At 38.3% G+C, this 43,482-nt stretch carries 57 protein-coding genes (1 of these 57 cut by a window edge); 44 read left to right on the forward strand and 13 right to left on the reverse strand.

All coding sequences use genetic code 11. The features are described from left to right. Together R1T16_RS17310 and R1T16_RS17315 are read right to left on the reverse strand one after the other, a co-directional pair. On the reverse strand, window positions 1–2,166 hold the 5' portion of the coding sequence (locus tag R1T16_RS17310; protein ID WP_317502390.1) for a HAMP domain-containing sensor histidine kinase. The gene continues 504 nt to the left of window position 1, outside the view; only the first 2,166 of its 2,670 coding nucleotides appear in the window; it begins with the start codon at window positions 2,164–2,166; the stop codon falls past the left edge of the window. Between the two features lie 523 nt (window positions 2,167–2,689). Continuing rightward, window positions 2,690–3,523: a S24 family peptidase gene (locus R1T16_RS17315; RefSeq protein ID WP_317502391.1), complete on the reverse strand. Its 834-nt coding sequence runs from the start codon at window positions 3,521–3,523 to the stop codon at window positions 2,690–2,692. Window positions 3,524–3,596: 73 nt separating this feature from the next. Between R1T16_RS17315 and R1T16_RS17320 the strand changes: the two genes are divergently transcribed. The 15 genes from R1T16_RS17320 to R1T16_RS17390 all read left to right on the forward strand — a co-directional run bounded on the left by R1T16_RS17320 (window position 3,597) and on the right by R1T16_RS17390 (window position 11,803). After that, window positions 3,597–3,812 carry a hypothetical protein gene (locus tag R1T16_RS17320; RefSeq protein ID WP_317502392.1) on the forward strand — a complete coding sequence of 72 codons (216 nt, stop codon included), beginning with the start codon at window positions 3,597–3,599 and terminating at the stop codon, window positions 3,810–3,812. A 5-nt stretch (window positions 3,813–3,817) separates the two neighbouring features. After that, a complete protein-coding gene (locus R1T16_RS17325; protein ID WP_317502393.1) occupies window positions 3,818–5,815 on the forward strand; it encodes a hypothetical protein in 1,998 nt (665 codons plus the stop codon). Window positions 5,816–5,868: 53 nt separating this feature from the next. Beyond that, window positions 5,869–6,771 (forward strand): ATP-binding protein, encoded by a 903-nt coding sequence (locus R1T16_RS17330; protein ID WP_317502394.1) that lies wholly within the window; start codon window positions 5,869–5,871, stop codon window positions 6,769–6,771. Further along, window positions 6,761–7,384 (forward strand): ATP-binding protein, encoded by a 624-nt coding sequence (locus tag R1T16_RS17335; RefSeq protein ID WP_317502395.1) that lies wholly within the window; start codon window positions 6,761–6,763, stop codon window positions 7,382–7,384. The genes R1T16_RS17330 and R1T16_RS17335 overlap by 11 nt, the downstream gene beginning before the upstream one ends. A gap of 16 nt (window positions 7,385–7,400) precedes the next feature. Then, on the forward strand, window positions 7,401–7,730 hold the full coding sequence (locus R1T16_RS17340; protein WP_317502396.1) for a hypothetical protein: 330 nt from the start codon (window positions 7,401–7,403) through the stop codon (window positions 7,728–7,730). 2 nt (window positions 7,731–7,732) lie between these two features. After that, window positions 7,733–7,867, forward strand: a complete 135-nt coding sequence (locus tag R1T16_RS17345) for a hypothetical protein (RefSeq protein ID WP_317502397.1) — start codon at window positions 7,733–7,735, stop codon at window positions 7,865–7,867. After that, window positions 7,867–8,511 (forward strand): DUF3164 family protein, encoded by a 645-nt coding sequence (locus tag R1T16_RS17350; protein ID WP_317502398.1) that lies wholly within the window; start codon window positions 7,867–7,869, stop codon window positions 8,509–8,511. Before R1T16_RS17345 ends, R1T16_RS17350 begins: the two co-directional genes overlap by 1 nt. A gap of 2 nt (window positions 8,512–8,513) precedes the next feature. Beyond that, complete coding sequence (locus R1T16_RS17355) at window positions 8,514–8,936, forward strand: hypothetical protein (protein WP_317502399.1); 423 nt, start codon at window positions 8,514–8,516, stop codon at window positions 8,934–8,936. A 54-nt stretch (window positions 8,937–8,990) separates the two neighbouring features. After that, complete coding sequence (locus R1T16_RS17360; protein WP_317502400.1) at window positions 8,991–9,290, forward strand: hypothetical protein; 300 nt, start codon at window positions 8,991–8,993, stop codon at window positions 9,288–9,290. After that, entirely contained in the window at window positions 9,232–9,672 is a 441-nt protein-coding gene (locus R1T16_RS17365; RefSeq protein WP_317502401.1) for a hypothetical protein, read from the forward strand. The genes R1T16_RS17360 and R1T16_RS17365 overlap by 59 nt, the downstream gene beginning before the upstream one ends. A gap of 5 nt (window positions 9,673–9,677) precedes the next feature. Further along, the gene (locus R1T16_RS17370; protein ID WP_317502402.1) at window positions 9,678–9,914 is read left to right on the forward strand and encodes a hypothetical protein; all 237 of its coding nucleotides are present in this window, start codon (window positions 9,678–9,680) and stop codon (window positions 9,912–9,914) included. Between the two features lie 160 nt (window positions 9,915–10,074). Further along, window positions 10,075–10,422, forward strand: coding sequence for a hypothetical protein (locus tag R1T16_RS17375; RefSeq protein ID WP_317502403.1), 348 nt, complete (start codon window positions 10,075–10,077; stop codon window positions 10,420–10,422). Window positions 10,423–10,424: 2 nt separating this feature from the next. Then, the gene (locus R1T16_RS17380; RefSeq protein WP_317502404.1) at window positions 10,425–10,871 is read left to right on the forward strand and encodes a hypothetical protein; all 447 of its coding nucleotides are present in this window, start codon (window positions 10,425–10,427) and stop codon (window positions 10,869–10,871) included. A gap of 177 nt (window positions 10,872–11,048) precedes the next feature. Beyond that, the gene (locus R1T16_RS17385) at window positions 11,049–11,459 is read left to right on the forward strand and encodes a hypothetical protein (protein ID WP_317502405.1); all 411 of its coding nucleotides are present in this window, start codon (window positions 11,049–11,051) and stop codon (window positions 11,457–11,459) included. 140 nt (window positions 11,460–11,599) lie between these two features. Then, window positions 11,600–11,803 (forward strand): hypothetical protein, encoded by a 204-nt coding sequence (locus R1T16_RS17390; protein WP_317502406.1) that lies wholly within the window; start codon window positions 11,600–11,602, stop codon window positions 11,801–11,803. A gap of 35 nt (window positions 11,804–11,838) precedes the next feature. Here R1T16_RS17390 and R1T16_RS17395 read toward each other — a convergent pair whose 3' ends face one another. Together R1T16_RS17395 and R1T16_RS17400 are read right to left on the reverse strand one after the other, a co-directional pair. Next, window positions 11,839–12,540, reverse strand: coding sequence for a hypothetical protein (locus tag R1T16_RS17395; protein ID WP_317502407.1), 702 nt, complete (start codon window positions 12,538–12,540; stop codon window positions 11,839–11,841). Further along, window positions 12,540–13,475 (reverse strand): hypothetical protein, encoded by a 936-nt coding sequence (locus R1T16_RS17400; RefSeq protein WP_317502408.1) that lies wholly within the window; start codon window positions 13,473–13,475, stop codon window positions 12,540–12,542. Before R1T16_RS17400 ends, R1T16_RS17395 begins: the two co-directional genes overlap by 1 nt. A gap of 160 nt (window positions 13,476–13,635) precedes the next feature. On the opposite strand from R1T16_RS17400, the gene R1T16_RS17405 reads away from it, so the two are divergent. The 3 genes from R1T16_RS17405 to R1T16_RS17415 are packed head-to-tail and all read left to right on the forward strand — an operon-like array spanning window position 13,636 to window position 14,796. After that, window positions 13,636–13,953 (forward strand): hypothetical protein, encoded by a 318-nt coding sequence (locus R1T16_RS17405; protein ID WP_317502409.1) that lies wholly within the window; start codon window positions 13,636–13,638, stop codon window positions 13,951–13,953. Between the two features lies 1 nt (window position 13,954). Beyond that, on the forward strand, window positions 13,955–14,527 hold the full coding sequence (locus tag R1T16_RS17410) for a hypothetical protein (protein WP_317502410.1): 573 nt from the start codon (window positions 13,955–13,957) through the stop codon (window positions 14,525–14,527). A gap of 44 nt (window positions 14,528–14,571) precedes the next feature. After that, a complete protein-coding gene (locus R1T16_RS17415; protein WP_317502411.1) occupies window positions 14,572–14,796 on the forward strand; it encodes a hypothetical protein in 225 nt (74 codons plus the stop codon). 127 nt (window positions 14,797–14,923) lie between these two features. Here R1T16_RS17415 and R1T16_RS17420 read toward each other — a convergent pair whose 3' ends face one another. From R1T16_RS17420 to R1T16_RS17455, 8 genes are all read right to left on the reverse strand, one after another. Next, window positions 14,924–15,994 carry a phage minor head protein gene (locus R1T16_RS17420; RefSeq protein WP_317502412.1) on the reverse strand — a complete coding sequence of 357 codons (1,071 nt, stop codon included), beginning with the start codon at window positions 15,992–15,994 and terminating at the stop codon, window positions 14,924–14,926. 221 nt (window positions 15,995–16,215) lie between these two features. Next, the gene (locus tag R1T16_RS17425) at window positions 16,216–17,439 is read right to left on the reverse strand and encodes a DUF935 family protein (protein WP_317502413.1); all 1,224 of its coding nucleotides are present in this window, start codon (window positions 17,437–17,439) and stop codon (window positions 16,216–16,218) included. Further along, window positions 17,439–17,927, reverse strand: a complete 489-nt coding sequence (locus R1T16_RS17430; RefSeq protein ID WP_317502414.1) for a phage morphogenesis protein — start codon at window positions 17,925–17,927, stop codon at window positions 17,439–17,441. Before R1T16_RS17430 ends, R1T16_RS17425 begins: the two co-directional genes overlap by 1 nt. 1 nt (window position 17,928) lies before the next feature. Next, window positions 17,929–18,321, reverse strand: a complete 393-nt coding sequence (locus R1T16_RS17435) for a DUF1320 domain-containing protein (protein ID WP_411162041.1) — start codon at window positions 18,319–18,321, stop codon at window positions 17,929–17,931. A 44-nt stretch (window positions 18,322–18,365) separates the two neighbouring features. Next, on the reverse strand, window positions 18,366–18,845 hold the full coding sequence (locus R1T16_RS17440; protein WP_317502416.1) for a hypothetical protein: 480 nt from the start codon (window positions 18,843–18,845) through the stop codon (window positions 18,366–18,368). After that, entirely contained in the window at window positions 18,842–20,401 is a 1,560-nt protein-coding gene (locus R1T16_RS17445; RefSeq protein ID WP_317502417.1) for a hypothetical protein, read from the reverse strand. The genes R1T16_RS17440 and R1T16_RS17445 overlap by 4 nt, the downstream gene beginning before the upstream one ends. Further along, window positions 20,394–20,882 (reverse strand): terminase gpP N-terminus-related DNA-binding protein, encoded by a 489-nt coding sequence (locus tag R1T16_RS17450; protein WP_317502418.1) that lies wholly within the window; start codon window positions 20,880–20,882, stop codon window positions 20,394–20,396. Before R1T16_RS17450 ends, R1T16_RS17445 begins: the two co-directional genes overlap by 8 nt. Then, a complete protein-coding gene (locus R1T16_RS17455) occupies window positions 20,863–21,153 on the reverse strand; it encodes an oxidase (protein WP_317502419.1) in 291 nt (96 codons plus the stop codon). Before R1T16_RS17455 ends, R1T16_RS17450 begins: the two co-directional genes overlap by 20 nt. A gap of 169 nt (window positions 21,154–21,322) precedes the next feature. On the opposite strand from R1T16_RS17455, the gene R1T16_RS17460 reads away from it, so the two are divergent. From R1T16_RS17460 to R1T16_RS17575, 24 genes are all read left to right on the forward strand, one after another. Continuing rightward, window positions 21,323–22,315 (forward strand): HK97 family phage prohead protease, encoded by a 993-nt coding sequence (locus R1T16_RS17460; protein ID WP_317502420.1) that lies wholly within the window; start codon window positions 21,323–21,325, stop codon window positions 22,313–22,315. 25 nt (window positions 22,316–22,340) lie between these two features. Next, window positions 22,341–23,183 carry a hypothetical protein gene (locus tag R1T16_RS17465; RefSeq protein WP_317502421.1) on the forward strand — a complete coding sequence of 281 codons (843 nt, stop codon included), beginning with the start codon at window positions 22,341–22,343 and terminating at the stop codon, window positions 23,181–23,183. Between the two features lie 3 nt (window positions 23,184–23,186). Next, the gene (locus tag R1T16_RS17470; protein WP_317502422.1) at window positions 23,187–23,408 is read left to right on the forward strand and encodes a hypothetical protein; all 222 of its coding nucleotides are present in this window, start codon (window positions 23,187–23,189) and stop codon (window positions 23,406–23,408) included. Between the two features lie 4 nt (window positions 23,409–23,412). Beyond that, window positions 23,413–23,823, forward strand: a complete 411-nt coding sequence (locus R1T16_RS17475) for an N-acetylmuramoyl-L-alanine amidase (protein WP_317502423.1) — start codon at window positions 23,413–23,415, stop codon at window positions 23,821–23,823. Further along, a complete protein-coding gene (locus R1T16_RS17480; protein ID WP_317502424.1) occupies window positions 23,816–24,331 on the forward strand; it encodes a hypothetical protein in 516 nt (171 codons plus the stop codon). The genes R1T16_RS17475 and R1T16_RS17480 overlap by 8 nt, the downstream gene beginning before the upstream one ends. Further along, window positions 24,318–25,493, forward strand: a complete 1,176-nt coding sequence (locus R1T16_RS17485; RefSeq protein ID WP_317502425.1) for a DUF2586 family protein — start codon at window positions 24,318–24,320, stop codon at window positions 25,491–25,493. Before R1T16_RS17480 ends, R1T16_RS17485 begins: the two co-directional genes overlap by 14 nt. Before the next feature lies 1 nt (window position 25,494). Beyond that, window positions 25,495–25,911, forward strand: a complete 417-nt coding sequence (locus R1T16_RS17490; protein WP_317502426.1) for a hypothetical protein — start codon at window positions 25,495–25,497, stop codon at window positions 25,909–25,911. A gap of 1 nt (window position 25,912) precedes the next feature. Next, window positions 25,913–26,461 carry a hypothetical protein gene (locus R1T16_RS17495; RefSeq protein ID WP_317502427.1) on the forward strand — a complete coding sequence of 183 codons (549 nt, stop codon included), beginning with the start codon at window positions 25,913–25,915 and terminating at the stop codon, window positions 26,459–26,461. A 199-nt stretch (window positions 26,462–26,660) separates the two neighbouring features. Next, window positions 26,661–28,484, forward strand: coding sequence for a hypothetical protein (locus R1T16_RS17500; RefSeq protein WP_317502428.1), 1,824 nt, complete (start codon window positions 26,661–26,663; stop codon window positions 28,482–28,484). Next, entirely contained in the window at window positions 28,484–29,074 is a 591-nt protein-coding gene (locus R1T16_RS17505) for a DUF6046 domain-containing protein (protein ID WP_317502429.1), read from the forward strand. The genes R1T16_RS17500 and R1T16_RS17505 overlap by 1 nt, the downstream gene beginning before the upstream one ends. After that, complete coding sequence (locus tag R1T16_RS17510; RefSeq protein ID WP_317502430.1) at window positions 29,074–30,039, forward strand: late control protein; 966 nt, start codon at window positions 29,074–29,076, stop codon at window positions 30,037–30,039. The genes R1T16_RS17505 and R1T16_RS17510 overlap by 1 nt, the downstream gene beginning before the upstream one ends. Further along, entirely contained in the window at window positions 30,039–30,530 is a 492-nt protein-coding gene (locus tag R1T16_RS17515) for a hypothetical protein (protein ID WP_317502431.1), read from the forward strand. Before R1T16_RS17510 ends, R1T16_RS17515 begins: the two co-directional genes overlap by 1 nt. Continuing rightward, window positions 30,531–30,752 carry a hypothetical protein gene (locus R1T16_RS17520; protein WP_317502432.1) on the forward strand — a complete coding sequence of 74 codons (222 nt, stop codon included), beginning with the start codon at window positions 30,531–30,533 and terminating at the stop codon, window positions 30,750–30,752. Window position 30,753: 1 nt separating this feature from the next. Beyond that, entirely contained in the window at window positions 30,754–31,095 is a 342-nt protein-coding gene (locus R1T16_RS17525) for a hypothetical protein (protein WP_317502433.1), read from the forward strand. Next, window positions 31,073–31,360 carry a hypothetical protein gene (locus tag R1T16_RS17530; RefSeq protein WP_317502434.1) on the forward strand — a complete coding sequence of 96 codons (288 nt, stop codon included), beginning with the start codon at window positions 31,073–31,075 and terminating at the stop codon, window positions 31,358–31,360. The genes R1T16_RS17525 and R1T16_RS17530 overlap by 23 nt, the downstream gene beginning before the upstream one ends. A gap of 1 nt (window position 31,361) precedes the next feature. Then, a complete protein-coding gene (locus R1T16_RS17535) occupies window positions 31,362–32,198 on the forward strand; it encodes a nucleotidyltransferase (protein WP_317502435.1) in 837 nt (278 codons plus the stop codon). A gap of 37 nt (window positions 32,199–32,235) precedes the next feature. After that, the gene (locus R1T16_RS17540; protein WP_317502436.1) at window positions 32,236–32,673 is read left to right on the forward strand and encodes a hypothetical protein; all 438 of its coding nucleotides are present in this window, start codon (window positions 32,236–32,238) and stop codon (window positions 32,671–32,673) included. A 4-nt stretch (window positions 32,674–32,677) separates the two neighbouring features. Next, window positions 32,678–33,511: a hypothetical protein gene (locus tag R1T16_RS17545; RefSeq protein ID WP_317502437.1), complete on the forward strand. Its 834-nt coding sequence runs from the start codon at window positions 32,678–32,680 to the stop codon at window positions 33,509–33,511. A 1-nt stretch (window position 33,512) separates the two neighbouring features. Further along, window positions 33,513–33,944, forward strand: coding sequence for a hypothetical protein (locus R1T16_RS17550; protein ID WP_317502438.1), 432 nt, complete (start codon window positions 33,513–33,515; stop codon window positions 33,942–33,944). Next, complete coding sequence (locus tag R1T16_RS17555) at window positions 33,944–36,010, forward strand: hypothetical protein (protein ID WP_317502439.1); 2,067 nt, start codon at window positions 33,944–33,946, stop codon at window positions 36,008–36,010. Before R1T16_RS17550 ends, R1T16_RS17555 begins: the two co-directional genes overlap by 1 nt. Window positions 36,011–36,022: 12 nt before the next feature. After that, a complete protein-coding gene (locus R1T16_RS17560; protein WP_317502440.1) occupies window positions 36,023–36,262 on the forward strand; it encodes a hypothetical protein in 240 nt (79 codons plus the stop codon). Window positions 36,263–36,463: 201 nt separating this feature from the next. Next, the gene (locus tag R1T16_RS17565; protein WP_411162043.1) at window positions 36,464–37,081 is read left to right on the forward strand and encodes a thymidylate synthase; all 618 of its coding nucleotides are present in this window, start codon (window positions 36,464–36,466) and stop codon (window positions 37,079–37,081) included. A gap of 135 nt (window positions 37,082–37,216) precedes the next feature. Then, window positions 37,217–37,657: a hypothetical protein gene (locus R1T16_RS17570; RefSeq protein WP_317502442.1), complete on the forward strand. Its 441-nt coding sequence runs from the start codon at window positions 37,217–37,219 to the stop codon at window positions 37,655–37,657. A 55-nt stretch (window positions 37,658–37,712) separates the two neighbouring features. Then, a complete protein-coding gene (locus R1T16_RS17575; RefSeq protein WP_317502443.1) occupies window positions 37,713–37,895 on the forward strand; it encodes a hypothetical protein in 183 nt (60 codons plus the stop codon). On the opposite strand, the gene R1T16_RS17580 is transcribed toward R1T16_RS17575, so the two are convergent. After that, the gene (locus R1T16_RS17580) at window positions 37,887–38,273 is read right to left on the reverse strand and encodes a two-component regulator propeller domain-containing protein (RefSeq protein ID WP_317502444.1); all 387 of its coding nucleotides are present in this window, start codon (window positions 38,271–38,273) and stop codon (window positions 37,887–37,889) included. The two genes, R1T16_RS17575 and R1T16_RS17580, sit on opposite strands and share 9 nt — an antisense overlap. Window positions 38,274–38,523: 250 nt before the next feature. Between R1T16_RS17580 and R1T16_RS17585 the strand changes: the two genes are divergently transcribed. Together R1T16_RS17585 and R1T16_RS17590 are read left to right on the forward strand one after the other, a co-directional pair. Continuing rightward, window positions 38,524–39,699 (forward strand): AraC family transcriptional regulator, encoded by a 1,176-nt coding sequence (locus R1T16_RS17585; RefSeq protein ID WP_317502445.1) that lies wholly within the window; start codon window positions 38,524–38,526, stop codon window positions 39,697–39,699. A gap of 598 nt (window positions 39,700–40,297) precedes the next feature. After that, the coding region (locus R1T16_RS17590) for a hypothetical protein (protein WP_317502446.1) at window positions 40,298–43,482 on the forward strand (3,185 nt) is incomplete at its 3' end.

Raw genomic sequence — 43,482 nt, forward strand, 5'->3', positions numbered from 1 at the left:
CTGTGAAGACGTATAGATTGCCTTAATGTCTTCTTTAGCTGTTTTCTTTGGGTTGTCTATATTGTTAAACAGGTATCTCCCTGTTATTGCCATAAAATTAAGCGGACTTTTTATGTCGTGGGTAATTGTGGTTACCAAATTTTTGTGGTTTGTAACCTGGGCAGAGAGTTCATCTTTTGTTTTGCGCAAAGCTGCGATAGTACCATACAGCTGTTCTGTTTTTAGTATGACCTGTTTTTCAAGCTGAATGTTCTTATGTTTTATATAACGCACCCTCAGCACATATGTACCATATCCTAAAAGGAGAATCACGATAATAAGAAATACCGTAAAACATTTGGTTTGCCAAAAAGCAGGGTTTATATAAAAGTGAATTGTTGTGTAAATGTATTTTGAGCCAAAGCCTCCTAATTTTCTTGCTGTAAAGATGTAATCTCCTGGCGGCAATGTTGAAAATGAGGCAGTATTATCGGCAATGGCGGCCCAATCCTGTTCTACAGGGCCTTCCAGTTTTGCTTCAATATTCTGGTTGTATGGATTTCCGTAAAAAGGGCTGGAGAGTAAAAATTGAATACGCTCAAAATTGCGGCCGAAAACTAATGTATCCTGTACAGAATACCTTTTGTTGTCAATTCTTATTTCGTCAGTATAAATGTTGTTTAGGGGTTCTCTATTTTCAATATAGGCAGGGTTAAAATAGACAACGCCATCCATAGAAGGAAAGAAAACGATCTCTTTATCAGCATATACTCCGCAGGGATTACACCCCCCGTTAAACTCATTATTTTTAAAGCCGATGTCTTTATCATAAATATGGTAGTATATGCTTTTGATCTTGTTATCTGCATAGTCATAGAGATCCTGTTTTTTTACCTGAAATATGCCTTTGTTTGTGGTTATCCAAAAGTAACCTGACTTGTCTTCTATAATGCAATGCGCCGTCTGGAGGTATGCTTTGCTGTCCAGGGGTAGTTTTGTTACTTTACCGTTTTTTAGTAAAAAATAGCCTTTGTTATAAGTACATGCCCATAGTTCGTTGCTGCTAGGCATATAGATGTTACGTACATGTACATTTCCAATTTGCTTAATTTTTTTAAAGCTTTTCTTCCTGAGGTTTATTTTGTAAAGCCCGTTCCATGAACCGGCCCAGAGATCATTTCCATTAACGTCTTTTATTTCAGAGGCAGCCGCGCTAAGGTACATTAACTTTTTAGGGGCTACTTTAGGGGTCCATGGCTTAAAGTTGTACAAAAAGCCACCTTTTTTTCCACTTTCGTTAAACACGCTTATGTATATGCTGCCATCTTTGCCTTTTGCGAGAGCAGATATAGTGTTTTTAAAAACCCATTCTTTGCGCTGTTTAAACCCGCTGCTTTTTGTAAATCGCGATAATATAGCGTGCTCTTTTGTCCACACGTCGCCATTTTTGTCTATAATCAGCGTGTATTTATCTGTATAGTTTCCTATGTCAATAATAGCTGATGTGCCATTTTTATTAAATATTTCCCCAGTAGATGTTAATATACTTCCCGGAGCATATTGTTCCATGGCGTAGTATACGTCGTCGGTACCGGAAGGATGATAATAACTTGTTGCATTATGCTCAAAAAGCTTTTTCTTGACGACAAGCAGACCTTTGTTAGTACTGCCTAAAAACAATATCTCGTTTTGCAGGTCAAAATATATTGATACTATATTACTGCTTTCACAATCAAAATCTTCAAATATTAATCGGGTTTTTAGCTTTCCGTCTATGTTTTGAATGTGGTACAGCTTGTTTCCAGAGTATAGAAAGGTTTGCTCTGCAAAAGCGTTGCTGTATATCCTGGGTGCTTTTCCGGTTTTAATATCAAAATTTTTATAGAAGGTGCCTTTTGATGTACAAATGGCGTAATTATTATTCTCGCCTAATAAATATAGATTTCCTTTTAGCGAAAAAAATTGAGATGAGTCTTTGTATTTGTATCCAAACTGTTGTTCATGTTTAAAATTCTTATCGTAAAGACCTATACTGTTTTTATTAACAATGTACGTGTGGCCACCGGAAGAAAATGCGCTTGCTCTGCCCTTTATGACAAAAGAAACGGTGGGGTGCGGTATATATGAGTTTTTAGTAGGGTTTTTGAAAAAATCTTCAGGATAAGGGAAACCCTCAATTTTTTTCACATAAGGGCTATATAATGAAATGTACTAAATAGTTAATTCTAAAAAAGGTCGAAAACGCCAATAAAATAAGGACTTCACAACAAAAAAGGTCGAAATTTCCAAAAAAATAAATCGTACATTAATTACCATTAAGTACCGTTTAGCTACCATTCAATAAAAGCAATTCTACCGCATTTAAACACTTATTTACCACATAAGGCCGATATCTACCACTAATTACCTTAAAAGCCCGTATATGCAAGCTTTTAGCCGTTATTAAAGACCGATTAATCACCGTTCAAATACTATTTTAGAGAGCTGACCCGACAAAGGTCGGCTCTTTTTGCTTATACCTTAGATAATGTGTACATTTTAATGATGGGTATGCGATTGGGTATGCATTTGGGTATGCACTTTCACTATGAATTTATAGTAAATGAATATCCATATAGTAAAATAATCATCCAAAAATGGCACTTTTTCAGAGAATCCACACCCATAATGACCAATAAAAAACATCAATAAATTAAGCTATCTTGCTGTTTTACTGATTGTTAGGCAAAGTTTTATTTGTTTTACTTTCTAAAAAATGCACTTTTGCCTCAAGATCGGAAACTCTATCATACAAATCGGCAGGATTTGGCAACTCAAAGCCTAAATGCATTTTGTATTCCCACACTTCTATTATATCCTCGGGAAGTACTGCAAAACTGGGATATTCCTTTCTATTATCGCTTTTACAGTAAACACTACCATATTTTTTAATCCTGTTTAAACATCGTTTAACTATGATTCCATCGTTTTTAGAAATAATAACATATACTCTGTCATCCTTGATATCTTTAACCCAGTTTTCTACAAACTGACCAACAACATAAGAACCATTATGCAAAGTTGGGAACATAGAGTGCCCCCCTACTTGAAACATACGAAATGTACCGTTTTGAATATTTGGAAGGCTGTATGTTGGCAACTTCTCAATAAAATCAGGGTCACCATAACCATTTAGGTAGCCTGCTGCTGCCTTGACTGGTACTAAAACAATATTATCGCGTCCAGAATTATCAGTAGTTACAACGGATGGCATCCTTTGTAGTACTGGTTCGGCTTCTCTCACTTTTAAATTGATCGGTTGCTTAGATGAATTAGAAGTTTTTTCCTCCGTAAGAATCATATCACCAATACCAGTTAGCACCCAATTCATATTAATATCAGGATGCTTAGCGGTAATTTCCGCCAACACGTCAGAATTTATTGCGGAATTTTTGGACTTTCCTTTAAAATTTCCGTAGGTCGCGCCTATTTCTTCAAAAAATTTTTCTTTGCCAATTCCTTTGTATTCAGGTATTTGCAATATACGTTCCTTTACATTAGTCATTTTTTCTGCTATATTATATACAGTGGTGGAAATTTCTACTATATTTGTCCTGTACCAAAAGACAAAAAAGAGAATGGACAAAGAAACGAAAAAAAGAAACAAGTACAATGAGAAAATCCTTGAAGCTGTTTCCAAACGTTACGGAGTTACAATTGATTACGTACGAAAATGCCTTCGTGGTGACCGTTCAGGTATTGTGCCTGACCGCATTTCAAAGGACTATAAAGAAGGCGTAAAAGAATTGAATGAAGTAGTCGATGAGACAGTGGAAAAAATCACTAATAAGTAAGGCTTATGTACGAGTATTACAACAATACGTTATGCGTTCGTGGAAACTGGCTTATAGATAACGTTCTCAATAATGAAAACACTTATAAAAGCCTTACGCAACGTAAGAAGCTAAAAGTAGTCCGCAGAGGCGGAGGCTTAGAGACACCCGCGCTTATAGAATTTGAAAGCATCCGTCCTGATTTAAAGAAAAGGATTATTGAGCTTGCAGGCGACCCTAACGAAAAGGCTAAAAACATAATCTTTCGTGATTATATCAAAGTTGATTCTGCTGCTGTTGAGTTTTTCAATGATTATACTTTAGAAAACGGGGAAGCTTTACCACAAAAGAACATTGCCGAATATATCGCTAATGCCGAAGTGCTGAATGCAATAGATATAATTCTTGCGACGACAATGAGTAAGCGTAAAGCGTTAGGCGGTAAAGCAAAGCCGTGGGAAAAGATTGCACAGGTAGTAAGTGAATTGCCTTTACATACATGGCCTCACACTTTACCCACTAATCCCCGCCGCCTACAGGATAAACTTAAAGTTTATAAAGTAGAAGGTTACCAATCACTTATACATAAAGGATTCTGCCATAAGAATTCTGAAAAGCTTAGTGATGATGCTAAGCCTTGGGTATTGGCAAGGTGGTGTGATCAGGTGAAACGATGCGCTACTCACGCCCAACTACACAGGGAGTACAATGATGAGGCTGTTAAACATGGTTGGAAGGAAGTAAAAACTGAACAAACACTAATTAATTTCCTTCAAGACCCGAAAATAGAACCGTTATGGTATGCCTTCAGATTCGGGCATATAAAAAGCAAGGAAAGATATAGTCTTCAGATATCTACTAAACTACCAAGCATGCGTGACAGTTTATGGTATAGTGATGGTACCAAAATGAACTATTACTATCAGGAAAATGGCAAAATGCTTACCTGTCAGGTTTATGAGGTGTTTGATGCTTACAGCGAGGTATTTCTTGGTTACCATATTAGCAAGACTGAAGATTATGAAGCCCAATATCAAGCTTATAAAATGGCATTACAGATTGCAGGTCACAAACCCTACGAAATTAAGTTTGATAACCAGGGCGGTCATAAAAAGCTTGAAGCTAATAGCTTCTTAGGGAAGTTATCAAGGATATGTGCAAACACAATGCCTTACAACGGTAAATCAAAAACCATAGAGAATGCATTCTACAGATTTCAGATGGAATATTTAAAACAGGATTGGTTTTTTACTGGTCAAAATATCCAGGCTAAGAAAAATGAGAGCAAAGTAAATATGGAAATGATTTTGCGCAATAAGTCAGAACTGCCAACACTTGAAGAAGTGAAGAAAATTTATGAGAAAAGACGTAAAGAATGGAATCAGGCCCCGCATCCAAAGACAAAGATATCAAGGTTAGAAACTTACTTAAATAGTCACAACCCTGAAAGTCCTGAAGTTAATATATGGGATATGGTCAATATGTTTTGGATTCAACGTGATAAGCCTGTTACCTGCACAGCCTACGGTATCAGCTTCACAGAGAAAAAGCAGCAATATACCTACCTCGTGTATGATGACAATAGAGAGCCTGATATCATGTGGCTACGTGAAAACATTGACAGGAAATTTATTGTGAAGTATGACCCTGATGATATGACTTTAATTCATCTGTATGTAGATACACCTCTTGGATTAAAACGTGTAGCTGCTGCCGAAACAAAAATTGAAATTCATAGAGGCAGGCAGGAACAAGAAGAATGGGAAGCTGCTTTCATTAAGAAGGTTCTCGACAAAAACAACGAGATCAGAATACAGGAACGTGATAAAATGGACAGCATACTTGCAGAATATGGCAGGACAGCGGAAGACTATGGATTACGAAGCCCTTTAATACCTGGTGTCGAAACAAGTAAAAAGAAACAAACCAAAAAAGAAAAAACCAGCATCGGACACTATCAAAAAGAAGTTTCCAATGCGGTTCTGACTGAAGATACCGAAACTGATATCTATTCAATGATGTAAAACCAATCCGGTGCAGCGTGAGAAACTTAACCGGATGATACACTACCAAAACTATGACAAATTTAGAGAAAGACCAAATCGTTAGCAGCCTAAAGACTTATATCTCAAGGTATGAAAGCCAAAACAAAGCAGCCAATTCATTAAAAAGCGTAAGTGCTGCAACCATCAGCCAAATGGTTAATGGAAAGTGGGAGTTAATTAAAGACGAAATGTGGCGCAATGTAGCGGCTCAAATCGGGGAAGGTGATACAGATGCATGGAAAATTGTAGAAACTTCCGCATTTAAGGTTTTAAACAGCCTTTTAACGGATGCACAACTATATTCTAATGTGTTCGGTGTAATTGGTAAAGCGGGTTCATCAAAAACTACAGCTATGAAAGCTTTTGAAAACAACCCCGATGCCTTCAGGTTACAATGTGCCGAATATTGGAATAGGAAATATTTTCTAAGTGAGCTGCTTTCTAAGATGGGTAAGGATAGTTCAGGCCTAACCGTTGCGGAAATGATGAGAAAGGCGGTAGAGACACTTAAGAAAAAAGACAGGCCTGTCATAATACTTGATGAAGCTGATAAATTGAGTGATCAGGTTCTTTACTTCTTTATCACTTTATACAATGAGCTTGAAAATCATTGCGGTATTGTGATGTGTGCCACGAACTTCCTTGAAAAACGCATTAAGAAAGGCTTACAACTTAATAAAAAAGGATATAACGAGATATACAGCCGCTTAGGTAGAAACTTTATTGAACTTCCTGATGTAAGCTTTTCCGATGTGATGCAAGTATGTGTTGCAAATGGAGTATCTACAGATTTGACAATAATGGCGGATGACGGCAAAGGCGGTAAGGTAAAGAAAAACGCTATTGAAGTAATTTTCCGTGATAGTGACGGGGATTTACGCAGAGTTGAAAGAAAAGTTCACGCTATAAAGAAGGGGTTGAATAATGCCAGTTAAACGCGCTTGGTCGGTTGACAATGTTGTAAATAAAAAGTTCTTTGAAATACCATTACCTGAAGTATGGGAAAGATTTATTGGTAAGCCTGAAGCGTCCGGTGTTTGGATTATTTGGGGCGAATCAGGAAGCGGAAAAACTGCTTTGACGATGGCAGCAGCAAAAATACTTGCCATGATTTTTAAGGTTGCATTTGACAGTCTTGAAATGGGAACAAGTAAAGCCCTTTATGACGCGATAATCAAATATAACATGCGGGAAGTAAAAAAGAACTTCCTCATACTTGACAGGGAAAGCATTGAAGATTTGAAAATAAGGCTAAGGAAAAAACAGGCACCACGTGTGGTAATTATTGACAGTGTTCAATATGCTGATTTGACTAAAAGCCAATATAAAGCACTCAAAGAAGAATTTTATAATGTACTGTTCATATTTATAAGCCATGCAGAGGGCAAACTGCCTAAAGGAGCATTAGCAGGCTTCATAAGATATGATGCGGATATTAAAATCCGCGTGGAAGGCTACAAAGCGTTTCCTGTTAGCCGTTTTGGCGGCGGGGAACCTTACATAATATGGCCCGAAGGGGCGGCACAATACTGGGCGGATATCGCATAACTAAAACATCAACACTATGAAAGCGATCTATCAAATTTTAGGATTTCCAAAAGAGGTATATGAAATGCTTCTTATGAACATGTTTTTCGAGTGGTGCAACGAGTTAGCTGCATCAGAAAAGGAACTACAAAAATTAATGTCTGACCAGTCACTATTAAACTGGTACATGACGCAATTACCCGCTTACGAAGAAATTTTTGTCAACGAGGTTGAACAATTTGGAATAACCGACAAAGATGAGATACACAGGCATTACCACAGGGTAACAACAATGATTAACGGCATTTTCCCTGGTCCTATCTTAAGGCAGGCACGCAGATCAGTATTAACCGTAGAACATAACTAACAATGACCAAAACACAGATTAAAAACAAACTGGATGAGCTTGATTTTTGGCTTATCAACAACCCGCATCACCCGGATTATCAAAAGGTGTTAAACGACAAAAAAGAATTAGATATAAAATATAATACCAAAAAATAATGAGTACAGAAACTTTAGAAAATCTATCAATTGAAGAAATAGAGGCAGCACTTGCGAAAAAGAAAGCAAAGGAGAAAGGCAGATTAGAGGCCGCAAAACAAGCTTACGAAAAGGACACCGACGAAAAAGTTATTTCGATAATGGCAACCGCTAAAACGCTGTTTAAAGAGCTTTCAGAGTTCAAACAGTACTGTCATATAGAAATGGATAAAAAAGCCTTAGCGCTTGCCGAATATGGTGCTATAAGAAGTACAAGTAAGGGCGGTTTTTCAATCACTAACAAGGTTGGTGATATGAGAATTACCCGCCGCCGTGATACTGAACCTATATGGGATGAGCGCGCAACAAAAGCTATTGAACTAATAAAGGACTTCCTAAGCGACACCATCAAAAAAAGGGATATTAAGCTATATGAAATACTCATCGGCTTTCTCGAAAAAAACCACGCGGGTGACCTTGAATATAACAAGGTAATGGAGCTTCTAAAGCATGAAGATAAATTTGATGATGCCCGTTGGAAAGAAGGCTTGAGGCTCATTAAAGAAAGCTATAGCAACAATTTGAAAGGCTATGGTTATGAGTTCAAAGTTAAGACGGGTGACGGAAAATGGGAATCAATAATATTAAATTTTGCAAGTCTGTAATCATGAGTATAGAAATTAAAGAAATAGAAAAAGACAAAACCTACACGGTTAACGGGAAAGCAGTGTACAGAGATATGGAGCAACATTGGGTTGCACCCGAAGCATTAGATGCTCAAGAATTAAAAGCTTTCAGGCATCATACAAACGGGGGTATAGTTTCAGCGGATTCTAATTTAAAAACAAATAAAATGAAAAGTACAATCAACACAGAGGAAATCATTAACAAGGTTGTGAAAATCTTAGATGTTCCAGTACACAAACCGACAATTGCAGAGCATCACGGCTTTCACATGGTGTCGGTAAATTATGAAGGCGAATTAAATGATGTTCAGCTTTCAGGCCTGACAGAACTTGGAATACCTTCTATAAAAAGATCAGGTGCGGGCTTATCCATCAAAATTCAAATTAAAACGACTAATCCGTAGTGGCACTCTCCCCCGTTCGAGACGGGGGGCGGAGCTAATCAAAAAACACCAAAAATGGAAAAAAAGAAAGTAAGAGTAAACAGTAACAAGTATAACGTGTACCAGGTTAAACTTAAAGTAATGCCTCCTAAGCCTTATATGTCATTTTTTATGCAAGGTGTAGTACTTGCAAAAACAGAAGCCGCAGCAGTTGAAAAAGCCATCAATGTTACTAAAGATTGGGCAAAAAATGAGGTGCATAATGCGGATGTAAAATTACAATCAGTGTCTAAACTAAGAAACGACTTTTTAATCGATGCAAGACCTACTAACGATACCAGCAACGAAGAAGCAAAAACAGCTCATTCATCTTAACGCACAACCTGAATACATCAAGGAAGAATTTGTACAATGGGCCACAGGCAGCAATGATAAAAGAAGCTGCAACGATCTCACTTTCGACCAAGCTAATAGAATACTAATTCAGCTTAACAGAAAGCCCCTCGAATTAGATAATTGGGCATTGTTTGATAAGACCAACAGCCGACACAGATATGTACTTTCCCTTTGCATACAATACGGATGGTCAACTCAAGGCGATAGAGGCACAATAGCCGACCTAAGCCAATTAAATAGATGGATGCACAGCAACCTTTGCCCGGTGCAAAAACCTTTAAAGGAAATGGAACCTAAAAAAGAACTTAAAGCGTTCATCGGTGCCCTTGAAGGAATGGTAAATAAGAAGTTCAAAAAATAACCCCAATGAAATATTTTGATATTGATTGGATGACCATAGAGTTAATACTTGTACTGGTCATCTCACATGGCCTATGCCTTTTTTTAGGCTATTTCTTTGCCAACGTAAAGGCACGTAATGAACCTATAAAGGTTAAAGAAGATAGCAAATTAGCTCGTTTACCTGAATGTAAAAGACGCTGTGACCCTAACCAGTGCGATACCTGGTGTAAAGCAAAAGAACGTTTTTCAAGAGATCATTAATGGCTAATATGTTCCCTACCTATGGTGATAACGCGCAAACAGTTTGCACGCACCCTACACGAGTTCTTAGAACGCTTGAAGCAATATTAACGTGTGAAACTACAGCGGAGTTTTGCGCATGTTGTGGTAAACAATTAACTGAACCTGAAACCGATTACCGATGAAAGTAGAGTTAAAACTTACTGCCGATGAATTGCAATATATGGCACAGCTCGCAGGTCATTCTAATAGCTCAAGTACACTGGCAATATTCATGAGTATAACACGTGAGAAAAAAACAGTGATGAGTATATGTATAGACGTTGCTGACAAATTTGAAGCAAAGTACAAGGCTCTTAGTCGTAAGGCTACATTGTTTGATGCCAAAAAGAAGCATAAGATATCATTAAAATATCATGAGGCTTACGCTGTAAATGCATGGCTCGAAACTCGTTTACCCCTCGAAACTGACCCATATAGAAAAAGTATATGCTCGAAGCTTAGCCTAATGATTGACCCAAAACTTTAAAAATGGAACTATACACTACATATACAATTAAAAGCCGTAACGCTCCTAACGTTTGGCAATTTAAATATCATTTAAACGGTGTTTTAGCTGAATTTAAAATACTCGATGGCATTCTTACTGATGTGCAGGTTAAGTGGCTTGGTTTAAAATTCCCATTCTATGAAGATCAGGTAAAAGAATGGCAAAAAAACCTTAAGGACAATTTTGAAATTGTTATCGGTGAACCTTCACTATCATTTGATGTACTATGGGAAATGTACGATAACAAAGTTAAAAAATTTCAGGCTCAAAAATTCTTTGACAAACTGAAAGAAGCCGAAAAAATCAAATGCTTTCTTGCCGTTCCTGCTTATTTGAGATACTTGACCCGTACAGGAGTTGCTAAAGCACACCTTTCAACCTTCATTAACCAACGCTACTTTGATGATGAGTGGCACAAAGCAAAGTAATATGAAAAAACAAGATTTTAGAATATCGGTAGTATTACTACTATTCTTAATATGGTTAACCTTGGCATTGTCACTTGGATTGATTTATACAACAACTGATGGCATACTTGAAACTTTATATAGAAAGCTATGATACTACCATTTAGCACCCAATTTAACGGCAAGCCAACGTACTTTATGGAAAAGATAGCTACCTCATTAAAGGAGGTTCTAGGCGAATGGCTACCGGGAAGATATAGACATGAAACTTTTAATGAGTTATATGATGCGAAACCAAAGCATCATACAATCAGGGAAGACACTAAAGATCGTTGGAAGGTCGGAAGCCTGATTCACTTTGTTGTTTTCAATAGATCAAAAAATCAGTTTCAGTTTGCTCCAGTATTCAAATGCAAAGGAATTCAGAAAATCGAAATAACGCATTATGTAGATTGGATTGCGGTGACAATTGATGGTAGGAACTTGGGTATTGAAGAAATTATTAAACTATCAATTAATGACGGGTTTGATGGTGTTGAGGCTTTTTTTAACTACTTCAATTGCGACTATAAAGGAAAAATAATTCACTGGACAGATTTAAGATATTGACATGACAAAGAAAACAGAAATATGCGCAACCTGTAGAAAGTGGCCGATTTACGAAGGATTTTCACGCAGTTGGCAAATGGAGAACCATTGTATAGGCTGTAGAAAGCCTGTCGAAAATTGTACATGTAACCAAATTTAAAATGATGACAAAACAGATAGAAAATACCAAAGCTTATAAGGATTTAGACAGCTTTAAGCAAGATATAGTGATGAAACGTAGTAATAGGCTTCAGATTGAAGATGCAGTAGTAACAGCCCGCGCTATCACTTTTGAAAAGTGGCAGGAATCAACCAGTTTTTCAGCATCTTGGCAAAACATAGTAAAGGAGGTTCTTGCCTCATAACAAAAAAGCCCCTGCGTATACAGGGGCTTTTCTAGTTATATAAATTGTTTGACTTGAAGAACTTGCATCACGGTAGGGTTTATATAATCTACATTTACCTTAGGGATTGGCATAGCCTCAAAATATGCTGAACTTGTAAGCTCGCTTGGCTTAATGCGTTTAACCATTCTGTTTTTCAAATCCTCGGAGATTCCGCCCACATGTTGATCTAAATATTCCAATGTGCTAAAAACCATTCCAGGCAAATCATCTTCAATACTCTGTAATGTGGTTTCATCCCAATCATCCAATAGAAGATACTCACTGTTATTGTACATCATAGCTCTTATGGTGTTTACACAAAACCCTACACATGTACATATATCGGGTAGATTCGTTTCAGAATAATAAGTTCCGTCCGCTTTATAGAACGAATCTTGAAAAACTACACCGTATATAGGATTCGCTTCTTGAGCGATAATCTCCATTTGAGTTTTGTAGTAACCTATCAATGCCCGGTCAAATATAGTAAGCTCTTTGATATACATATTGTCGGGGAAGATATCCAAAGTCTGTAGTTTAATCTTACCTGTAAAATGCATATAGGTAACTTCAGAATTGTGGCAAGCTATAATACCACTATGTATTCCTATCCCCAAATCGTTAGTTATTATCGAAATAGCGAGAAAGTTTTTAGTTAAATCATAATCACGAAGACGATGAATTTGGGGCTCTATCTTATCTAAATTATAAATCATTATAAGACCTGTCTTTTAGTAATTTTTGATAATATGTCTTCAACCTTTGCTAACATATCTTTTAAGTCTTCATTATCTTTAAAGGCTTTGGATATAATCAAAATAGACATTAAAAAATTGGGATTAACAGTCTTATAGCAAAATAGCCTGATGAACTTACGGGCTTCTTTATACTCATAATTACTGTAAAAATCTTTTAATTTATAATGAATCGATTTGATAGCATCATTTTCCGCCGCCGCGTTAAGAGCTTGAAAAAAAGACTTGAATTCAATATAATAATCTCTATCAAGATTATTATATAAGTCGCAGAATTGATATTGTATTTTGTCTTTTTTCACATAAGCCCAGGCACTAAATTTAACCTGCTGATACAAGTACAAACCGATTTTCCTTGCTTGTTCCTCTGTACAATCTACAGTAAATTTACTATGTGCTCTTTCTACATGGAAGTTAGGTTTATCACCTCCATTAAGCTTTAATTTGGCATCAAAAAATTCAACGTGAAAATTTTGTTCTACCTCATCTCTTACCTTTCGCAATTTAAATTGCTTAGTAAAATATCTCTTTACTGAAACTTTTTGAGCACCACGTACAAAATTTATATCAACATCTAACTCGGAGCTTAATGCTTTTTGAACAACTCGCAAATTATTAACATAGACATTACTACGCTCATTACTGCCTTGATAAACTTTGACAAAATTTGACTTAATAGAATCAATCCCCGCGCCAGCACCATGATCTTGAATCATCTGACATACGCTACCTTCCTTCAAACCTACAGTAATGTCAGGGTTTCCTTCAAACGTTGCTATATTTCTTAATGCAGTCAATAACTCAATAACCATATTGGCGGCTTCAACCGACATGTTTTCCATGTCAATATCAGAGCCGTCAGCTTCCTTATGTATTATGATTTCAATTGAGTTCATCGCTTTTATAAATATCGGTAAATGTATAAAGTAAAAATTAATTTACAACTTTTTATTACACTTTGCAAATATTAACAAAATATTCTCAAGGCGATATACCCATTAATGGGTATTTTATCAGCATTTAAATATCGCTATATTTGTCCATATTAAATGGACTATGGATAATTATAAACGCTTTTCAAAGATTGAATTCATAAACAACAATAGAGATAAACCACATTATGAAATCTTGAATCAGTGTCAAGGTGAATTAGCATGGTCACACTCTATACAGTATACACACAAATACTTTAAAGATGACCAAGAATACATAAAAGAATATTTCAAATTTATTGGGCACTTAAATTTTTTTTTAATGAATGGCGTTAAACCGTTGGGAATGGATAATTTTGATTTTCTATCAACAATCTCAATTACTAAGGAACTTATAAAAAAAGGAAACTTTAATGAAAGTATTTTAGAATTATATAAATAACATGAAAAAATTACTACTCCTTACACTACTACTATCCGGCATGTTTTGCCAGGGGCAAGATGTATCGCCGTATTATCCGGCTAAGAATAAAGTAAGCGACCCTTATGACTTTACAAGCCAGTTGACTTACTTTGATATGAATTACATTTCAAATAACATCAGTGAGTTCCTAACATACCGTATGAATATGGGCGTAAGTAAAACGGATGATTCAAAGCTTATGCATGATGGCGGTGTTTATACAGTTCACTATACAGATAAAATATCGCAATCAGGTAATCAAAGCCTTACCATTTCTTACAATGTTGTAAAGGTTACTGATATCTACACGATACAATCAGTTAAGATCACTGGAAGCCCTGACCGGGTAATTTCTTTCTTTGTGGAGTTTTGGCAAACGTCAATGAACTTTGAAGCCCCAAAAGGCAAATCTGATGTTTCTCTTTTAACAGGTCAGGACGTTGTAAAGTTCTATTTTAACAAGGGTAAGCCTTATATTGACGTTACGAATAATACCTTTAAAACCGTTGCAGAGTTCGAAAAATATTATAAAAATCTTAAGATTTCTAATTAACAAAGGGTTTGTAATATTTTAAGAAAATATTTTATCTTTGCTACATGACACGCAAAGACAGACTTACAGAGCGAAACAACAAAGTGCGTAAGTTATTTTATGATGTTCAAAAGAAAAATCCAAAGTGGCGTATTGATGCAGTTTTAGACGAAGTGGCGGAAAAGGTTTTTTTAGCACCAAGAACGGTAGATGCGATTATCAGTTATGAAGGCATCTACAATGATAACCCGCCGCAGGCATCAAAGCAAAATCAGTTAAGTATCTTTTAAACTTCATTTAAATACCTTATATTTGCATACTTAGAATCAAGACTACTATCATTCGATATAAAAATGCAGTCGCGGTGAAATACCCAAGACAGCCCAAAGCAAAGGCCTCTTTTATAAGAGGCCTTTGTTATTTTAGCTTTGTGAGGGCTTCAAATTCCCTGTTTACAATTTGCTCCCGCGTAAGATGAACAGCTTTTCCTTTGTACTGAAATATCATTCCTTGGATTGTCCTTCCACGTTCGGGGGTTACTTTACGCCTTAACGTGTCAATTATCTGGTCAATATCCAGTTTTTCAATTAAATCCAAATCCCATACGATATAATGCGGTATTTGTTTTGGATTGATAACCTTATTCATCATTTGGTCTTTAGCATCATCGATGATCTTACGCATGTTGTTGAGGCCTTTTATAGACTTCCTGTCGCCTAAAAACTTATTAAGTATAAGGTATTCAGGGTTGGTGTGCTTTTTAAGCTCTACATGCGATCTAATGACGAAATCCATATTTAATTTTTTGGCACAGATATCGGCTACCTGGTAATTACGGCTTAAGTCATTTCTATCGGCGGTGATGCTTATTTTTACTTTAGGATTTTTAGTTTTTATAAGCGTGTCTTCAGCCTGTAAAAAATCCTTCAGGTTCTCATTAGCCTCTTTAATTTCCGTGGCGCTCATGCCTTCCTTGTATGGCAATTCGGCAAATATCTTACCGCTTAAGGCAGCATTATTTTTAAATGCATCCTTTACCTGCAAGCTTGGTATATCCGGGGTAACTTCATCATCCGTTTGGGTTACAGTACATCGGCATCCCCAATCGACAGGAGGCCAATGCGTTTTCCAAAATGGGTGATCTATAGGAAGTACAAGGCCGTTCCATGCTTTATGCGCTTCCCTTACCCTTGCATCACCTACCGTATGATATTTAAGATTTGGATATAAATACTTGTTTGCTTGATAATCCTGCCATTTATTAGCCATATTAGCCGTTGCAACGGTTTGGTTGTATTCTGCCTTTAGCCAACGCCTGTTATAGTCGACGTTCAACTCATCGGCTGTCTTCTTAAAATCAGACCAGGGCACAACCTTGCCGTTTTTAGTGAGAGCTCTCTCAAGTTCTTTCCTGAAGCTTGTTTCTTTAAAGGCAGAAAGTTCAGCTATATTATATTTTAACGAGAGTGCTAATTCAGGGTCATACATTTCGATATCCGGGCTATAGCCTATATCAACCCCTTTTGATAGCGTATCGTTATAATACTTCCAAAGCTCCTGTTGCTTATCCTTTGAAACTTTACGGTCATCAAAGAGCTGTCGTATATAGCCCTCAATAAGCCCGCTTAAAATATTATCTTCCTTACTTAGCTTAACTGGTTCGTGTGTGTCATCACAGCATTGTGTACGGAAGTATAGTTTAAGCAGGCTTAAGGCTTTCCCGTTTCATTACCATCTGTTTTACCTGATGGCATACTTTCTATTTCAACGCCATAGGTTTCCTCAATATAGTTTTTGGTTAATACGTAACCGGCTCCTAATATCGCACCATCAACTTTAATTTGCTCGTTTGGGTCTTTGGTCTTTTCAACAGCAATTTTCGCGCCTTCAGGTATTTTATAACCTAACGCCCTCATTGCAGGTACCACACGGTTATTAAGGAACGCCAGCATTTTCTTTTCATCGGCAAATACTACTTCCTCAAGTGTATTTTCATGTACTGTACCCTGTGATTTAGACGAACCGTTTTCGGTAGTCATTGTCTGATGTAATACCAGTTTCGAAAGTTCTGAATCAAGCGCCTTAATCTTTTGGTAAAACACGTTGAAGGAATCCGTTTTACTGTTTTCCTTTATATCAATTTCAGTTCCCATAGGGAATACACCATATGGAGCTGACCCCATTTCCTCAAGCCATCCGGCAACTTCATTTTTTACAGTCTCGCTTTGGGATGCAACTTTTGCAATACGGATAGGAATGCCGAAAAGTTCTTCAAACTCATCCCAACTGCCCCATGAATGGCGTTTAAGAATTGTGTAAACCGCTGCTTTTTCCAGTAGCCCCACATTGTCATAAAACTGTGCATACCAAAGAATATCCGGCACGGTTGTATAATCAATTCCTTTATTACCGTTTACATCGTAAAGCATTATCTTATGTTCAGGTATTACAAGACCGCGATCAATTAATTCTACTTCTTTGATATTACCAGGTGACCAGTCTTTCACCCATAGCAAAGAGTAGCCTCTATAAACCGATTCATGTGCTTGGTTAATAGTATATTCAAACCATTCCTGATCTTTGATAAGCTCCGTAAGTTTATCATCTTTTTTTCGGTTTAGCTCAAAAATATAATGTTTATTGGTAGTTCTTAAAGTCCTGTTTCCCGTAATACCAGTTAAATGACCGTCAAGCATAACATCGTCATATACCTCCTGCATTGGGTAAGTTTTTGGTAATTCGGCCTGATACCTTGCATAGCGTGAAGCCTGCCAATCGGTGAGCTCTTTACGCCATAACCTGCGTTGACGGCGTATTACATCGACCATAAAGTTTGTGACTTTATTTATATCTTTTGCATCTGAACCTTTTAGGCTAATTTTTTTAACGGCATTACCCGAAAAATTTACTGTACTTGTGGTTGTATATTGCATTATCTGAAAGTTCTATCTAATGTTCGTTTTAATTTTGCTTTTATCTGATCTTCAAAATACTTGGATTTACCCATAAACTGGCGTTGTGGCATGCCATCTAAGCCCTCATTATGGCGTTGGGCATATTCCTTTGAAGTAAAGAACCTGACGGCATTCTTTGTCTTACGTGCCCTTATTGAGTTCCTTAATTTATTGCCGCCCGTTTCATGCCCGGTTAAGATGGCCCTGTCTTTATTCCTGCTCCCATAGCGGTTAAGATTACCCTGTCTGCCAACTCTATTAGTCCTGTACCTGGTAATATCCCTTCCGCGATCATCAGCCGTTTTACGTTCTTCCCATTCCTCAAGACCTGTATCATTATAACCCTGATCTTCGAAGTTCTTTTGAATGAAATTAAGCCCTTCAACTTCAATGATGGTAGTAACAGTGTTAGGCAATTCCCGTGCAGCCCTGTCAAGCATTCTTTGTAGTTCCCTTAAATCACTCATACTACCAATGATTACTATATTTTTTGTTGCTACCTGTCTTCATAAAGGTTGCAGGTGTATCAGGCGTGCCGTCACCGTTGCTATCGGTCATCCTAATCGGAAGTGGAGGCTTAATTTTGCCTTCTGACACTTTTTCAAGCCACAACAAAGCTTCATTCTTACCGTCTTCTATATACTTTGATATAGGGCATTTTCTCCTTATACTAACTTCAAACATTACTATGTTTTTAAGATGCTTTAGAACGGTCTTATTTCTGTCATCACCAGTACGGGAAAATATCACATCAGTATCAAAATACTGAAAAAGATATCCCGACATAACATCAATACTTTCATCAATAACTTCGGTGACAATAGTGTCATTATTATTTGTGATCAGGTTGACTATTTCCATAGTTGCAACCGTGCGCAATTCTTCTTTTTCTAAAAATGCCATAGCTAAGATGATATAGTTATTTTGCGGTTAGTATATGGGTAGTTTACCTGTTTGTAAACATTGGTTTCAAAGCTTAGCCTGTAACTCATTATCCCCTCAAGGCTGTTATCTTCAATAACATCGTCGGTTTGTTGCAGGGGTTTAAATTGTGTGCCTTGCTGTGACTGTAATTTGTTCACGATTTCATCAATAAGATTAATTTCAATCAAACCGTTTTGAGCATCGGCAGTGGTATTGTGTTGGTCAAGCCATCCGTCTTTAGTGTAGAGGTATATATCTACCGTTACAGTGCCTTCCTGCCTTTGGTTTACCATATCTTCCCATTGGATATTGTTAACCTTTATAAGTGCTGCCGTCCAGTATTGGGGATAGGTTTCCTTTGCCCCTCCAAACTGGTTACGGTATAGGTCAATAAGTTCCAATTGCGTAATTTGTTCAAGAACCTGCCTTGTTATATCAAATATTTCTTTTCGTGGTGTCATACTCGTCTTTTAGATTTTCGTTTGCCTATAAGTGGCCGTTGGTTACTATCTTCTTTCTGTGAGTACCCGAATAAAACCCGACCTTTACGCACACAATTTTCTAACGCATCAAGAATATCATCAGGAGTTTTACAACCCTTTTCAAAAGCCAGTATATGGGCTTCTGCGTCTTCCCAATCCTTAGTATCTTGTATTCTTTCATCAAAGGTGATTAAACCCCGTTTAAACGCTCCTGTAAGTGTTGCGTCTATCCTATCATGTTTATCTCCCGATGCGTGATCTGGGAAAGGTATATCTGCTGCGTTATTTTCTTCACAGGCAATAAGCCAATCAGGTTCATACACTACCTTTTGCGCGGCAGTAGCATCATAAAATGATATTACAGACATACCTTTGCTGTTATATTTTTTTTGCCACTCATAATGCATATCCATTGCTTCAGGCCTTGAACACTGTCTATTGAATAATTCAAGTACGTGGGCACGCCCCAACTCTAAAGAAAGAAGAATGCCAGACTTAAAGTCGCCATCATCTGAGTAAGACAAATCCCAAAATTCAATAAGTCCGTTAAAGATTGTGTTACCGTGTGTTTTCTTGAATCGTAGCCACTCTTTCTTAATACGCTTACCTTCTTCAACCGGGTTATTGAAGTCTTCCCTTTGCGATGTATGGTAGTCTGTATCATTGACAATATTTATGCAATCTTCAACGCTGTATCTTTCCGGCCAACTTGGTTCAAACGTAGTTTCATTACATAGGTTGACAGTCATTATATGAAGGTTCGATGACTTCTTATTTTTTTCAGCGTAGCCATCAACTATACCGTTTTTAACGATGTAGTTGTTAGCCATTATCTGTCTAAATCTTAGTTTATGACCCGCTTTACCCAAGTCACCAGTAAGCTTTTGCACATTCTCTTGTGTCAGCTCCCTGTTTTTTGCCTGTTTACGATCTTCCAAGTCATCCATTGAAACAAAGTCAGGCCTGTATGCTCCTTTCCTTAAACCCCTGAATGCCTGATTAAGACCCAACGCCATGAAAAACCTTTTGTCGTTAGTTTCAAATTCACCATCAGCCCAAGAACCATATTGCATCTGGATTCCAAAATCCTTAATGAAGCGTTCGTTACTCTCAAGATGCATTTGCAAATCCGATAAAAGTAATTTACCGTGTCCTTCCGTTTTGCCTACAATTAGTCCAAAAAAGAGCTCATCGTTTTGCTTTAGGTGGGTAACATTCCCTACGTTGGTATGTATTGATTTTGCACCGCCCCTGAACCATCGGCGTTGCTGTTTAATGAACTTATTGTAATAAACCTTCAAATAGCTATCAAGATGAAATTGAGCACAGGGAGCATCAGCTAATGAAAGGCCTGAATTAACACCATAGTAATAATCAAAATACTCTAAGTAATTTTCAGGTTTTAACAGGTGTTTTATACGTGCTTCCTGTTCCTCTGTAGTCTCCTTTACTAAACTATTATAAGATAAGGCCTGTATTCTCTTTGATTCAAGAAAATAGTTATCCATTGCTGTTTTTAGATCGGTCTTAGTCATGCTGTAGCAATTCGTTTACATATAGATCAAAAAACACCCTTACACTTTTAAGAGTTTCTAAAAGCTCTTCACGTTTTTTGCCAGTAGCATTACCAGCTTTTAGCATCATGAAGGAAGAAAAGCCGTCAAAACTTTCCATAGTATGTACGGCTTTCTTACGGCTGTCATTTAAACGGTCAAATGCTGCCGATATCTTAGCAAGATCATCTGCTTTATAAAGTGGAGTTTCCCCGTTTTTAATATCACGAACGTAAGCAAGTATCAGCCTTTTTATTTCGGAAGGCTTTATATTATGTAGTTCTTTTTCTTTATCCCAATCATCATCATCGCGCCAACCGGATAAGGTTTTGATACCTACACCTATAATCTCTGATATATTTGTTATTGAGAAACCTTTTACAAAAAGCTCTTTGCCCTGGCTTTTTTTAAAATCACGCTCTACCGCACTCATGCGGCCTTTTTTATTGGCTGTACTTTCCATAAATATTTAGCTTACCGTATTCATCAATAGTAATATTGTCTATTTCCATCCCGTCATATTGCAGGTTCTTCTTTGCCTCAATCAACACATCGGTGTATTCGTCATCTTGCAACATCTGTATCAGGCCAACCCCAATTTCAGGGAATTCTTTGTATTCGCCTTTGTTTGCAAGTAGTATATCGTGCTGATGTTGGTTCTCTGAAAAGCCCGTTGCAAAGTCACCATCCTTAAAGGCAAGGCTTCCATTTTCGTTGCTTAAAATATCTGTCATGAGGCAAAATTCGACTTTAACGAGTAACCAAAAAAAACGGATTCCAAAGCTTGTTAAAAAACCGTACAACCTTTGTTTTTACTGGGTACAACGCTTGGAATGCAATTTTTTTTTAGCCTGAAAACGCTACAATTTTGCCTCATCAAACGTTAACCCAAACAGAATAATTATGACACACAAGTTTATAGTCAATACCGAAAATGTGAATGAGGTAGGCTACCGAATTCTAACGGATGGAATTGACTATACACAATACTTAAGAAACCCGGTTGTGCTATTTATGCATGTAAGGGATAACTACCAAAACAGAGGCAGTGAGGTAATTGGCCGATGTGTAAAACTCTATGTTGAAAATAACCAGCTTATCGCCGAAGTAGAATTTGACGAAAAAGACGAATTCGCACAAAAGATTGCGGGCAAAGTGGAACGTGGTTTTATCCGTATGGCATCAATGTATGCTGATGTGGTTGCTACTTCAAATGCTGCTGAAGATGTTTTGCCGGGTCAGGTTTACGAGACTGTAACCAAATGTAAGCTTGTAGAAATATCAATTGTTGATATCGGGGGTAATGATGATGCCCTTAAGCTATCCAAAAGCGCTAACGCTATTGGCCTTAAAAAAGTAAACAATCCTAATAATGAAGATATGCAGAAAATAGCATTGATAGCCCTTGCTTTAGGCATGACGGCTGAAAGCACTGAAGACAGTGTTTTACAAGAAGTGACAGCCTTAAAGTTGGCTAAAACTAACGCCGATAACAAAGTTATTGAGTTGTCAGGCAAGTTAAACAGCATTTTGACAACTGAAGCTACAGCACTTGTAGATCAGGCCGTAAGTCTTGGCCTTATACCTGATAGTTTAAAATCGGTACAGCTTAAAGCCTTTGAGGGTGACCATGAAGGACAAAAAGCAATCCTATCTAAACTTATATCGGATAAGGAGGCAGAAAACAACCAGGGCGAAACGCACAAAGGCGTCAAAGAAATTGTACTTAAATCCAACACAACACCTAACGGTGCAGCGGATTCAGAGCAAAGCTTTGATTACCTACAAAAACATAACGTGGTTGAGCTTGGACGTATCAGGGATAACGAACCTGAAAAATACGCAAAGCTTGCCAAAGAGTATGCGGATGGTAAACGTTACACCGAAAAAAAGTAATCATTAACAAATAAAAAATATATAAATGGCAGGTTTACAAAAAGAAGTTTGGGTTGCCGGGATTAAAGAAAATCCAATACCTGATACAAGTTTTGTTTTCGCATCAGTCGATTTATCGGAGTATGTAGATAATAACAAATTACACCTTGCAGAAGCAGGTGTTGAGCCGGATGTTCACGAAGACTATTTTGCAGGCAATGAAGATGATTTGCCAATTGCGGATATCAGTGATGTACCTGGTGAGGTAGTATTAAAAACCTATTCTACTGATAGGACACGACACAGAAAACTACAGGAGGTCGAATTGCAGTATAACCGCCGTCAATCCATCTTAGGAAGGCATAAAACGTCGTTAGCTAAAAATCTTGGTAAAAGAGCTGCTTATGCTTGGACACCTTCAGTTGATAACGAATTTAACAAGATCATGCCTATTGCTGCCGATGCTTCTGTTATCGATGCAATCATTGATATGGAGGCGTTTTATAACAGCCTTGATATGGTTGATGATCTTAACATCTGTCTTTCTGCCGAACACATGGCCCGTATCAAGAAAGAAGATAAAAAGCTTTACAAACAAATTCTTGATGAAGGTAAAATGTATGGCTTTAAAGTATTCCGTTACAGCCAAAACCCTCTTTACACAGCAGCTAATGCTAAAAAGCCTTACGGGGCTGTAAAAGAGGCGACAGATAAACGATCTTCTTTCACATGGTGTTCTACTGAAGTATTCAGGTGTTTTGGTGACACTGAAATGTATGCAACATTAGGTTCAGCAGCTTCTCAAGCTGATGAAATTTCATTCGCTCAAAGAGCTCTTGTAGGTAAAGTACGTGCTAATAACCCTAAATATTTAGGCGTAATCCTGTAATACATGGCAAAGAAACAAACAGAGGTTGAAAGCAAAGTTGAAACATACTTTGCTGAAAACCCTAAGAAGAAAGTAGTGTATAGTACAACGGATGCTTTTCTTTTCGAGGTAAAGAAAGACGCTACAGCTCACGCAAAATCATTAGATGAAGATGAAATTGCAACCTCGCATAAAAATCCTGTATTTATCGAAGTTCAGGAAGAAGAAGAATTAACTGAAGAATAAAAGCATGAGACAAATAAAGTTTATAGCCATTCATTGCAGCGCCACAGCGCAAAGCGCAAAAGTAGAAAGCATACAAAAGTATTGGCGTGAAGTTCTTAAATGGTCAATGCCTGGCTATCACTTTATTGTCGAAGCTAACGGCACAGTCCACAACCTTCTGCCAATTGAAAATGTATCAAACGGCGTAGCCGGTTACAATTCCCAAACAATCAACATCTGTTATATAGGCGGGGTTGACAAAAAAAATAAACCAATTGATAACAGGACACCTGAACAAAAGGCGGCAATGTTAGACCTGGTTAAAAAACACAAAAAACTTTTTCCACACGCAATCGTTCAGGGGCATAGGGATTTTCCAAAGGTCGCAAAGGCCTGTCCTTGTTTCGATGCTAAACCCGAATATGCAAATGTTTAGAAAAATAATCCTGATAGTAGTGTTGATTTGTTTTAGTTGTTTCTTGAGCTCCTGCCGTGTAGCACGGCAGGAAGTTCAAAAAACTGAAACTTCAACAGAAACACTCACAGAAAAAAAGGAGACTTACAGAGACACCACGCTCTATGCTCCCAAGTCAGAAACATCACTTACAATCCCTTTATCAGATTTGGTATTTAAACAGGATTTAAACGGTGTTACAAAGCCTAAAGTTTTTACCCAAAAGAGTGGCAACGCAACCGCCAAAGTATCGGTTATACGTGATACCATCCGGGTAGAAACCACTTGTGACAGCCTTGCTATTGTCGCAAAAATAAAATCAGAGTTTCAAAAGGAATCTAATAACCAAAAAAGCAATTCGGAAAAAACGGATAAAAAAACCACAGGTTATACATGGCTTGATATGCTATGTGCCGCAATTATCGGTGTCGCTGTCGGCCTTATCCTTTGCTTCCAAATCCTAAAACCTAAAGAAGATGAGCTTACCTAATATCACGTTCAACATTGCTAAAGATGGTTTAGGCCAATCACAGGCAGATATTCAGAAAATACCAGGAATGGTATTGACGGGTGCAACCGTTGCGGGTGCGGGTAAAGTTACCATTGGTAATTCGTATCAGATTTTCTCTTTACCGGAGGCCGTTGCGCTTGGTATAGATGAGACTGGCACAAACGCTTTCGCATACAGGCATATCAAGGCTTTCTATGACATGGCTAAAACTGGTGCTGAACTTTGGTTTATGCTCGCAGGTGCTGCCGTTACAATGGAAGACATGGCTGATAAAGAAAAGCTTTTCGGGGCAAAGCTATTAGCGGATGCAGGCGGTAAAGTCAGGGTTCTTGGACTACTAAAAAAGTCGGGGGCTGCTGAAGTTATTACCAACGGTTTGGATGCAGATGCGCATTTAGCGGCTATCAAAGCGGAAGCACTTGCGGCAGATTTTTCAACCAGGTATAACTATGTACGTATTTTAATATCCGGTAATAAGTTTAGCGGTACTATCGCTGATCTTAAAGATTACGATACCGAAGCGTTTAATCACGTGGCAATGCTTATAGGTAATACGGATGGCTCAAAAGAAGCATCTATTGGCCTTATATTAGGAAGGCTGGCAAGCATACCGTCACAGAGAAAACTATCAAGGGTTAAAGATGGCCCTGTAGATAACCTTCAGGCGTATTTTACAAATGGTAACCCTGTTGAGTCACTTGCTACCGGATGGAATGCCATCCATGATAAGCATTATATCTTCTTACGTAGTTTTTCAGGGCGTTCAGGTTACTACTTCACGAGCGATTGCACCCTAACGGCTACTTCAGATGACTTTAATTCTTTGGCTCGTGGTCTTGTAATGGATGAGGCTGTATTGCTTGCTTATAACACACTTGTTGAAGAACTTTCTGACGAAGTGCCAGTTACACAGGAAGGAACAATACACCCTGCTATTATCAAGACGTGGCAACAAAATGTTGATGGCGAAATCAGAAACCTTATGGTAGCTGAAGGCAAGCTATCTGACGTGAAAGTGTTTATCGATGCAAATCAAAACATCTTAACTACCGGAAACTTTAACGTAGGCCTGCAATTACTTCCCGTAGGCTATTCAGATTACATAATCGTAAACATTGGGTTTACAACTAACATAGAATAACATGGCGGATTTTAGCACCAAACAATACGGTTGGAAAGACCTTGCTATCGCTTACGGGGGTAGGATTCTTGATGGCATTACCGAAGTTGAATATACAGCGGCACAGGAAAAGGATGTGCTAAGAGGGCGCGGAGCTGACCCGCATGCTGTACTAAGGGGTAACAAAACTTATTCAGGAAAAATAACCATTTGGCAAAGTGAGCTTGAGGCAATGACCAGGGATGCACCTAATAAGGATATCCTTGCACTCAATTTTACCACAACGGTTACTTATGTACCCGCAGATGGTGGGCAGGCAGTCACAGACATTCTACTTAACTGTGAATTTACAGAGGTTAAGAAAGGTTTGAAACAAGGTGATAAAAACATGCTTGTAGAACTACCATTCATTTTTACAGGATTAAAACCACAACAATAATATGACACCTAACGAAAAACAAATCAAGGATTGGAAGGCGCAATATGGCGATGTATGGGAATTTCCCGTAGATGATAAAAAGGCTTATTTGCGCGACCCTAAAATGACCGATTTTAAAAGGGCATTTACTGCTATGCAAAATGAGGGCGATATCGCCTTTGGGGAAGAAATGTTAACCAGTTTATGGATTGGTGGTGACACCGACATCAAAACTAATGATGAATATTTCCTACCTGCAAGAAAATCGCTAATCAAGTTCTTTAATTATGATGATGCTGAAACCACAACACTTGAAGGCCGTCAAACCGAAATTAAAATCGGTGAGGCTCGCTGTGTTGTCAGGGTCATTACAAGGGAAGACCTTAGAATAGCGGAAAAGAAAAACCCAAGTAACAAACCTTTTGTTACACAGGAAAAGCTATTTGAAATGGTATGCGTGGAAAAAGATGCATTTTTTGATGATAAGAACAATGCGGCTATCCGATTCCCATTATACCAGGCAATGGAACGCCTGCAAAACCAAAAGGTAGCTATACTAAAAAAGCTTTAAAGGAAGCCGTCATCGATACCGATGACGCTTCCGCTTTTGATATAGCTGATAATCTCAAAATTGGGTTATACAACGGGTATTTAAAATACTACATGCATAATCCTAACCCTGATCAACTTTCTGATTCAGATTGGGCAGAAGATATAATGATTCTGCACTTCATAAGAACCGAAGAAAAAAACGCCTCACAAATTACAACATGAACGCCTACGAGTTTATAGTCCGAATGAAAGATTACGCCAGTTCAGGTTTGCGCTCAATAGCGCAATCTGTCGGTTTGACACAAAGGGGTGTTAACGGGCTTGATAACTCTATGCGTAATACTGAAAAAACAGCGGGTTTAATGGGTTCTTCCATGAGTAAGCTGAAGAATATTATAGTAAGCGTTTTTGCAGTTGCGGCAATCTGGTCATTTACCAACCGGGTTGTTGAGGCGCGGGCGGAATATGAAAAATTCAGTGCCGTCCTCACTAACGCTTTTCAGTCGGCGGATGTTGGTGAGGGTGCATTGAACATGCTGACACAGTTTGCCGCTGAAACCCCCTACCAACTTAATGAACTCACAGGGGCATTTGTTAAGCTCGTTAATCGTGGCTTCAACCCCGTTAAAGATGAGCTTCGTAAAATGGGTGATCTCGCTGCATCGCAAGGTAAAGGCTTTGACCAGTTAACAGAGGCGATACTTGATGCAGAAAGCGGGGAATTTGAGCGAATGAAAGAATTTGGTATCAAGGCTTCAAAGGCAGGTGATCAGGTTAGTTTTTCATTCAAGGGTATTACCAGGACAGTACAAAATAATGCAGCGGCTATAAGACAGGCTATCATGGAATACGGTAACATGAAAGGTGTTGCCGGGTCAATGGAAGCGATATCAAAAACTTTAGGTGGTAGGATATCAAATCTTAAAGACCAGTGGGACGGCTTACTTGTTGCTGTTGGCGGTGAATCAGGTGGCCTATTTATTTGGGTCATCGAAACGCTAAGCCAGGGGATAGCATTCTTAAAAGCTCACATAGCAGATATTACCATGTGGTTTGAAATCTTATGGAGTATGTTACAGCCCGTTGTTTATGCGGTTCAGGCATTCCTTCAGGCCGCTTTTGGCTTTGATGATGTTGGTACTATCATTACTGGTTTCGGTAATGCTATGGCGGGGGTTCTTTTAATTGTTGACTGGCTTACTACAGGCCTTACCGCCCTGATTGAAATACTAACGCCTTACGCTGATATCATATTAGTCGTTGCGGCTGCTTATTGGGTTTGGAACAATGCTATTGGGGTATATAACGCCCTGATGCTTGTTAATCCGGTTACGTGGATTGTATTGGGTATTATGGCGCTAATTATGGTTATCGGAATGGTAATTAAATATACAAGCGGTTGGGGCGAATCTTGGAAGCATACCGTAAACGGTGCAAAGTTTCTTTGGCAGGCTTATACCGATTATGTACGTGCCAATTTCAATTTGGTAGTCCAGGGTATCATGATTGGTATTAATAAAATCAAAGAAGGTTGGTACACCTTTAAAGAGGCTGTTGGTATGGGTGATAGTGATGAGAACCAAAAGATGCTTGCACAGATAGCCGCCGATACTGAAGCCCGTAAGAAGTCCATTTCGGACGGTTACAAAAAGATGGTTGAATCTGCCGTTAATGCCAAAAAAGAATTTAGTCAGGTAGGTATCAAAGTTGATACCGAAGGCATCAAAAAAGACTTTCAGGCTCTTAAAGATAAATTCGGCGGAAGCCCTAAAGCCAATGCGGGTACCAGTGCTTATGACGATTTTGTGAAAAATCAAAGCTTAACCAAAGGCAAGGGTAAAGACGGTGATAAAACCAAAGGTGATTCAATTGTTTCGGGCGGGGCTAAAATGACCCATATAACCATAAACATTGATAAGCTACAGGATGACACAAAAATCTATGTAGATAAAGCCGAAAAGGGCATTGACCAAATGGGTGAAAAGATACAAGAAATGATATTACGCGCTGTTAACAGCGTAAACCAAATGCAAACGGGATAATGGCAACATTTGATATAAAAGAGCTTGCGGCAAAAGCCCACTTTGACTATGTGGGCCCTGCCTTCCCGCTATGGTGGCAAAACAATAAAACAAAACTGGTATTACCAAGCCTTAAGAATATTGGGATTAAGCTTGGTCAAAAATATTTCACAACGCTTACCCTATCATACAACGGTAAGCAATTTAAGTTCCCTAACGAGCCGCTTATATCGCTTAGTTTATCAAAAACGATTGTTGAGACGGCCACAGTTGGTAAATATCGAAAAGGTATGGTGAAAGAATACATCTGCACTGAAGATTACCAAATTTCCATTAGAGGCGTATGCCTTGATGAAGATGATTTAGACAGTTACCCATCTGATCAGGTTGACACCCTGAAAAAGATGTTTGAAATAAATGACGCGCTTGAAGTTGTAAGCAATCCTTTTTTAGAACTTTTCGAGGTTCGTAAGCTTATACTTAAAGATATTGTTTGGGATGATATGGCAGGATATCAGGGAGTACAAAAGTACACCATCACTGCCGTAAGTGACCAGGACTTTTACGCTGACCTTAAAGAAAAGGACAGAACAAATTTTTTAACTACCTAATGTTTGTATTAGACGGAAAAATAGAGATCGGCGATTTTGTTTTCAACACTATACACGATGTTGAAATAACAAAATCTGTTGAAGAACTTGGAGATACAGCACTCATCAAATTGCCTACCCGATTCAAGGTTAAGCAAAATGGTGAACTGAAATATACTGAAGATGTGATAAAGACGGGTGATCCTGTTACAATCACGCTTTCATACGAGGGTAAATACAGTGGTGTGGAATTTACCGGATATGTGAAAAAGGTAAGTCCAAAGATTCCGATTGAAATACATTGTGAAGATGCCATGTGGCAGCTTAGGCGTAAAAACATAACGAAGTCGTGGGATAAAACGACAATGAAGGAAATTTTACAGGAAGTCGTTAAAGATACACCTATACAGCTTGCAAAAAATATTCCTTCCATCCAATTAGAAAAGTGGATAATAAAAGGGGCTAATGGTGCACAGGTTTTAGAAAGCTTTAAAAAAGATCTTCTTATGACCGTCTTTATAAATGATGAAGGAAAGCTTTATTGTGGGTTGCAGCAACTCACTAACATAGGGCAGGAAGTGCAATATGATCTTAACTATAACCTGGTTGATAACGGGCTTGAATTTAAGAGTGCTGACGAACGTAAGATAAAAGTAAAGTACACTTATATCGGCCCTGATAATAAAAAGAAAAGTATTGAGGAAGGTGATGCAGATGGCGAACAAAGAACCTTCCATACATCGGTAATATCTGATGAAGCTAAGTTGCGGGAAATGGCAAAAGCTGAAATTGAAAAACTGAAGTATGACGGCTTTGACGGCGATGTTACAAGCTTCCTTATTCCTTATGCTACAAGAGGCATGAAGGCAAAAATAATTGATAAGGAGCACCCGAATCGGGAAGGTAGCTATTTCATAAAAAAAGTAGTAACCACTTTCGGTACCGGAGGCGCAAGAAGGAAAGTATCATTAGGGAATAAACTATAATGGAAAAGGAATTACAGGACGCGTTTAGAAAGCTCAAACAAAGGGATGTTGACACGTTCCCCGCTACTGTAAAGTCAGTAGACAAAGAAAAAGGCACTTGTACTGTAAACGATGATGAAATTGATTACACAGGCGTTCAGCTTTCGGCGGTAGTCGATGGCAACAACAAAAGGTTTTTCCTTTTTCCAAAGGTTGGCAGTTCTGTACTGGTAAGCCCTGTAATGGAAGATTTGAAACGCCTTTATGTAGAAACTTATTCTGAAATAGAAAGCCTTGATTATCGTGTAGGAGGCGTGCAATTACAGGTTGACACAGATGGTTTTTTGATGAAAAAGAATGATGAGACTATGCAAAAGCTCATGATTGATTTTATAAAAGCCTGTAAGAAAATGGTTTTTACAACCAATAACGGCCCTACTATAAAACTGGTCAATGAACCTGAATTTACGGCTATAGAGGAACGATTTAAAGACTTTTTAAAAGATAGTTAAATGTTAGATGTTACCCGGTTAAAAAACAAGATCAAGGCAGCTTTTGAAGCTGAACAAACAGAGGAAGAAGATGCAAACGCTTCTTTAGAAAGGATATCACAAAGTATTGCACAGGCTTGCATCGATGAAATTAAAGAAGCGAAAATTATATATACAGCAGGCTTAATAGCTCCATCGGGCGGCGGGCCAGTGACAGGAGAATTTACACATACAATAACCTGATATGAAAGAATTTTTTATTGCTATAGCAGGCATTATTACTACATCCGCTACAGGGCATTATGCCTATAAAGCAGGTAAAAGGAAAAGCTTAGCGGAAGCAAAAGGCCTTGAAATCGATAATGATATAAAGCGTAGCAATCACCATATAAAGTTATTGGATGACCTAACTGAACGTTACGAAAAAAGATACAAAGAATTTGAAGAAATGACCAACCGGAAGGTTGAGCTGCTTGAGGAAGAAATCAGGCTTAAGGATAGAAAAATAAAGCTTCAACAACAGGAAATAACTGAACTGAAGCGGGAAAACAAACTTTTGAGAAATGCAGCAAACCGTACTACATAACCAAACGCTTTATGATTTTGCCTTACAGCATTGCGGAACTGTCTCGGCGGTTTTTGCTATTGCTTTAGCAAATAGTATAAGTATTACTTCAGAGTTGGTACCAGGCACAAAGTTGGACGTTCCGGCTGATGCTCCCGTTGATGCCGATATCTTAAACTTTTATAAAGCAAAGGAAGTATTGCCTGCAACCGGAATAACGGAACTTAATATAGAGCCTGACGGCATTGATTTTATGAGCATTGAAGGAACCTTTATAGTACAATAAAATGGCAAGGACAATAACACAAATACAGGATGACATGCTTAGCCGTATCGCGGCTGATGAAGTTTTATCAACAGTACTAACGTCTTCAAGCAGGTCGGCTAAATACAGGCTAATGACATACGTTGTTGCAGTTGCTATTTGGATTTTAGAAACATTCTTTGACCAACATAATGCGGAAGTAACAACAAAATTGAGCAATCAAAAGGCGGGTACATTGCCCTGGTATCGGGAAATGGCTAAGCGTTTCCAATATGGCTATAACCTTGTTACAGACCACGACTATTACGATAATACAAATTTGACAGATGAGGAAATTGAAGCCTCAAAGGTTATCAAGTATGCTACTGCCTTACGAGCTCCAAACAGTAGCAGGGTAATATTGAAAATTGCGGGTGAAGGAGCTGACGGCTTAGAACCTATAACAGATGAGCAAAAGGATGCTTTTGATGCCTATGTTGAAGAATTCAAATGGCCTCGTGAGGTAACTGTTATTAATTACCTGCCTGACCGCCTTTATCTAACATGGATAATAAAACGGGATGCACAAATATTGAATGAGAATGGTATGAGTAGGATTAATGCCAATTATCCGGTTAATGAGGCTATTGCAGCTTATCAGAAAAATTTACCCTTTAATGGCGAATTATTCCTTAATAAACTGGTTGATGAACTGCAAAAGGTTCATGGTGTTATTGACCCGTTTTTAGTAAGTGCCGAAAGCTCATGGATTAACCCCGACCTGAACGGTTATGGAGACCCGCAGCCAATCAATATTTCTAAGATAGCTGAAAGTGGATATTTTAAAGTTGAAACCCTCAATATAACCTATGTGGAGTAATATAAATTTTAATCAGCACGCAATAATGCTTCTGCCAATGGCTGAACGTTCCCGCGAGATGATTGCATATATACGGGCTCTTTTGAACCCATTAGACACACTTTATTACGCTTGGTACCTATTCAGGACTGAAAACATTTATAAGCTTGAGCATACTGGGCAGGTCTGTTATTTAAGGAAGTCGCTTAACGATAAGTTTGACCCTTCCCAACGAAGAATATATATAGGCAATGGGCTTTTGTATGACACGCTTTATATACATACTGAAGCAGAAGCCCAACGACAGGATTTACACACAGAAGCGGAAGACGGCACATTATGGTTAAGAACCGAAGCGGAAACCGCTGATACTGGACTTGATTTTATTGTATATGTGCCACAGGAGGTTTATAGCAATAGCCTTTATGCAGTTAAAGGACACATTGAATTTTATTTAGAAGGCGGTGCCCGTTACAGCATCATGATAATAAACTAATAGTATGAATAAGACAAATTTTGTACAAACTGGCGGTGTGCCGCTGAAAGCGGAACGGCTACAGGAAATGCAGGACGCTTACAGCATCTTTAATGCATTGGCTAACATAGTTGGTACCAGGGCAATTATTTCGGGCTGTAATCTACAGTTTGGCAACACTATTAGCGATGGTGTTGTAAGCCTAAACGGTGAAATATACGAGTTTAAAGGCGGTGTAGTTCAGGCTAATGTTATAATTGTTGATGAGCCTACAAATGTAGAATTTCAAAACGGTCAGGTCAAGCCATTGCACCACAAACGATATATAACGTTTGGTACAGGATTGCCTTCTTATGCATGGTCAACATTCAAAAGAGGTAAAGTAACCAGTTCTATACAGGCAGAGCTTGACGAAAAAGCGGCGTTGACAGCTCTTAACGCTTTAATTTTTCGTGTGGCCGATCTTGAAAAAAAGACGGCAATCTTTCAGGCGGGCGGCGGTATGTTCCATTGGCGTAAACCTGCAAATCAGATTCCTCCGGGTTATGCTGAAGTTGTTGACTGGCGCGGGCGTTTGGCTATGGGTTGGAATCCTGACGATGCCGATTTTGATACGCTTGGCGAAACTGGCGGAGCAAAAAACAGGACGGTAAGCGTAAATATACCTATATCCGGTTACGGTGTAGGAGGTTCTGCCGATACTGGTGACGGTGGCAAATTAATCGTTGGTAGTGGCAATCATGAAAATGCCGAATTTTTTGAATCGTTAAGAAAAGCATCACTCACACCAAGCACATCGGGAAATGTAGATGTGCTCAACCCTTACCGAATAGTAATGTTTATCGAATTTATAGGATAGTATGACAAGCAGAAACGATATAAAGCAGTGGTTTAAAAGGTATTTAAAGCCAACGCAACAACAGTTTTGGGAGATGCTTGATTCTTATCTACATAAAGAAGATGAAATATCTATTGAAAATGTGCAGAATCTGCTAAACATTTTAAATGCGAAAGCAGAAAAGGCACAGCTTACCGGACACCTTACAGACCCTAACGCACATGCCGAACTATTTGAGAAGGTGTACAGCCCGTACAGGTATACAACATTTACTCCAAATACAGAAACTAATGAAGTAATAATACCCGAACTCATAGAGGCGGAGCTTGACGGTGTGGGGTACCAAAACCAAATGATAACAGAAGGAATTGACTTTGACCCGGCAACTGGTACTCTTTCCGGTTATCCTTTTACAGCAAACGTAAAAATCTTAATATTTTATACCAAATTATAATGAAAAACAGAATCTTATGTACACTATTGCTGATCTCAGCAATATCTTTTGGACAGAATCCGAAAGTTATAACTACAGGTAGTCATGCAACCGGTACTATATACAACGGTGTGCTTGGAGCAAATGGAGCGATGCTCCTACCTGAAGGCGACACCACCGCAAAATACCCTGACTTGCAAAGCAGGCGTAGGTTTCAGCTTAACAGCATAACCAATAGGTTACAGTTTAATGATGGCAACGGATGGGTTGACGTTGTTGATGCATCACGTTTAGGACAGGCAAACGGTGTACCGCTGCTTGATGCCAATGCTAAAATATCAACAGTCAATTTGCCTGATGCGATCTTAGGGGCTGTCAATTATCAAGGAAATTATGATGCGTCCACAAATTCGCCTGCTTTGCCATCTGCTACAACCAACAAGGGTAAGTATTGGGTTGTTGCCGTTGCAGGTACACAGGTAGGGCTTACACTTAACTTAGGCGACTGGGTAATATCAAACGGTTCATTGTGGCAGAAACTCGACCAAACAGGTAAGGTTGCTAGTGTTGCGGGCAAGACAGGAGCGGTTACAATTAGCAAAAGTGATGTAGGCTTAGCACTTGTAGACAATACACCGGATAGTGTGAAACCTGTTAGTACACCACAACAGCAAGTTTTTGACGGGAAAGCAAATAAAGACGGCTCTAATGCAACCGGAACAGCTTGGCCTATTGGTATTACAGGTAATGCGACAACGGCAACTTTTGCTAATTCAGCAGGAAGCGCAACGACCGCGACATCGTCAGGCTCTACGGCTAATTTTGGCGGTATAGGTGCTGACTTTGGCTTTGAGGGCGGCACATTAAACGCCTTTATGGGTATAGACGGTAACAATATTGGTAGAAAATATGCACTATCAACGGTGGCAAATACCGTGAGAGATAATTCTACAGGAACATGGGCAAATATAGTTTCGGGGAATTCCAATGGATTGGGAGGCTATCAGTATGCAGATGCGCTCGTAAATACTGCTAACGTAGGAAACTTTTTGATAAGGCGATCAAATAATACAACTTGGAATATCGCCACTCCTGCAACAATTGCTGATGCTTTAGGGGTAAACGCTAAAGCAAATGACGCTAATGTGATACACACAACTGGAAATGAAACAAAAACAGGTTCTTTAACTCTGACAGGTAACGTAATACCAAATAGCGTTTTTGCTTCAGGAGTACTGCAAGCAGGTTCGGCACAAATAAATTATGATGGCATTGGTGGGGCAAATCTTAACGGGGTAAATTTTCCAAATGGTGGGGGTATAACTTGGTCAGGGGGTTCTTCAGGAACAGCTCTCGCCGCTTCCGCAGAAAATTTTATAGTTTATACTAGTGGGTCAGAGAGACTACGAATGAATCCAAGTGGGTATTTTGGCATTAACACTAATAATCCTCTTTGGATGCTGCATGTTAATGGGCATGCATTATTTGGGTCAGGTACAGTCAATGCAGGGACTACAAAAATAGGGATAAAGAATGATGCTCCCAATGGTAAAGTATGGACTTTATCATCTGGCCAAGCGGGAGTTAATGAAGGATATTTCACTTTAAATAATGTGACGGAGGGTGTTACTCCATTCTTTGTTGTGCCGTCAGGAACTGTAGCTTTTAACTATCCTGTAATAGTGCCGGATGCAGATGCATCTAACAAAGCGGTAAACAAGGGGCAGATGGATGCAGCTCTTTCAACCGCAGGCCGACCGTATAAAGTATATACTGCTTTAATTACGCAATCAGGAACTAACGCACCTGTGGCTAATGTACTTGAAAACACCATAGGAGGTTCGCCGACTTGGAGTTATTCGTCTACTGGTCAGTATAGATTAAACTTAAACAACAATGGCTTCGTTGCTCAAAAAACGGCCTGTTTTGTGAATGGTTTGTGGTCGAGCTTGTCAACAACAAATTTAGCTTATCGAGCAGCATACGCCGATGGAAATACTGTCACACTCATTACCAACAATGGAAATTCAACACAAGACGGCTTGCTTTCAGCAGGTTCAGTCTTTGAAGTAAGAGTATATAATTAATCAATATAACACATGAAAAATCTTAAAAAAATGATTTTGCCGATACTGCTTGTTGTATCGGGAATTTTAGAAATGAGCTTACACGGCTTTGAGCTTTTTGCTCAGGAAGTGGGATTGCCAAATACGGCAGTATCATATTTCCGTTTTACAGCATTGATCGTAACGGTGATGGTAACCACTTTAAGTAAACCGCCAAAAGTAAATGCTGTAACAAAGCGTAAGCGCAAGCCGAAAGAATCGGCACAGTTGTAATCCTATGGAGGGCAAGGATAAAAAGAGCCCTCCGACAATTAAAAAAAACTTCTCACGGTACTTTTTAATAGCACAAAGCCACAGTCGGAGGACATAAGTCTTCTTGATTGTGGCTTTGCTGTATCTATAAGTATCGTGAGAGCTGCAAATGTAATCATCATCAATCATCAATCAAAATCGAATATGAATAAATATCATCAAATGCTCAGTAAGATCATGCTGAAAGGAAAAGATCAAAGAAATAAGAAGGGTTCTATCAAGTACCTGGTTAATCAGGCCATCGAATTAAAGCCAATTGACCTACTGGAATTATTTGAGGGTCATGCACTGGCTAAAAAGAAACTCAAAGATGAGCTACAGCTCTTTATGGCAGGCGAACGCTCTACAGAGGCTTACCGTGAAATAGGTATATCGTGGTGGGATTATTGCGGGCCTATATTAGTAAATAGCTACCCGACATACTTTGAGCAGTTGCCAAAGCTTATTGAGAAAATCAATAAAGAGAAAAGGAACTCTAAAAACTATGTGCTTTTCTTAGGCGGTAACAACACTGAGAGCAATCAACAGCCGTGCCTCAGCTTAATACAATTCCAAATAGAAAATGGAAAACTCATTTTAAGCGCATATCAGCGAAGTTCAGACGCAAGCCTTGGCTTGCCCTCGGATATTTACCATTTGTATCTTATAGCTAAGCAGATTGGCTGTAAACTCAAGTGTATAACGCTTTTTTTAGGTAACGTACACATATACGAGAACAATATAGAGAATACAAAGAAATTGCTTGAGGGAAAACAGGCGACTTTCTCGCTCAACGTTTAACCTCAATTTCACTATATAAAAGTACAAAAAGTCAATGACTTAACCAAATATTTAGTAGAAATATTTAACTAAATCTTACATAAAAAAACCCCTAAACTTACATCAAAATTTTGAGGGTGTTTTTACATTTGGAGCATGAACTTGTATGACGTAATCTTATCCGGAAATATGACTTTAAGTGAACTTACAACACTTATAGACAATAATATTGTAATGGCTGAAAGCTTAGGACTGAAGTTAACTGCTAAACGCATTAATGGTATGACAGTTGGCTTTATATACGATGGCGAAAAAAAGATTTTTGAACGCTCATACAATCGTAAATACCAACACTTAAATACAGCTGCAATGCAGGGTGATTTTGCTACACTGCTTACTAAAGTTAAAGCTGATAGACAACCAAAACCAGTTGCTAACGAAAAACTGCATGCATACAGCGAAATGACAATGGCTGAACGGGCTTGGTATAATCAAAACAAAGGCACACAGGAACAACGCGATTTTGAAGCTAAGAAAATGGAAGAATATGAAAAAGCAATGCGTAAAAAGGCACAGGAAGAAGATTACGGCGCTTAAACATCATTTAATGGGTGTTTAAATGGTGTATATTTGCGCCGTAATTTAAGATAATATGGACTTCGATTTTTGTGAGACTTGCGGTAGTGAAAATGTAGAAAGCCGCAAGGTTATAACACTAACGGTAATAAGATGGGAAAGCAATTGTAAGAGCTGCAATAAAACGGCGGTAATAGCTGAAAAAGTTGTAAGCAAAGAAAATGCCCAATTTGCCCAAAATGTGTACAATTCAATTTAAATTTGTGTACAAATCAATTTCGCGATTATACACATTCCTTTTATTTATCAGCAGCGTTTCTTTCTTTTCGTTGAATATAAAAATGCTGTCTTTTTGTTTGTTTCCAAAAAAGAACATCATGCGGTTAGCAAGTATGTTTTTTACATTTTCGCTATTGTAATTTTTAAAGTTTTGCCCGTCGTATCGCACTACGCCATTCTCTGTAGAAAGCCATATGAACCCATGTTTGTCTGGCGTAATAGATTTTACACTGTTTTGTGGTAAGTGGTTACTGTCTGCAGAATACCAGGTAAGATGGTATTTATCCTGTGAATATCCGGTTAAGGTTATAAACAATAGAACAAAAAGCGAATTGTAGAAATAATTTGAAGAGGTCATTATTGGATGGGGGAGGTGTGGGGTCAAATATAGTAAACCGAAAAGAAATAAATATGTAGAATTAATTCTACAAAAATGGAGATGTTTTGATAGTGTAGGAATTTTTCTAAATAATATCTTTGTGGTTTAATGAATCAATAAATCGTTGGTTGTAACTGCAATAAAGTTCAAGGTATTGCGCAATAGATTGATGCGATTTGTGGAGTGTAAAGAATTACGTTTTTTATAATTCCCTCAACTTAAATTTTTTATGACTGAATATATATTATACAGCACCGCAGCATTATCGCTCATCACATGGTATGTTATCTATAAAAAAGGCGTAGATTCTCCTTTTGACAGGGTATGCTGTTTTTATCTTTTATATGTTTTTTTGCACGCAGCATTCTCGGTAATTTCTTTGAAAACATCGCTGTTACATAAAATTGAGATTGTGTCCCTTCCTTTTGTATTTGGATATGGTCCTTTCTTTTATGCAGGTATAAAATCACTGACTAAAGAAGGATTTAAAAGAAATGAAGTATTTCATCATTTTAGTCCTGTCCTTTTATTTACTCTTATATATACACTGGTTATAATCCATTCAAAGGAAGGTAATAGAGATTTTTATGTATTTTATGTTACCGAATGCGCAGCAGTAGTAATAACGCTATTTAGTTACGCCTTCTGGACTATGCAGGAAATGCTGCAATCTGAACCTGAAGCGGTAGACACCCGCTTAACTTTACAGCTTATCAAAACGGGGGCTTTTTCTATGGTGCTGATGGGCCTTATCTTTGCAGGTGCTGCAATTGCAGGCCTTATTCTGGGTAAAAATATTGAGGGAGATATAATTATGCTTGTGCTATATACCGGAATATTTGCATCTGTAATCCTCGCATTTGTGTATACTATCGAAAACCTTACTGACAATGTTAAACAACCTGCAATTATAGATGTTATTTCGTTGAGTGTAATTAATGATGTTGGTAAAGGAATCGATAAAGATGATCATGAAAGTCAGAGCGTGTCCCGATTGTCTGGAGTTCCTGCTCAAAAATATACTAAGTCGGCTTTATCGGCTGCTCTGCTGGATGATTACAAACAAAAGCTGGAAAGGCTTATAAATTATGAAAAAATTTATCTTGATAACGAACTAACTCTCGAACTGCTTGCAAAAAAAATTAAATTGCCGATGCATCACCTGACGCAATTATTTAATTTGCATTTAGGAGAGAATTTCAATCAATATATCAACAGATATCGTATAGCTTATGCAAAAGGTGTATTAAAAAACAATGAAGAATCGTTATCTATAGAGAAAATCGCTTTTAAAAGCGGTTTTAATTCGAAGGTTTCATTTAACAGGCACTTTAAAAGCTTTACGAATATGACACCTAAAGAATATGCTCAAAATAATACAAAATCTAAAAATAATTATAATTAACAAAACCATAACTCTTTTTTTGTCGTAGATTTACTATCGGCCGCTTAAAATAGTGGTTTTGAGAGCTCTTGAGAGATTGGTTTTTTACTGTAAAATTTTTTATTGTAAAAATTTCTCAAAAAAATTAACGTGTATTTAAGAAAATAGTTGCACCTTTGCATCATAATATTTAATTAAAATGAACAGTAAGCTGCCCCCAAAGTATACTATTCTATTTTTATTTCTCTTTATTTCAATCTTGAATAAAGGTCAGATTTCGTCATCTCATGGCGTTCAGCTTTATCCTGCCTTATTGGCAAATACGGATAGGGCTTTATTTATTTCTACCCTTCCTTCAGTTGTTTCTGGTTTTTCGCCTAGCCTAACGGTTGATGAAAAATCAGATTTAGAGTCTTACAGATGGTATTTGGATATAGGTAACTATATCCTTTGCTAAGGGACTGAGGAAACTCCAGGGCAATTTTTTGTTATTTAGTTTATGTTATGTTAAAGCGTTTTACGCATTGATGTGATTGCTGTTTGTATGCAGAAAATTGAAAAAGAATAAAAAAATTTAGAATTAGCATTACCCCCAAATAATAATTAAATTTTAATGATGATGAAAAAACTTTTACCTGCAATGTTGACACTTTTAGGTGCTTACGCAGTAAGCGCTCAGGTGGGTATAGGTACATCAAATCCTAGTCCTTCGGCACAATTACAGATTGTTTCTCAGGATCGAGGTGTTTTGATTCCACAGGTTCAGTTAACAAGTACAACTGATACAACTACAATTACTGCCGGAAACGTGCAGAGTTTATTAGTCTATAACGTTTCTACCAGTGCAGATATTAAACCGGGATACTATTACTGGTATATAAACAAATGGTACAGGCTTATTAATGATGCAGATCTCGCTGCAGGCGGGCCAAACGGTTCTAGCCCTATTATTGATAATGGTGATGGTACATATACTTATGTAAATCCTGACGGATCGACAACTACTATAGATGTTCCGGGTCATCAGACATTAACTTTTCTTGCTTATAACCCAACAGCGAAAACATTAACCTATACTGCCGAGAACGGACAGAATACGGTTATAGATATCGACGCGTTGGTTAAAAATTCAGAAACTATAACTACGCTTGTAGATAATGGTAATGGTACAATGACTTATACAAATGAGGCAGGTGTGCAAACTATTATTACTAAAGCGCAGGGTGTACAGGGTGCTCAGGGGGTGGGCATCGCTACTACAGTTAATAACGGAGACGGTACAATTACATTTACGTATACAGATGGAACTACATTTACTACATCTAACCTTACAGGTCCTCAGGGTCCTGCAGGAACAGATGGTGTGATTGGTTCTAATGGTGCAGATGGCTTAAGCGCTTACCAGATTTGGATTAACGCAGGTAACACAGGTACAGAGGCTCAGTTCCTTGATTCTTTAAAAGGAGCAAACGGAGCAGCGGGTACAGACGGACTAAGCGCTTACCAAATTTGGCTTAATGCAGGTAATACAGGTACAGAAGCTCAATTTCTTGCTTCTCTAAAAGGAGCAGATGGTGCTGCCGGAGTAAACGGTACAGATGGTAAAGGTATCACTACTACAGTCAACAATGGTGACGGTACATTTACAATTAACTACACCGACGGTACAAGCACGACTATTGACTTTCAAAATATTGAGACTACAACCAACATCGTTAATAATGGTGATGGTACTTATACATATACAAACGAAGACGGCATCCAGACAGTTATAGATGTAAGGGCTACTGCCATACCGTTTGATAATACTGCTTCAGGAATAAGCGCTACAACAGTACAAGGTGCTATTGATGCTTTGGCAGCTGCCAATACAACAACTAACACTCAGCTTAACAATATCACGCTTGTTGAAGACAACGACGGTAAAGTAACACTAGTTAAGGCAGACGGTTCTAAAGTAAAAGTTGACAAAGCTAACCTTACTAACAACGGTGATGGTACTTATACATTTACCAACAACGACGGTAGCGATGTGATAATCAATTCTAATAACCTTGTTATTACAGAAAATGCAGGTATCTACATTTTTGCAGATGCTGCGGGTAATGTACTTGGTTCTATCAATACAAATGCTTCGGCTCTTGGATATGACAATACAGCTTCAGGATTAAATGCTGATACCGTTCAGGGTGCTATTGATGAGGTTAATAATAACATTACTACTCAAATAAATACAGTAGCGCTTACAGATAACGGAAACGGTACTGTATCTCTTATCGGTGCTAACGGGGTTAATCTTGGAACTGTGAGCAAAGCAGACCTTGCTTACAACGTAGCTACAGGTAAATACACTTTTACTAATAATGACGGGACTGATGTTACCCTTGGAGGCGAAGACCTTACCGCGGGCGATAACTCTGTTGAGGTTGCAGGTGGTATACACGCACTTCTTGCTCCGGCAAACGTAAAAGTAAAAGATGGTGGTATCACTACTGCTAAACTTGCTGATGATGCTGTGACATCTGTAAAAATTAAAGATGGCGAGGTTAAGAATGCAGATCTTGCCCATGATGCAGTAAGTACAGATAAAATACTTGATGGAACAATACTTGGCGAGGATATCGCTAACGAAACAATAACAAATAATAAACTGGACGCAGGTTCAGCTGCAGCAGGTACGGTAGCTACTTCTAATGGGGATGGAAGTGTTAGCTACCTTCCTGTAAGCACTGCAAACCTTGCTGGTAAAGAAGACCTTACAGCAGCGGACGGAACAGCTGCTACCATAGAGGTAGTAGGTGGTACAGATGCAGTTCTTGCTGCTACAAGCCTTAGGGTAAAAGCAGAAAGCATTACTTCAGCGCAAATTAAAGACGGCGAAGTTAAAACAGCAGATATTGCTAACGGAGCGGTAACAAACGATAAACTGGATGCCGGTTCGGCAGCAGTGGGTACTGTAGCTACTTCAAATGGAAATGGTACAGTTAGCTACCTTCCGGTTAGCACAGCTAACCTTGCAAATAAAGGTACGCTTTCGTCACCGGTAGGAGAAACGCCGGTTTCTATATTAGTAAATGACGGTACAGATGCATTGCTTAAAAATGCACAGATAAGCGTGGCTGACGGTGGTATAACGACAGTTAAACTGGCGAATGATGCAGTAACAAATGCAAAACTTGCTGATAACGCAGTGCAATCTGAAAACATAAAAGACGGCGAGGTTAAGAATGCTGATCTTTCTAATGATGCTGTAAGCACAGATAAAATACTTAACGGTACTATCCTTGGTGAGGATATTGCTGTAAAAACTATAACACCTAATAAACTTAATGCTAATAACGGTGCAGCCGACAGGATTGCTATTGCTGATGCGACAGGTGCAGTTACTTTTAGTAATGCAATTCCATCCGGCAGTATTGCAGGTAAAGCGTTAACATCAACAGACCTTTCTGTTAGTACAGATGGAGCTACAGCATTGCTAAAAGATGTAACAATTGACATTAACGCTGGTGCGGTTACTGAGGTAAAACTTGGTGCAGGCTCAGTGACAACAGCTAAGATTGCTGATGATGCAGTAACTGCAGCTAAAATCAATTCAGATGTTGCGGGTGCAGGTTTAATTCAAGATGCTTCAGGAGCATTAGTTGTTGATGCAACAGCAATCACAACAGGCGAAGACATGACAGCTGCTGATGATTCGGTAGAAGTTTTAGGAGGTTTAGGAGCGACATTAAAACCTGTAACTGTTGCAGTTGCAGAGAATGGCATTACCTCAGATAAAATAAAAGACGGTGAAGTTAAGCT

The sequence above is a fragment of the Flavobacterium sp. DG1-102-2 genome (assembly GCF_033042555.1).
In the GTDB taxonomy this organism is placed as follows: domain Bacteria; phylum Bacteroidota; class Bacteroidia; order Flavobacteriales; family Flavobacteriaceae; genus Flavobacterium.

Coding starts and splice junctions, on each gene's coding strand:
- R1T16_RS17365 (WP_317502401.1), top strand. CDS start 9,232: ATGCAAGACCTACTAACGATACCAGCAACGAAGAAGCAAAAACAGCTC.
- R1T16_RS17560 (WP_317502440.1), top strand. CDS start 36,023: ATGAAAAATCTTAAAAAAATGATTTTGCCGATACTGCTTGTTGTATCG.
- R1T16_RS17375 (WP_317502403.1), top strand. CDS start 10,075: ATGAAAGTAGAGTTAAAACTTACTGCCGATGAATTGCAATATATGGCA.
- R1T16_RS17390 (WP_317502406.1), top strand. CDS start 11,600: ATGATGACAAAACAGATAGAAAATACCAAAGCTTATAAGGATTTAGAC.
- R1T16_RS17345 (WP_317502397.1), top strand. CDS start 7,733: ATGACCAAAACACAGATTAAAAACAAACTGGATGAGCTTGATTTTTGG.
- R1T16_RS17430 (WP_317502414.1), bottom strand. CDS start 17,927: ATGAGTGATTTAAGGGAACTACAAAGAATGCTTGACAGGGCTGCACGG.
- R1T16_RS17535 (WP_317502435.1), top strand. CDS start 31,362: ATGGCAAGGACAATAACACAAATACAGGATGACATGCTTAGCCGTATC.
- R1T16_RS17530 (WP_317502434.1), top strand. CDS start 31,073: ATGCAGCAAACCGTACTACATAACCAAACGCTTTATGATTTTGCCTTA.
- R1T16_RS17435 (WP_411162041.1), bottom strand. CDS start 18,321: ATGGAAATAGTCAACCTGATCACAAATAATAATGACACTATTGTCACC.
- R1T16_RS17580 (WP_317502444.1), bottom strand. CDS start 38,273: ATGACCTCTTCAAATTATTTCTACAATTCGCTTTTTGTTCTATTGTTT.
- R1T16_RS17420 (WP_317502412.1), bottom strand. CDS start 15,994: ATGTATGACCCTGAATTAGCACTCTCGTTAAAATATAATATAGCTGAA.
- R1T16_RS17460 (WP_317502420.1), top strand. CDS start 21,323: ATGACACACAAGTTTATAGTCAATACCGAAAATGTGAATGAGGTAGGC.
- R1T16_RS17320 (WP_317502392.1), top strand. CDS start 3,597: ATGGACAAAGAAACGAAAAAAAGAAACAAGTACAATGAGAAAATCCTT.
- R1T16_RS17470 (WP_317502422.1), top strand. CDS start 23,187: ATGGCAAAGAAACAAACAGAGGTTGAAAGCAAAGTTGAAACATACTTT.
- R1T16_RS17505 (WP_317502429.1), top strand. CDS start 28,484: ATGGCAACATTTGATATAAAAGAGCTTGCGGCAAAAGCCCACTTTGAC.
- R1T16_RS17585 (WP_317502445.1), top strand. CDS start 38,524: ATGACTGAATATATATTATACAGCACCGCAGCATTATCGCTCATCACA.
- R1T16_RS17440 (WP_317502416.1), bottom strand. CDS start 18,845: ATGACACCACGAAAAGAAATATTTGATATAACAAGGCAGGTTCTTGAA.
- R1T16_RS17540 (WP_317502436.1), top strand. CDS start 32,236: ATGGCTGAACGTTCCCGCGAGATGATTGCATATATACGGGCTCTTTTG.
- R1T16_RS17335 (WP_317502395.1), top strand. CDS start 6,761: ATGCCAGTTAAACGCGCTTGGTCGGTTGACAATGTTGTAAATAAAAAG.
- R1T16_RS17450 (WP_317502418.1), bottom strand. CDS start 20,882: ATGGAAAGTACAGCCAATAAAAAAGGCCGCATGAGTGCGGTAGAGCGT.
- R1T16_RS17325 (WP_317502393.1), top strand. CDS start 3,818: ATGTACGAGTATTACAACAATACGTTATGCGTTCGTGGAAACTGGCTT.
- R1T16_RS17400 (WP_317502408.1), bottom strand. CDS start 13,475: ATGAACTCAATTGAAATCATAATACATAAGGAAGCTGACGGCTCTGAT.
- R1T16_RS17355 (WP_317502399.1), top strand. CDS start 8,514: ATGAGTATAGAAATTAAAGAAATAGAAAAAGACAAAACCTACACGGTT.
- R1T16_RS17555 (WP_317502439.1), top strand. CDS start 33,944: ATGAAAAACAGAATCTTATGTACACTATTGCTGATCTCAGCAATATCT.
- R1T16_RS17340 (WP_317502396.1), top strand. CDS start 7,401: ATGAAAGCGATCTATCAAATTTTAGGATTTCCAAAAGAGGTATATGAA.
- R1T16_RS17315 (WP_317502391.1), bottom strand. CDS start 3,523: ATGACTAATGTAAAGGAACGTATATTGCAAATACCTGAATACAAAGGA.
- R1T16_RS17370 (WP_317502402.1), top strand. CDS start 9,678: ATGAAATATTTTGATATTGATTGGATGACCATAGAGTTAATACTTGTA.
- R1T16_RS17395 (WP_317502407.1), bottom strand. CDS start 12,540: ATGATTTATAATTTAGATAAGATAGAGCCCCAAATTCATCGTCTTCGT.
- R1T16_RS17570 (WP_317502442.1), top strand. CDS start 37,217: ATGAACTTGTATGACGTAATCTTATCCGGAAATATGACTTTAAGTGAA.
- R1T16_RS17490 (WP_317502426.1), top strand. CDS start 25,495: ATGGCGGATTTTAGCACCAAACAATACGGTTGGAAAGACCTTGCTATC.
- R1T16_RS17510 (WP_317502430.1), top strand. CDS start 29,074: ATGTTTGTATTAGACGGAAAAATAGAGATCGGCGATTTTGTTTTCAAC.
- R1T16_RS17385 (WP_317502405.1), top strand. CDS start 11,049: ATGGAAAAGATAGCTACCTCATTAAAGGAGGTTCTAGGCGAATGGCTA.
- R1T16_RS17425 (WP_317502413.1), bottom strand. CDS start 17,439: ATGCAATATACAACCACAAGTACAGTAAATTTTTCGGGTAATGCCGTT.
- R1T16_RS17330 (WP_317502394.1), top strand. CDS start 5,869: ATGACAAATTTAGAGAAAGACCAAATCGTTAGCAGCCTAAAGACTTAT.
- R1T16_RS17515 (WP_317502431.1), top strand. CDS start 30,039: ATGGAAAAGGAATTACAGGACGCGTTTAGAAAGCTCAAACAAAGGGAT.
- R1T16_RS17455 (WP_317502419.1), bottom strand. CDS start 21,153: ATGACAGATATTTTAAGCAACGAAAATGGAAGCCTTGCCTTTAAGGAT.
- R1T16_RS17575 (WP_317502443.1), top strand. CDS start 37,713: ATGGACTTCGATTTTTGTGAGACTTGCGGTAGTGAAAATGTAGAAAGC.
- R1T16_RS17465 (WP_317502421.1), top strand. CDS start 22,341: ATGGCAGGTTTACAAAAAGAAGTTTGGGTTGCCGGGATTAAAGAAAAT.
- R1T16_RS17545 (WP_317502437.1), top strand. CDS start 32,678: ATGAATAAGACAAATTTTGTACAAACTGGCGGTGTGCCGCTGAAAGCG.
- R1T16_RS17480 (WP_317502424.1), top strand. CDS start 23,816: ATGTTTAGAAAAATAATCCTGATAGTAGTGTTGATTTGTTTTAGTTGT.
- R1T16_RS17520 (WP_317502432.1), top strand. CDS start 30,531: ATGTTAGATGTTACCCGGTTAAAAAACAAGATCAAGGCAGCTTTTGAA.
- R1T16_RS17445 (WP_317502417.1), bottom strand. CDS start 20,401: ATGACTAAGACCGATCTAAAAACAGCAATGGATAACTATTTTCTTGAA.
- R1T16_RS17380 (WP_317502404.1), top strand. CDS start 10,425: ATGGAACTATACACTACATATACAATTAAAAGCCGTAACGCTCCTAAC.
- R1T16_RS17415 (WP_317502411.1), top strand. CDS start 14,572: ATGACACGCAAAGACAGACTTACAGAGCGAAACAACAAAGTGCGTAAG.
- R1T16_RS17550 (WP_317502438.1), top strand. CDS start 33,513: ATGACAAGCAGAAACGATATAAAGCAGTGGTTTAAAAGGTATTTAAAG.
- R1T16_RS17485 (WP_317502425.1), top strand. CDS start 24,318: ATGAGCTTACCTAATATCACGTTCAACATTGCTAAAGATGGTTTAGGC.
- R1T16_RS17525 (WP_317502433.1), top strand. CDS start 30,754: ATGAAAGAATTTTTTATTGCTATAGCAGGCATTATTACTACATCCGCT.
- R1T16_RS17405 (WP_317502409.1), top strand. CDS start 13,636: ATGGATAATTATAAACGCTTTTCAAAGATTGAATTCATAAACAACAAT.
- R1T16_RS17475 (WP_317502423.1), top strand. CDS start 23,413: ATGAGACAAATAAAGTTTATAGCCATTCATTGCAGCGCCACAGCGCAA.
- R1T16_RS17565 (WP_411162043.1), top strand. CDS start 36,464: ATGCTCAGTAAGATCATGCTGAAAGGAAAAGATCAAAGAAATAAGAAG.
- R1T16_RS17495 (WP_317502427.1), top strand. CDS start 25,913: ATGACACCTAACGAAAAACAAATCAAGGATTGGAAGGCGCAATATGGC.
- R1T16_RS17500 (WP_317502428.1), top strand. CDS start 26,661: ATGAACGCCTACGAGTTTATAGTCCGAATGAAAGATTACGCCAGTTCA.
- R1T16_RS17410 (WP_317502410.1), top strand. CDS start 13,955: ATGAAAAAATTACTACTCCTTACACTACTACTATCCGGCATGTTTTGC.
- R1T16_RS17350 (WP_317502398.1), top strand. CDS start 7,867: ATGAGTACAGAAACTTTAGAAAATCTATCAATTGAAGAAATAGAGGCA.
- R1T16_RS17360 (WP_317502400.1), top strand. CDS start 8,991: ATGGAAAAAAAGAAAGTAAGAGTAAACAGTAACAAGTATAACGTGTAC.